The sequence below is a fragment of the Paraglaciecola arctica BSs20135 genome (assembly GCF_000314995.1).
Taxonomy (GTDB): Bacteria; Pseudomonadota; Gammaproteobacteria; order Enterobacterales; family Alteromonadaceae; genus Paraglaciecola; species Paraglaciecola arctica.
The window spans coordinates 1-57,671 of record NZ_BAEO01000015.1 but is presented as its reverse complement, the minus strand read 5'-3'; the positions used below and the strand labels follow the sequence as shown (position 1 = coordinate 57,671).

43 protein-coding genes (1 of these 43 running past the window's edge) are annotated in these 57,671 nt (G+C 39.4%); 23 read left to right on the top strand and 20 right to left on the bottom strand.

Going from position 1 to position 57,671, the window contains the following annotated elements; genetic code table 11:
* Nucleotides 1-2,251, bottom strand: partial view of a TonB-dependent receptor gene (locus tag GARC_RS06130; RefSeq protein ID WP_007617913.1) — the 5' portion only. Its footprint begins 104 nt before the window's first position; only the first 2,251 of its 2,355 coding nucleotides appear in the window; the start codon lies at nt 2,249-2,251; its stop codon lies beyond the left edge, outside the window.
* A gap of 276 nt (nt 2,252-2,527) precedes the next feature.
* Nucleotides 2,528-3,337 carry a PEP-CTERM sorting domain-containing protein gene (locus GARC_RS06125; protein WP_007617910.1) on the bottom strand — a complete coding sequence of 270 codons (810 nt, stop codon included), beginning with the start codon at nt 3,335-3,337 and terminating at the stop codon, nt 2,528-2,530.
* Nucleotides 3,338-3,842: 505 nt separating this feature from the next.
* Between GARC_RS06125 and GARC_RS06120 the strand changes: the two genes are divergently transcribed.
* Complete coding sequence (locus tag GARC_RS06120) at nt 3,843-4,253, top strand: hypothetical protein (RefSeq protein WP_007617908.1); 411 nt, start codon at nt 3,843-3,845, stop codon at nt 4,251-4,253.
* A 57-nt stretch (nt 4,254-4,310) separates the two neighbouring features.
* Here the strand turns inward: GARC_RS06120 and GARC_RS06115 are convergent, their stop codons facing one another.
* Nucleotides 4,311-5,543, bottom strand: coding sequence for a DEAD/DEAH box helicase (locus GARC_RS06115; protein ID WP_007617902.1), 1,233 nt, complete (start codon nt 5,541-5,543; stop codon nt 4,311-4,313).
* 249 nt (nt 5,544-5,792) lie between these two features.
* On the opposite strand from GARC_RS06115, the gene GARC_RS06110 reads away from it, so the two are divergent.
* A complete protein-coding gene (locus GARC_RS06110) occupies nt 5,793-7,535 on the top strand; it encodes a DUF6174 domain-containing protein (RefSeq protein WP_039988906.1) in 1,743 nt (580 codons plus the stop codon).
* Here the strand turns inward: GARC_RS06110 and GARC_RS06105 are convergent.
* Nucleotides 7,519-8,385 carry an MYG1 family protein gene (locus GARC_RS06105; RefSeq protein WP_007617900.1) on the bottom strand — a complete coding sequence of 289 codons (867 nt, stop codon included), beginning with the start codon at nt 8,383-8,385 and terminating at the stop codon, nt 7,519-7,521. The genes GARC_RS06110 and GARC_RS06105 overlap by 17 nt on opposite strands.
* 519 nt (nt 8,386-8,904) lie before the next feature.
* Between GARC_RS06105 and GARC_RS06100 the strand changes: the two genes are divergently transcribed.
* Nucleotides 8,905-9,396, top strand: a complete 492-nt coding sequence (locus GARC_RS06100; protein WP_007617899.1) for a DUF6491 family protein — start codon at nt 8,905-8,907, stop codon at nt 9,394-9,396.
* Nucleotides 9,397-9,465: 69 nt separating this feature from the next.
* Here the strand turns inward: GARC_RS06100 and GARC_RS06095 are convergent, their stop codons facing one another.
* From GARC_RS06095 to GARC_RS06065, 7 genes are read right to left on the bottom strand one after another with little or no spacing between them, the layout of a single operon-like run.
* The gene (locus GARC_RS06095; RefSeq protein ID WP_007617897.1) at nt 9,466-10,353 is read right to left on the bottom strand and encodes an SMP-30/gluconolactonase/LRE family protein; all 888 of its coding nucleotides are present in this window, start codon (nt 10,351-10,353) and stop codon (nt 9,466-9,468) included.
* Between the two features lie 38 nt (nt 10,354-10,391).
* Complete coding sequence (locus GARC_RS06090; protein ID WP_007617896.1) at nt 10,392-12,995, bottom strand: family 20 glycosylhydrolase; 2,604 nt, start codon at nt 12,993-12,995, stop codon at nt 10,392-10,394.
* 54 nt (nt 12,996-13,049) lie between these two features.
* A complete protein-coding gene (locus tag GARC_RS06085) occupies nt 13,050-14,468 on the bottom strand; it encodes a sodium:solute symporter family protein (RefSeq protein WP_007617895.1) in 1,419 nt (472 codons plus the stop codon).
* 44 nt (nt 14,469-14,512) lie between these two features.
* The gene (locus GARC_RS06080) at nt 14,513-14,908 is read right to left on the bottom strand and encodes a RidA family protein (RefSeq protein ID WP_007617894.1); all 396 of its coding nucleotides are present in this window, start codon (nt 14,906-14,908) and stop codon (nt 14,513-14,515) included.
* Nucleotides 14,909-14,938: 30 nt separating this feature from the next.
* The gene (locus GARC_RS06075) at nt 14,939-16,432 is read right to left on the bottom strand and encodes an N-acyl-D-amino-acid deacylase family protein (RefSeq protein ID WP_007617893.1); all 1,494 of its coding nucleotides are present in this window, start codon (nt 16,430-16,432) and stop codon (nt 14,939-14,941) included.
* A 3-nt stretch (nt 16,433-16,435) separates the two neighbouring features.
* Nucleotides 16,436-17,305 carry a MurR/RpiR family transcriptional regulator gene (locus GARC_RS06070; protein WP_007617892.1) on the bottom strand — a complete coding sequence of 290 codons (870 nt, stop codon included), beginning with the start codon at nt 17,303-17,305 and terminating at the stop codon, nt 16,436-16,438.
* A gap of 51 nt (nt 17,306-17,356) precedes the next feature.
* Nucleotides 17,357-18,634, bottom strand: a complete 1,278-nt coding sequence (locus GARC_RS06065; protein ID WP_007617891.1) for an alanine racemase — start codon at nt 18,632-18,634, stop codon at nt 17,357-17,359.
* A 595-nt stretch (nt 18,635-19,229) separates the two neighbouring features.
* Here GARC_RS06065 and GARC_RS06060 point away from each other — a divergent pair.
* From GARC_RS06060 to GARC_RS06040, 5 genes are all read left to right on the top strand, one after another.
* On the top strand, nt 19,230-22,496 hold the full coding sequence (locus GARC_RS06060) for a TonB-dependent receptor (RefSeq protein WP_007617890.1): 3,267 nt from the start codon (nt 19,230-19,232) through the stop codon (nt 22,494-22,496).
* A 116-nt stretch (nt 22,497-22,612) separates the two neighbouring features.
* Complete coding sequence (locus tag GARC_RS06055; protein WP_007617889.1) at nt 22,613-24,154, top strand: tryptophan halogenase family protein; 1,542 nt, start codon at nt 22,613-22,615, stop codon at nt 24,152-24,154.
* On the top strand, nt 24,151-25,179 hold the full coding sequence (locus tag GARC_RS06050; RefSeq protein WP_007617888.1) for a cupin-like domain-containing protein: 1,029 nt from the start codon (nt 24,151-24,153) through the stop codon (nt 25,177-25,179). The genes GARC_RS06055 and GARC_RS06050 overlap by 4 nt, the downstream gene beginning before the upstream one ends.
* Nucleotides 25,180-25,218: 39 nt before the next feature.
* Nucleotides 25,219-26,259, top strand: coding sequence for a cupin-like domain-containing protein (locus tag GARC_RS06045; RefSeq protein ID WP_007617886.1), 1,041 nt, complete (start codon nt 25,219-25,221; stop codon nt 26,257-26,259).
* Between the two features lie 38 nt (nt 26,260-26,297).
* Nucleotides 26,298-27,803, top strand: a complete 1,506-nt coding sequence (locus GARC_RS06040) for a tryptophan halogenase family protein (protein ID WP_007617884.1) — start codon at nt 26,298-26,300, stop codon at nt 27,801-27,803.
* Between the two features lie 78 nt (nt 27,804-27,881).
* Here the strand turns inward: GARC_RS06040 and GARC_RS06035 are convergent, their stop codons facing one another.
* The 3 genes from GARC_RS06035 to GARC_RS06025 are packed head-to-tail and all read right to left on the bottom strand — an operon-like array spanning nt 27,882 to nt 31,729.
* Nucleotides 27,882-29,474: a tryptophan halogenase family protein gene (locus tag GARC_RS06035; RefSeq protein ID WP_007617883.1), complete on the bottom strand. Its 1,593-nt coding sequence runs from the start codon at nt 29,472-29,474 to the stop codon at nt 27,882-27,884.
* Nucleotides 29,475-29,498: 24 nt separating this feature from the next.
* Nucleotides 29,499-30,422 carry a Gfo/Idh/MocA family protein gene (locus tag GARC_RS06030; RefSeq protein ID WP_081587507.1) on the bottom strand — a complete coding sequence of 308 codons (924 nt, stop codon included), beginning with the start codon at nt 30,420-30,422 and terminating at the stop codon, nt 29,499-29,501.
* Nucleotides 30,423-30,478: 56 nt separating this feature from the next.
* The gene (locus GARC_RS06025; RefSeq protein WP_007617879.1) at nt 30,479-31,729 is read right to left on the bottom strand and encodes a glycoside hydrolase family 18 protein; all 1,251 of its coding nucleotides are present in this window, start codon (nt 31,727-31,729) and stop codon (nt 30,479-30,481) included.
* Between the two features lie 650 nt (nt 31,730-32,379).
* Between GARC_RS06025 and GARC_RS06020 the strand changes: the two genes are divergently transcribed.
* The 5 genes from GARC_RS06020 to GARC_RS06000 all read left to right on the top strand — a co-directional run bounded on the left by GARC_RS06020 (nt 32,380) and on the right by GARC_RS06000 (nt 39,128).
* On the top strand, nt 32,380-34,449 hold the full coding sequence (locus tag GARC_RS06020; protein WP_007617872.1) for a tetratricopeptide repeat protein: 2,070 nt from the start codon (nt 32,380-32,382) through the stop codon (nt 34,447-34,449).
* Nucleotides 34,450-34,605: 156 nt separating this feature from the next.
* Nucleotides 34,606-35,031 carry a hypothetical protein gene (locus GARC_RS06015; protein WP_007617871.1) on the top strand — a complete coding sequence of 142 codons (426 nt, stop codon included), beginning with the start codon at nt 34,606-34,608 and terminating at the stop codon, nt 35,029-35,031.
* A 68-nt stretch (nt 35,032-35,099) separates the two neighbouring features.
* Entirely contained in the window at nt 35,100-37,148 is a 2,049-nt protein-coding gene (locus GARC_RS06010) for a hypothetical protein (RefSeq protein WP_007617869.1), read from the top strand.
* 10 nt (nt 37,149-37,158) lie between these two features.
* Nucleotides 37,159-38,478, top strand: coding sequence for a hypothetical protein (locus GARC_RS06005; RefSeq protein ID WP_007617868.1), 1,320 nt, complete (start codon nt 37,159-37,161; stop codon nt 38,476-38,478).
* Nucleotides 38,478-39,128, top strand: coding sequence for a hypothetical protein (locus GARC_RS06000; protein ID WP_007617867.1), 651 nt, complete (start codon nt 38,478-38,480; stop codon nt 39,126-39,128). Before GARC_RS06005 ends, GARC_RS06000 begins: the two co-directional genes overlap by 1 nt.
* Nucleotides 39,129-39,513: 385 nt before the next feature.
* On the opposite strand, the gene GARC_RS05995 is transcribed toward GARC_RS06000, so the two are convergent.
* From GARC_RS05995 to GARC_RS05980, 4 genes are all read right to left on the bottom strand, one after another.
* Entirely contained in the window at nt 39,514-40,698 is a 1,185-nt protein-coding gene (locus tag GARC_RS05995; RefSeq protein WP_007617865.1) for a DEAD/DEAH box helicase, read from the bottom strand.
* Nucleotides 40,699-40,725: 27 nt separating this feature from the next.
* Nucleotides 40,726-41,403: a spermidine synthase gene (locus GARC_RS05990; protein WP_007617863.1), complete on the bottom strand. Its 678-nt coding sequence runs from the start codon at nt 41,401-41,403 to the stop codon at nt 40,726-40,728.
* 250 nt (nt 41,404-41,653) lie between these two features.
* Entirely contained in the window at nt 41,654-43,954 is a 2,301-nt protein-coding gene (locus tag GARC_RS05985; RefSeq protein WP_007617862.1) for a TonB-dependent receptor, read from the bottom strand.
* 389 nt (nt 43,955-44,343) lie between these two features.
* On the bottom strand, nt 44,344-45,231 hold the full coding sequence (locus tag GARC_RS05980; RefSeq protein ID WP_007617860.1) for an AraC family transcriptional regulator: 888 nt from the start codon (nt 45,229-45,231) through the stop codon (nt 44,344-44,346).
* Between the two features lie 207 nt (nt 45,232-45,438).
* On the opposite strand from GARC_RS05980, the gene GARC_RS05975 reads away from it, so the two are divergent.
* Both GARC_RS05975 and GARC_RS05970 read left to right on the top strand, forming a co-directional pair.
* Nucleotides 45,439-46,434, top strand: a complete 996-nt coding sequence (locus GARC_RS05975) for an aldo/keto reductase (RefSeq protein WP_007617858.1) — start codon at nt 45,439-45,441, stop codon at nt 46,432-46,434.
* Between the two features lie 114 nt (nt 46,435-46,548).
* Nucleotides 46,549-46,983, top strand: a complete 435-nt coding sequence (locus GARC_RS05970) for a DUF1801 domain-containing protein (RefSeq protein ID WP_007617856.1) — start codon at nt 46,549-46,551, stop codon at nt 46,981-46,983.
* A gap of 36 nt (nt 46,984-47,019) precedes the next feature.
* Here the strand turns inward: GARC_RS05970 and GARC_RS05965 are convergent, their stop codons facing one another.
* Nucleotides 47,020-47,934 carry a LysR family transcriptional regulator gene (locus GARC_RS05965; RefSeq protein ID WP_007617854.1) on the bottom strand — a complete coding sequence of 305 codons (915 nt, stop codon included), beginning with the start codon at nt 47,932-47,934 and terminating at the stop codon, nt 47,020-47,022.
* A gap of 115 nt (nt 47,935-48,049) precedes the next feature.
* Between GARC_RS05965 and GARC_RS05960 the strand changes: the two genes are divergently transcribed.
* Nucleotides 48,050-48,778, top strand: coding sequence for a CPBP family intramembrane glutamic endopeptidase (locus GARC_RS05960; protein WP_007617852.1), 729 nt, complete (start codon nt 48,050-48,052; stop codon nt 48,776-48,778).
* Between the two features lie 48 nt (nt 48,779-48,826).
* Here GARC_RS05960 and GARC_RS05955 read toward each other — a convergent pair whose 3' ends face one another.
* Nucleotides 48,827-49,351 carry a DUF2062 domain-containing protein gene (locus GARC_RS05955; RefSeq protein WP_039988902.1) on the bottom strand — a complete coding sequence of 175 codons (525 nt, stop codon included), beginning with the start codon at nt 49,349-49,351 and terminating at the stop codon, nt 48,827-48,829.
* A gap of 52 nt (nt 49,352-49,403) precedes the next feature.
* On the opposite strand from GARC_RS05955, the gene GARC_RS05950 reads away from it, so the two are divergent.
* From GARC_RS05950 to GARC_RS05920, 7 genes are all read left to right on the top strand, one after another.
* Entirely contained in the window at nt 49,404-51,659 is a 2,256-nt protein-coding gene (locus tag GARC_RS05950) for a DNA internalization-related competence protein ComEC/Rec2 (RefSeq protein ID WP_081587506.1), read from the top strand.
* 105 nt (nt 51,660-51,764) lie between these two features.
* Nucleotides 51,765-53,531, top strand: coding sequence for a lipid A export permease/ATP-binding protein MsbA (gene msbA, locus GARC_RS05945; RefSeq protein ID WP_007617847.1), 1,767 nt, complete (start codon nt 51,765-51,767; stop codon nt 53,529-53,531).
* Nucleotides 53,528-54,538, top strand: coding sequence for a tetraacyldisaccharide 4'-kinase (gene lpxK / locus GARC_RS05940; RefSeq protein WP_039988899.1), 1,011 nt, complete (start codon nt 53,528-53,530; stop codon nt 54,536-54,538). Before msbA ends, lpxK begins: the two co-directional genes overlap by 4 nt.
* On the top strand, nt 54,538-54,741 hold the full coding sequence (locus GARC_RS05935) for a Trm112 family protein (RefSeq protein ID WP_007617845.1): 204 nt from the start codon (nt 54,538-54,540) through the stop codon (nt 54,739-54,741). Before lpxK ends, GARC_RS05935 begins: the two co-directional genes overlap by 1 nt.
* A 38-nt stretch (nt 54,742-54,779) precedes the next feature.
* A complete protein-coding gene (gene kdsB / locus GARC_RS05930; RefSeq protein ID WP_007617844.1) occupies nt 54,780-55,538 on the top strand; it encodes a 3-deoxy-manno-octulosonate cytidylyltransferase in 759 nt (252 codons plus the stop codon).
* Between the two features lie 21 nt (nt 55,539-55,559).
* A complete protein-coding gene (locus GARC_RS05925; protein ID WP_007617843.1) occupies nt 55,560-56,222 on the top strand; it encodes an SDR family oxidoreductase in 663 nt (220 codons plus the stop codon).
* Nucleotides 56,200-57,441 (top strand): winged helix-turn-helix domain-containing protein, encoded by a 1,242-nt coding sequence (locus GARC_RS05920; RefSeq protein WP_007617841.1) that lies wholly within the window; start codon nt 56,200-56,202, stop codon nt 57,439-57,441. Before GARC_RS05925 ends, GARC_RS05920 begins: the two co-directional genes overlap by 23 nt.
* Nucleotides 57,442-57,671: the final 230 nt, after the last annotated feature.

The window sequence follows — 57,671 nt, the reverse complement described above, 5'->3', positions numbered from 1 at the left end:
CGTCGGTTAAATTTCTTACCCATAGCGCAACTTCCCAATCAGCCGATTCTAAGGCAACTCGAGCGTTCATAATGGAATATGAGTCTACTTGATCATTGTTTTCGATAGTCTGGAAGTGCTCGCCTGTACTACTGGCGTCAATTTGAGAACGTAAGCTAAAGTTATCATTGATTGGTGTTGCGTAAACTACCGCAATATTCCAAGAAACATCAGGTGAAAAGGGTAAGTCATTACCTTCTATAGTTGCGTCTTCACCTTGAAAGTTATCGATTTCAGAATTAATCAAAGCTGCACCTGCTTTTATATTTAATCCATCAATAGGGCTTAAGGTTAAGGCAAGTTCGGCGCCCTGAATAGTTGCGTCAGATACGTTTGCACGAACATTAGTACTGGCTCCAGCCACTATTAATTTAGCGGTAGACTGATAATCGGAAAAATCATAATAAAATAGGTTAGCTTCAGCAGAAACCAAACCATTCTTTGAACGATATTTAGAGCCGACTTCATAAGCAATGACGGTCTCTGAATCAATCGGGAGGGCTTCTTGTGCCGACAGTATAGTCGAGCCGTCGAAGCCACCTGCTTTATAACCTGTACTAACAGTACCGTATAGTCGCCATTGTTTTGCAGGTGTAAATATACTACTGATTTTCCAGGTTACTTTGCTGTCATCGAGAGATTCATCAAATACTAGTGGTGATGCAGGATCAATAGGCACGCCTATATACACTTGTCCTGCAGGGAAAAAGCTTGGTGGCGTACCATAAACCCCATAGGGGTCATTGTTTTGGGTTTGCCCTGTGAATGTCACTTCGTCAGACGAATAACGTAAACCAGCCTCTAACGTAAACCAATCTACAGGTGTCCAGTCAGATGAAGCAAAAATCCCTAAAGAATCGCGCTCTTGAATATAGTCTGTTTGTACATCGGTTTGCCATAAACCAGAGTTTAAGAATAATAAATTAGTCCCAAAATCGATTTTATCTTGCAGGCTAAAAGCACCGACTAACCAACTAGCGTTATTTGAGTATTGTCCCGCTAGGCGAGCTTCAACAGTAAATTGCGAAAAATCGTTATTAAATAAATAATCGGCAACTGCAAATGGCAGGTTGTCTGAGGTTGTATAATCACGATCAAGTGACTCGTAACCGATTAGAACGGTTGCTGTAGTATCACCTGAAAATTCATGGTCAATCTGCAGGTTGGCTCCAACTTGTTCAGAATCCAACTTAGGTAACATATTAGAATAAACCGTAAAGGGGTCGTTATCTAAGGCATTAGCAAAATCAATGAGTGCCGGATCTTGTGGGTCAAGAAAGAATGCTGTTGAGCTTGCATACTCGGCCCAATTGTCGGCAGTAACATCGGGTATCGCTAATTCAGATTTATCTTGTCCTAAGGTTAGTTTTGCAGTGACAAGCGTAGCGTCTGATACACTCCATTCAGCGGTTACACGAGCGGAAGCGCGATCAGCACCGCCCCAACTGCCTTGTGCTGCTACATTTTCTTGTGGCGTGATTGTATCTGGTGCGTAAGAATAATCAGTTCCAGGACCTGTGCCTAAATGCTCGTAAAAGCCATTTGAAGATCCATACATGGCCGCAACTCGAACTAGAAAATCCTCAGAAATAGGAAGGTCAACAGCTCCTTCCCCACGAAATGTGCCGAAGTTACCTATATCTAGGTCTAGATAACCGCCAAAATCAATATCGGGGCGTTTGCTGATAATATTAACTGCACCTGCGGTAGCGTTACGTCCGTATAAGGTGCCTTGTGGGCCTTTTAATACTTCAACTCTCGCAATATCGAAGTACTGACCGTTTAACAAGCCATTAGTACCTTGATAAATACCATTCACGTGAATAGCGGCTGATGAAGAACCGTTTGGATTAAAATCATCATCACCAACACCACGGATAGTTATACGTGGCGAAGACGCGCCTGCATAGGTTTCACTATAAATCACTCCAGGAGTATTTAAGGCTAATGATTTGGCATCACCTGTACCATTGGCTCTAAGTTCAGCTGTGCTGAGTACGTTTACAACACCTGGAATATCCTGAATTGATTCGGTCTTTTTACGAGCAGTAACTGTAATGACATCTATATTATCGGCTTCTACATTTGATGTTTGCGCATAAGCTTGTGATGTGAAAATTGTTAGTCCAGAGGTAGCAATAAATGCACCCGTAACCGCTAAGTTAATAGCCTTTTTTTTAAAATGATTATTTTTAATTTCGTACGTAGACATAAATTTTCCAAAATTGATGTATATCGAGAACCGATATTTAAGGCGCTTGAGTGAAATTCAATAATATCATCAGGCAAATTTAAGGCGAGAAAATTTTGTCTAGAAATTAAATATTTAATATAAAAATAAGATTGGTTTTTGTGTATAGAATACTGACATATTGTAGATGGAAGTGATTGAAATACTAAGGCTGGAATTATGGTAACTGTAATGAGGTTGATTTTAAAACCAACCTCATCACCATAATCAATAATTCAATTGTAAATTATCGTTACTTTATACGTTCTGTGTTGCTTTGAATAAACGGATTTTTCTTCTCTTTGAAGCAGTCATTCCTACTAGCCCTAAACTAAATAAGGCTAATAAAGCTGGCTCTGAGACTTTGGCCGCTTCAACATTAGCATTAGTAACGCGGTATCCACTATCTCCAGATACATAGTTGGCTAGGGTATCACCAAAAACCCAGTTCACACCATAAGCGACATTAGTGCCAATTTCTCTTGGAGCACCTGTTCCTAGTCCCCCCCAACTGGCAGTTAACTCAGCAATTGTTGGTGCTTGTATTACAAAGTTAGCCAAGTCTGCAAAGGTTAAACCAATTCCGGAATTTGGCAGCCAAGGTGTAGAACTATTTTCATATATTTTTGCTACTTTATCGCTTAAATCAGCAAAAGATAAATCATAACCATCGTTATAAAGTGGTTGAAATGCGCCATTTGAAGGCTCATTCGCTACCACCGCAAAATTACCTGCGCCATCTGTTATCCATAAATTAAAATATGGTGCAACGTTCGGGCCTGTTCCAGGACCAAATCGAGATGGATCATCTAGGCGTTCAATACTCAAGCTGGTAATTTCACCAATAGTTGAACCATTAATATCATTTGATCCTAGGGCCGCTTTATCGCCACCACCATCAATTATAAATTCCGTGACCGCACCACTGATATTTATGGTTGGGGTATTGCGAATTTCAAATGCAACAAAGTCAGCGCTTGCTGGTGCTGCAATCGAAAAAAGCCCTAATCCAGCAATTACACTGAAGGAAATAGCTCTTACATTGTTTTTATTTATCAATTTTTTCATTAAAAACTCCATTTATTAAAATGTTAAGTTGGACTTTATTATTATGCTTATTTCAAATTTGCATTTTGAAACAAAGCATATTTCAGACCAAATGTTAAATTATGCTTGTAAATCAATGGATTAGAAAAGTAATATTAATAAGTTCACTATTTAGAACCTGAAACTGTAAAAAATACAGACACTTTATTGCGAAAATCAGATCAAACCTGTTACTTAAAATAAGTAAGACTGTAGGAGCTGGATCCTTAAATTGCTCCAAATTACTTTCGCTGTCTATTTCATTAGGGGCGCCTTGAAGTAATCAATGACTGAGCCTTATAGGATAAAATAGAGTTATACTAACCTTGTATCTGGACGCACTAGGTCCCCGGATGTCCTTCAAACTCAACTAGACTATTGAGAAATGGAATTTTACTATTACCTTTACTTCTTCACTCCGGTAAGTTTATTAAAAGGTAATATTAGAATTGGAAGCAATGGGAATATTTTCTTTTCTTGAGTAACTATGAAAACACAAAATGCTTACAATGCCATCTTGAATGGCAATATCCTTATTACTACTGTTGTTGGTATTATTAATAGGGACAATACTCGAAAGGTATTTAACCAACTTAAAGTGCAGATCCCGCAATTAGATGGTGCGCCATGGGGTAATTTAGTTGATGTTCGGCAATGGGGGCTGAGTTCTGCCGATATCAATGACAGCCTTGTGGATCTAGAATTATGGGTAAGAAAACATGGACGAACTCATCTGGTGTTTGTAATGGGAACTGAAAACGCCGGGATAAAGAAATTTACGCTAGAACAATACCTAGGTAACAATTTGCAAAAAGAAAAAGTCAAGTTAGTAGAGACTAAATCTGAAGCGCTAACTTGGTTAGGTAAAAGTGGGTTTCATCTGGCGATTGATAATTAGTTTTCAAAGTTTCTATGGAATATACAGTAGGGTTAAAAAAAAAGTTTGATATAAACCTCAGCTGCGTTTTTTAGTCGATTTTATCCCAAGTGCTTTGTTTCTGGCGTGTTGTTTTTGTTTACCTTTACTGCTTCTTTTGGCTGTTTGGTTTTGTTTAGTCAAATCGGGTTCATAACCTGGTAGCCATTGTGGTAACAATACACTGTCGAGTACTTTCTCAACTGCTTCTAACAAGCCTTTTTCACTTGGACTCATCAGAGATATGGCTAACCCTGCATTTCCGGCTCGGCCTGTTCTACCTATGCGGTGTATATAATCTTCGGCAACGTAGGGTAATTCGTAATTGATCACGTATTTTAAATCAATGATGTCGATGCCTCTTGCTGCTACATCAGTTGCTACTAGGGCTCTGATTTTACCTTGTTTAAATTCTGCCAGTACCCTTTCTCTGGCACCTTGTGATTTATCACCGTGAATAGATTGGGTTTGAATGCCGTCTTTGCACATTTCTTTGGCTAGCTCATCTGCAGTTTGTTTGGTGCGAGTAAAAATTAATACTTGCTTCCAGTTTTTTGAACCTATCAGAAAAGACGTGAGTTCTCGTTTTCGATCTCTATCGACCGTATATACCAGTTGTTCAACCTGGGAAGCTGCGGCATTGCGATCATTGACTTCGATAAGAACGGGGTTATTAAGTAAAGTTTTACTCAATTTAAAAATAGTCTCATCAAATGTTGCTGAAAATAATAAGGTCTGTCGTTTGTTGGGTACTCGACTTAAAATACGGTTGATTTCATCTTTAAAGCCCATGTCTAACATACGATCGGCTTCATCAAAAACAATGGTTTGAAGCTGGCTTAAATCGACGCTTCCTTTTGTCATATGATCTAACAATCGCCCAGGTGTTGCGATTAGAATATCCGCGCCTTTTTCAATTGCGGATATTTGTGGGTTGATGCTGACACCACCGTATGCAACAGCAAGGTTCAGTTGAGTATTTTCAGCATATCTCAGAAAACTTTTATACACCTGCTGGGCAAGTTCTCTTGTGGGTGTTAATACTAAAGCACGGATAGGCCTAGGAGCATCGGTATATTTAATTAGCTGTTGTAGTATCGGTAGTGCAAAAGCTGCGGTTTTTCCGGTACCTGTTTGAGCACCAGCCATAATATCTTTACCCTCAAGAATGGCAGGGATAGCTTGTTGTTGTATCGGTGTGGGTGCTGTGTATCCCAATGTTTTGACTGCATCAGTTAGGGATTTATCTAGGGCTAACGAAGAAAAATTCATATTAGGTTGTTACTTTTTGATTAGTTGTTATCTTTATAACATTCCAGCTATATGGCTCAAAGATTAAAGGCGTTTTACCTTGGTCATCATGCTGCATACCGAAGAGTAATCCAAATATGGGTAATAAATAACCTTATAATTTGTTATCGGCTTGTTGAATCATTTCATCCAAAATTACAAAAATTTACAGAAATGTATGTGTGCTCAGGCTATATTAATAATCACCGTATAATGAAGAATGTAATTTAAATGATTTATTTAATTAATTTGACAAATAAAATCAATTTTAACTTATCACAGAGCAATCTATTCTCTATTAGAAAAATGATTAATCTTCATTTAATTCTTTGCATTTTAGCAACTACTTTAGGGTGTAATAGTTCTAATGAAAAGGAGGTAGTTGAAAATATATCACCTGATAATACTTCGGCCCTTACGTCATCAGACCTTACTTTATTTCAAAGTGCCAAAACAAAATGGGATAGTCAATCAGGACAATTCTATACCATCCAAAGTCAACGTTATTGTGAATGTGAGGACGAAGTGTCAGCACAAATGAAAATTAGCGTATCAGACAATTTGGTAATGACCGCATTTAATATAGATTCAAATGAAGTTATATCAAAAGAAGTACAACAACAAATACAAACAGTTGATAGTTTGTTTGCCATGATTGAAAAAGCCATAGCAGACGGCACTTCGATTGAAGTTATTTATAATGAAGAATTTGGTTATCCGGAAACGGCAAAAATAGACCTTGAACAACTCGCTGTTGATGGCGGTCTGTTCATTCAGTTGTCAAATTTAGAGGTAAAAGACTCGGTATTGGCACTGGATGACATAATCTGGAAACTAGAGTCGTTCGACAGTATCGCTGGTCCTCAACCTATTATAGACAATACTAATATTTCGTTGTCGATTGATATGGAGAATATGCAACTACATGGCATAGGTGGCTGTAATAGTTATAGTGCTGATTTTATCCTGGACGATAAAACTAACGACATGACTATTTCAAATGTCATCAGTACCGACAAAGCATGTAGTGAACCAGAAAATATCATGCAACAAGAAATGAGTTATTTTGCCACACTGCAACAAATTAGATTTTTTACGTTATACGACACAACCATAAATATGGTCGTAGGTGGTGATTCAGGCTTACATTTTGTAGTCGAGAAAAATTTTGATAAAGAAGCAGAAATTGAAAGTCCTTCAAATGAACTGGTTTTATTACAAAGTGCGAAAGCAAAATGGGACAGTCAATCAGGACAATATTATACGATCCAAAGTCAGCGCTATTGTGAATGTGAGGATGAGGTGTCTGCACAAATGGAAATTAGCGTATTAGACAATTCAGTATTATCAGCATTTGATGCAGTTTCTGGAGACGCTATATCAAAAGAAACCCAACAAGAGATACTATCTGTTGATAGTTTGTTTGCCTTAATTGAAAAAGCGATTGCTGACGGCATTTCAATCGAAGTCATTTATAACCAAGAATATGGTTATCCTGAATCGACAAAAATTGACCTTGAACAAATCCCTGTTGATGGTGGTTTGTTTATTCAGTTGTCAAATTTTGAGATAAAAGACTCGGTATTGGCACTGGATGACGTAACTTGGGTTTTAGAGTCGTTCGACAGTATTGCTGGTCCACGACCCATTATAGAAAACACTAGTATTTCCTTGGCTTTTGATATGCAGAATATGCAACTAAATGGAATAGGTGGCTGCAATAGCTACACTGCTGATTTTGTTCTAGATAATAAGAACCACGACATGACCATTTCGAATATTATCAGTACCGAAAAGGCATGTAGTGAGCCAGAAAATATCATGCAACAAGAGATGAGTTATTTTGCTACATTGCAACAAATCCGCTTCTTTTTCTTATATGACACGACCTTAAACATGTCAGTAGGCGGTGATTCAGGCTTGCATTTTGTAGCCTTAAAAGCAACATCAATTGCCCTTACTGAAGAGCAATAGTCGCCATTTTCATGGTGCTTTCAAATGATTCTGCACCTGCTATGAATAACCCGTTATGACAAAACATGGCATCATCAATGCCAGTCACTTCTTGCAGGTCTTTATCGGATAATCCCGCCCATTCTTTGGGTAGCGGCTTTCTGTCTTCAAATGAACCAGGTTCAACGGGTACTGTTTGAATTCGCCATTGGCCGGTCTGAGATGGATAAATCATATATAAAGCCTTATCAGATAAAGCGTGAACGGTTCTTTTCCAGGGGATGTATTTTTCTAATACTATCACTCTTGGATCTTGAGCATTTTCAATCGCTTTAGCTACTATGGATTTTGCACTAATACCGCCATTAGCAGCCGCAATGAATCGAGTTAAAACCCGTAATGCAAAATCGACCGCTTCATCAAAACAGCTATCAAAGTGGCTGTCTTCTTGCCAAGTTGGATTAAACATTGAAATAGTTTGGCTAAGACTAATGCCGTCATAAATACCTTCAACATGACCACAATCGATGGCATCAATGGTTGATACTAGACCTGCATCCACAGCATTGGCGACGTCTTGGTTGCCCTCGCAAATATCTAAGCCATATTTTTGCCAAATTAGACCAAATGAGGAGTAGGGGATACCATTTTGTCGTGCACCGGCACCACCACGTTGGTGATGGTCAAAGCGGCCAGCTTCTGGGTCATATTCACCGCCTACATCTATCACTATGTCTGCTTTGGCGATAACCTTTAAATCACGGGTACGTATAAGTGTAAAAGATGGGAAAATGGTTTTTAGTGCAGCGATACTGAAAACATCATCCGCATGAAAATTACCGTTGTGAGTTACTATAGTTTTATCATTCATTTTTATTGTTTCATTTTAGAAAGGGATAGGAAGGTGTCGATAGATAAACGATAAATATTGAAATATTGAAATATTTAACCAGTAAAAATCACGTCGCGGATTCTATAGGAAAATGACTAATAAAATAACAAGAAATACTAATTGTTGCTTTTTATATGAGAGATCATCAACAAACTCTTCATCATAGACTTTTCAGGAACTGGCATTATTAACATCCGTGCAACGCTGCTTGAGTACTTTAAAGTCTCCCATTGCGGTTATTCAAAACGCATATTTGAGTTGGCCGACCTGATCTCTGACAGTTCTGTTATAGTAATTACCAGTAGCTAGTTTGCCGCAGTTATTGGATTTCCTAAACTTAGCACATTCAGGTGATCAACAATCCCCTCTCTTGAACATTGGAAAACTGCTCGTCAACTGGCAAGATAACAATAATAGACACAAAATTAGTCCCAACTCAGTAGGCAGGGAAGGTCATAATTTTTTGATTATTGAGTTAAGCCATCTAAGGTGGAAGTAATGAAAGTATTTAAATATTGTTTAACCGTTATTGTACTTACCAGTTTAGTTTCATGTTCAAGTCTGGATGTGAACCTACCAAGTTACGACGAATTATTAAAAGCACAAACTGAACAAGACGGCAGAGCCTGTGTACGTCAGTATAATATTCGAGGCTATGGCATGCTCGATGATGATGTCATTAGCATTAGTGCTAGCGGCAAAAATCGTCATTATTTAGTCACAACTTTGTTTCAATGCCATTCGTTACAAACAAGCTTTGCTGCGGGTTTTAAGGGGGACTTCTCTGAACTATGTGGTGGCGGGCGCGATAAAATTCTGACTTCTGAAGAATCTTGCCCAATAAAAAGTATTTTCGAATTTAAGTCACGAGAAGAGGCTTTTGCTACCTTTGAAAAGGTTGACAAAATTCGCCTAGACTTAAAAACAGCGGCGAAAGAAACAGCTAAAGAACAAGCTTCTTCAAAAAATGATAACACTGCCGACTTATAGGGGCGTACATGGCCCCTTACTCATCGATTCTACACAATTAAGTCGTTAAAAATAAAGCTCAGTAATAATCTATTCAATGATAAACGATTCAATGGCTCCGCGTTTTTGCATAGTTACAAATACTTGTTTGTTATTATCACCACCAAATGCAACATTGGTTGGAAATTTACCTTTGAGGTTAATTTCCCGCAATAGCTTTCCTTCGGCAGAAACCACAGCAATCACACCTTTTCCATAACGTGCAATATATAGGTTTCCTTGCTGGTCGGTTCTCATTCCGTCTAAGCCAAAATCAGGGAAATTAATCAGCAATTTTTTATGGCTAATATTACCTTCACCGTCCAACTGGTATTGCCATACATTGCGTTGCGCACTCTCATTGACATATAAAACGCTATTATCAGGACTGACAGCAATGCCATTAGTTGTTCCCATATCGCTTTCTAATAATATCACTTGGCGATCTTTTCCGATCCGCCAAATATTTCCGTCACCCTTTGCCCAATTTGGATCACTAGCAAATATAATTCCTTGGTCAGTTATTGCAATATCATTAGGTTGATTCATTAAAGGGGAGTGCGCATAGACATTCACTTTGTTAATCAATGAGCCGCTTAATTTGTTAGTATTAACAATCAAAATATTATGATTTATATAATCTGCAATATACATATTGCCTTGCTTATCAAAACGGATGCCATTGCCAATGGAGTCATTGGGTAATTCTATAAATTGCGCTACTTTATTTTTACCGCTTACACGCCCAATAGTGCCATTTTTTTGGTAGTTGACTGCATATAGGCTGCCATCTAGAGCCACTGCCGGCCCTTCGATGCCCTGAGTAAAGACACCATCAGTTACCCAATCCATACTTTGATACAAGACTGTATCTTCTGTTGACTTCCCATTAGCGCAGCCAAACAGGCAAAACATGCTGATAAGCATCATTATTTTCATCGTAAACTCTCTTTGAAGGTTATAGTAAATATCGCATATTATTTATTTGCCACTTGGCAACTAGTCAACAATGTCTGGAATAACGGGATCGCCGCAATCACAGTTTCATTTTGTTGTTCTTGTCGTTGTTGCAATTGTTGACTCAGCTGGGCGAAAGTATGTTTAGGGTTTAACACCTTATTGCTACAAAACCCAACAATATGTTCTGCCGTATGATTAAACACTTCGACGTCTTTTATTAATGCTTTAAAGCTAGAAGATATAGAGCTTTGAATGACAATGCGGTTTAATATTATTTGGTTTTCTTGCCATGCTTTCACCTTAAGTTTTATGTTTGATAACACAGACTTGTTTCCTTTTTGATAAGCCTCAATAAAATTAGTTAATTCAATAATTTCGAAACTTTCAACCGCTAGAAAATCTACAAAATCATCCAGTGCAGCAAGTTGGTGGTATTGACCTAGCTGGTGTTTTATATGGTGCCGAGTATAATAATGCGCAGGTTCAATTAATTTCCCTAAGTGCATCAAAGCATGGATGTTTTCGTCAGTATTATGATCATTAAGTAGAGCCGAAAATCCTTTTCGCTGTTGTTCTTTATGTTTCAATCCTAGGATGATTTCAGAATATCTATCTATAAAAAATAGACGTTGGTACATGTTATCAAGGTTGTTTATTTGCGGCTTTGACCACAAGCGTTCGGCAATCACAAATAATCGTGGCCAGGTGCGTATGTCAATATTGTTTTGAGTGACCAATTCAGACCAAAGTGTCGCCTCTCCCCCTAAAATATTTTTTGTGTTGTTAGGTTTTAGTTGTGGAGCTAAGGGTACATTTTGTGGCGCTGGATTTTTTAATTCGTGAGCAATAAGTGGATAAAAAGCATTGCCAATAAACAGCCGGTTGTTCCTCGGCGTAGCGGTTGTTAATGTGTTATTTGTTAGACTCGTTTGAGAAGAAATAAAAGGCTTTGGAAAATCTAATTCAAAGCGTAATGGTCCCATCCAACTATCTAATGAGAAAACAAGTATTTTGCTGCTTAAAGTAGTTACAGGGGCATGGATTGATACCTTTTGAAAAGCGTTATCATTTAGTTTTAAATAGCCGCTTAATTGCCGATCCTTGTTGCCGTCTATCCTAGTGATTAGGGTGAAGTTCCCCTTAACTGCAGACCCTTTTAACCTTGGTATGGTTAATTCCCAAGTGCGATAATGAGTATTTTTGTCATCTCCAGTATTGGGTGAAATTGTGCTTTGGGAAGCTGATGCTTCAATATCAATATTAGTCTTCGGGTTATTACGATAATGGTAGGCACTGTATTGAGGTTGGTCGATATAAAACCCCGTTGATAACACGCCTTGATAACCACTATTAGCGAATTTATTCAACGACTCTAAACCTCGCCAAGATTGTATGACGATATCTTTAGGTAAATGTGGATGATAAATTTCGTCCCAACCCACCATTTTACGTTGGTACTTTGTTAATATATCCTGCACCTTGGCGTTAAAATAATGGTGTAAATCATCACTGTTGGCTAGGTTTTTATTCAGCATCAATCTCTTGATATTGTCGTTATTTAGCCATTGTTTAGGATTAACTTCATCCCCCCCAATGTGCATATAGTTATCAGGAAACAATAGGGTGAATTCAGCAACTAAATCTTCAATAAACTGATAGACCTTTGCATCACTCACATCAAGAACAGGTTCAAATACTCCCCATTGTCTTTCCATGGCATAGCTTTTTTTCTCTGCTATAAATTCAGGGTATGCGACAGCAATGGCGGATGCATGGCCTGGTACATCAAGTTCAGGCACAACACGAATGCCTAAGAGACTGGCATAAGCCACTACACCTTTAATTTCCTCATGGGTGTAATACAAATTGTCAGAAGCCATGAGATGCAATTTAGGGTAATGCTTTGACTCAATCCTCCAGCCCTGATCGTCATTTAAGTGCCAATGAAAAACGTTTAATTTAGCTGCGGCCATACCATCAAGTTGCCGTTTAATGTCAGATATAGGAATAAAATGACGAACACTATCAATTAACAAGCCTCGCCATCTATATTCAGGTTTATCTTCAATGAGTAACTGAGGTAACTCTAAAGTGGTTAAAACAGCTTTTAAGTGAGTATCAGACTTATGAACGTTTTCATCTGCAGCATAAATAAGTTGCACTAATGTAGTTAGGGCATGCATAACCCCAAATTCAGTATTTGTTTGGATAAATATTAATTCTTGGGAGATTGTTAATTGATAACTTTCATCGTCTCCTAAGCTTGGATGCCTATAATTAGCTCCTGACTGCTTTTGACTTGCCATTTTGTTTTGAACAATGATGGCAATATCTGCCTTTTCTTGACTGGCCACGATATTAAAATGTTTGAAATCAAAATATTCCAATCGACTAAGTTGAGTTGTTGAACCCGTTAACGCGGCTTGTTGCCGTTTATCACTCATGCCTTCAATATAAATATTCAGTTGCTGCTTGAAATAAAAATGCCCGGTTTTTAATGTCACTTTTTCTGGGCACGGCATTAATTGCAATAAACATACATTGTCTGCAACTTTGGCTTCTACCAAAAAAGGCAATAATACCAAAAACACACAAAGCTTAGTTATGAAAACACCTAACACTATTTTTCACCTCTCAAATTAAATGAATGCAAAGTTTGCTACCTATAAAAATCATCAAGAGTTGCTTTCACAAGAGCGCGCCAAAGACTTTGATTTTTGTGAGATTAAAGTGACTATGTAGCCAGCTAACGCGGAATTGATTATGGCAGGTAGAATTGAATTACCTAAGAAGTCATTCCATGGTGGATAAGCACTAACACCTATGGCTGTGAGCATACCTACTAATAAACTGGCCATTGCCCCTTGCCAATTATAGGCAGGCCAGAGTCGCCCTAATAAACCACAAACACATAGGCCAGACATAAGTACGGCTATCATTTGCGTAATGTAAGAAATAATATTGTTTGACATGAGCGCCAGCAGCAAAGCAATGCCAATGGTGAGTATCAAGCCAATTCTTGAAAAGGTGAGTACGTTATTAGCACTAGGTGACTTTTTGAAAATTATTTGATAGATATCAGTTAACAAAACGCTGACTCCGGCAATAGCATCTGAACTCGCGCTGGATAAGGTAGCTGAAATACCAGCAATAATGATGAGCACGCCTAAGGCCAAAGGCATAACATTCAGTGCAATATGTGGAAACGCAAAAGCTGCATTGTCTAATTCATTTGTGATTGCATATGCACTCATGCCAATAATGGCTGGGATCAATGAAAAGCCTAAATAAAGAACGCCAGAATAAATAAATGACTTTCGGATGCTGGTGACGTTTTTCCCAGAATAAATACGTTGTCGAAACGATGGTGTGGCTAATACGCCCACTAAAATGGCTAGTGCAAGAGAGATGGCAGGCATAATACCTATGGCCTCTACGGCGAATAAACTGATATTTTGTGAGGGTTGAGCCGCAAGCATACTGTCCCACCCCCCCACATAATCCAAGGAAAAATAGGCCATAAGAATAAAACCAGTAAATAGAATTAAGGCTTGAATTGAGTCAGTCCAAACAACGGCGGTGTATCCACCAATTACCACATAAACCGCAAAACTCAACGCAATGATAAGCTTTGTTGAAGAGACATCAATCCCGGTTAACCAAGACAAATATAAACTACCACCGATAATATGCGCACCTAGCCAACCAATACTCGCGGCGTAAATAATGAAAGCTATGGTGTTTTTTACGTATTTATTGTTGTCGACATAATGTGCAAGCTCTTCACTCATAGTAGTGAACTGAAGACGCCTAACAGGTGCAAAAATCCACGCTAACAACAAAATACCAATTGAGCCACCAATGCCATATAAAGCGCCAGCCCAGCCATTTTCATAAGCAAAACCAACAGCGCCCATTGATGAGCCAGTTCCCACCATAGTCGCAACAGTTGTACCTAATGACAAAATAAAGGGAACGTTGCGCCCAGCTAATAAAAAATCGTCGCCGGTTTTTTGTTTCCGAGAAACAAACCAACCCAGCGCAATCATGGCTAAGATGTAAAGAATAAATACAACTATGTACAAGTGATTCATGATGATTTAGCTCTGGCGTTTAACGTATGGCAAACATAATTCGTTTAATTATCTGAAGGTTTTTTATAACAAGTGACGTCCACTTCGACTTTACAATCAACAACTAGGTCGGCCACCATGCAAATACGTGCAGGAGGGTGTTCCCCAAAGACTTCTTTGAAAACTTTGTTAAATGATTGAAAGTATCGTGAGTCGTTTAACACCACTGTCACATGCACCACATGCTCAAGGCTAAACCCAGCTTCGGTCATAATGTTTATGCAGTTTTCAATGGCTATGTTTGATTGCTCAATTATGCTTCCTTCAACTACTTCGCCATTGCGCATAGGTGTTTGACCTGACACTTTTAACCAGCCATCCACTTCGACTGCTCGGGAAAAGGGTAAATGTTGTCCACCAGTGCCTTCACTACCTTGGGCACCATAACGCTTAATTGTCATTATTTTCTCCTATAAATTTTTGCAATATGTTTAGTTTTGACTGTGTTTTAAAAATCGTCCTGCACCACTAATTTTAAGAGGCCTTTGTGCTTCAGCGTCTTGTGATTGGTAACTGAGCTGCCCATTGACCCACACTTGTTCTATTCCTTTTGAGAGGGCGACTGGATTAACAAAGTCAGCTACATCAGCAATAGTGTCTGGATTAAAAAGTACTAGGTCGGCGTAATAACCCTGACGAATAAAACCTCTTTGTTCTAAGCTAAATTCCGTTGCCGAAAGCCCTGTCATCTTGTGGATCGCTTTCGACATGCTTAATAAGTTTTCATCCCGGCTATATCGTCCTAACATGCGCGGAAAGGAGCCCCACAAACGAGGGTGAGGGTGTGGATCGCATGGCAAACCATCTGATCCAATCATGCTGTAAGGTAAAGAAATAAACTTACGTACATCGTCTTCGTGCATACCGTGATAAACCGCACCTGCAGGCTGCAACTTCTGCGCTGCTTCTAGTAGAGAAACTTGCCATTGTTCGGCTATGGTATGTAACGTTTGTTTGGCTTTGTCGGGATGAGGATCTGACCAGGTAATAAAAATATCAAAATCTGAGGTCACTTGCGCTAAATCTAAGGTACTAGAGCTGGCATGATAAGGATAACAGTCACAACTTATTTTCTGATGTTTTTGGTTCTGTTGAATGTGTTTTGTGATCTCATCAGCACGGCCCCAATTGTTTTTCCCTGCACACTTCAAATGAGAGATAATAATATTGATATTCGCTTGTTTTGCGGCCCAAAAAGCCTCGTCTAACGCATCAATAATACCGTCAAATTCAGTTCTTAAGTGGGTACTATAAACACCATTAAATTCTGTGAGTTGCTCCACTAATGCTGCGACTTCAGTAGTTGAAGCACTCTGTGCATTTTGATACGCAAGCCCACTACTTAATCCCTTAGCGCCTTGGACTAAAGCAAGCCGAAATATCTTCACCATACTAGTGATTTCTTGTGCTGTTGCAGGTTTGTTTAGGTCAGACATAACTTGTGCCCGAAGACTAGTATGACCGACTAACGCCGCCACATTAATGTATGGCTGAGATTGCTCAAATTGATCAATGTAGTCTTGCAAAGAACTAAACAAAAACTCGTCTGTTTCCCCCAGCAAGTTGATTGGATCAGGTGGCAATTTATTGGTGGAGTAGGGGCTAGCGCTAATACCACAATTACCAATAATAACGCTGGTCACTCCTTGGCTGATTTTATTGAGCATTTTGGGATTGCGCAGTAGCTCTAAATCATCATGAGTATGCACATCAATAAAACCGGGAGCTAACATTAAACCTTTAGCATCAATAACGTGATTAGCAGACAGGTCTTGCAAGTTACCAATAGCAATAATTCTATCGCCTTTGATTGCAATATCTTGTTTTATAGCTGGATTACCGCTGCCATCCAATATATCCCCATTGAGGATCAATACATCGGGTATAGCCAATTGCTGTGGTAAAGTATTGGCATCGTTTGTCACTCTTCAATCCCCCAAAGGCAATCGACTTGAGTTAGGACAAGCGCCATCTTCGCCTCGGTGATCATCAAGTTGAATTTTCAAACGTCTTAACTTCTCTCTAGACTTTCGCTGATTCTTGATAGCTAATTCACTGGATAAAATGTCGATGGCCGCTAACATCACATATCTAGATGCGCTTGGTTTAAAGATGTAATCACTTTCTTGGGTTTTTATTGGCAAGTGAAAATCTGCAAATTTAGCCAACTCGCCTTCAGGACAAATAGCAACAACGTGAGCACCATACTCCTTAGCAATAACCGCTGAACTGAATACATCAGGGCTTATCCCTCCTAGAGATAAACAAATAACTACATCATCTTTATCGACTGTGGACGCAGTCATTCGCATCATCATAGGGTCAGAGTGTGAATTGCTGTTGATGCCTAAACGAAAAAAACGATTGTGACACTCTTGAGTCATCAAACTGCTCCATCCACCTACACCAAAAATTAAGCAATGTTTTGCAGCACAAATTATTTCACTAGCAGCTTCAACTACTTCGTCTTCTATTAGTCTTGAATTTAATGATGAAATATCGCTAATAGATTGATATACAACAGAAATATCATGTTTTTCTATTGTGTCGTCATTTGTGAAACGCTCGCCAACTGCGGCCGATTGAGCTATTTTTAACTTAAACTCTCGCACATTTGCACAATTTAGAGTTTTCGCTAGGCGCGTAATAGTCGCGTGGCTAACCTGTGCTTTTTCTGCTAATTCATTGATTGCAGCATTGGCAGCAAAATTCAGATCACTCAAAATAAATCGAGCCACTTTTTCTTCTGCTGGGCTGAAATGCCTTAAGCCTTCTTTGATACTATTAACAATATCCATTTACTGTTCTCTGTGGTTATAACAACAACGCCAATTCATCTGATTTTTTAATCAAAAAAATGTTTCAATGGTTTTCTTCACGACAAAATTACTGTCGATTAGGCCTATCCGCCGCCATTTATCCATGGTTAAACAAGGATGAGAAGTTGCAAAGATAACTATATCGCCAGGTTGTAGTGATGTTTTGGAACCAAAGGTCATCATACAATGTTGATCCATAATATTGATTACCTCAGACCCTCCTTCAATCGCTTGAGGTTTTTTATTGCCTGGGCGGTATATATATTCTGGAATGGGTAAACCAGCATCAAAAGCTACATCCCTTTTTCCTAGACCAATGACTGCAAGCCCAGGTTCAGGAACGGAGTGAACATAGGCCCAAAGTTCTAAATTAGAAATCAATTCACCAGAAATATCGCAGGCTAGTTGACTGCGACTAATGATCTCGTTTTGTGCAGCCTGATAAATGCCCTTGTCATGTATTAAATAGCACCCAGGTCTAATAATAGGAATATAACTGATCCCTAGTGTGTCTTTGTTAGATGATAACTCCCGTGAGACAATATCGTACCAAGCTGAACCGGCGCCAGTTACAATAATATCTTTGATATCAAATCTATTTTCACTGTATAACCTACCCACCATTGTGCAAATACTGTTGATGAAAGTGACGATTTTTTCGGCTGCATCGTTACCATGTATCACACCTTCATAAAAACTAATGCCGCATAAGTGTAAATGCGGATACTGCTCTATGGCATCGAGCAGGGGATCTATATTTTGTGTATCACGCCATCCACATCGACCTTGTAAAACACCTATCTCAATTAAGATATTCAAAGAGACATTGACGCCTGAAAAATACTTACCTAATGCATGAATATTTTCTATTGAATCAACAAAACAATAAAATTCAATGTCTGTTGTCAGTAACAAATCAGCTATCAGTTTCATGTGATAAGCGCCGACTAATTGATTGGCAAGTATGATCCGATTAACCCCATGCTCAAATGTATTAACGACCTGTGGCACAGTCGCTAAACTCATTCCCCAGCAACCTTGCTCTAATTGCATTTTGAATAGCTCTGGAGCCATAGACGTTTTTCCATGTGGAGCAAGTTTTACAGACGCTCTGTCACTAAATTCCTGCATCCATTTAGCATTATTTAATAATTGTTTTTCCTTAATCACCGCGATTGGAAAGCTCACTTCTTCAGCGAGAAGATCCCAGCCCTTATTATTCAAGTCTGTTAAACAGCCACTGCCTTTTTCAAATGCACGTCCTTGGGAGTAGGCTTCGTTATTCTTTTCTATATTTCTATTAAGCAACTTCGATCTCCAAAAATAGCCGTCCAATTTAAATTCATCTGGCGAAATTCATCGAAAAAACTAAAAACTTGTTGAATTCCACCTAAGCTTAATGTTAAAAAGTAACAAGTTCAATATAAAGTAATTGTTATTTAGTAACTTTGTTGTTGTAAAAAATGGAATCGAGAGTTTTGGTATCTACTTGTATGTTTTGTTTGCCAATAAATACGTTGTGTAGGATATAGATGCTGATGACAGCGTTGTTATTAGGTAATAGATATAAATGACTGCCATAAAGCGCTTATCTTAAATTTGTTTATGACAGCGTTGTCATTATGAGTGAGGAAAGCAACGAGTAGTTCGACATAAATGGATGTTTTTGGCAATGAATGGCTAATGATAATGGCTGTGAAAGTAATAATTTAGAAGTGATGTTGTTGTAGATAATAGAATCAATGATAGTTCTCAAGTCATGTGGATTCTGAAGTTTTGATGCTTCTGCTATTTTCATTTTTAGTAATAATAAAAATAAATTAAGTAAGTTTTAAACGTTAATAGAAAGCCAAACTATGGTTATGAAAATAGCCAAGTTTATATAAAACACTGAGGGTTAAACATGTCTAATAAATTTAAGAGAAAACGTCTAGTAATAGCTATATCTGCTGCGATTTCTTGCTCGCTCTCTGCTTCAATTGCAGCTCAAGATGCGACGGCAGAATCACAAAATGCAGATGACAACATAGAAGTCATTGAAGTTAGCGGCATGCGTCAAAGCATCCAAAGTGCGCAAATTTTGAAACAGTATGCCGACACGGTAAAAGATGTCATTACTGCATCAGACATAGGTGCGCTACCTGATAGGTCTGTGACTGAAGCGCTTCAACGTGTACCTGGCGTAACCATTGAGCGTTTCGCGGCATCAGATGATCCAAAACATTATGCCGATGAAGGTACAAGTGTATTAGTGCGTGGTCTGGACCGTGTACGCAGCGAAGTTAATGGTCGCGACTCATTTAGTGCTAATCCTTATGGCGGACTAAGCTATGAGGATTTTCCCGCTGAATTATTGGGTGCAGTAGAAGTGGTTAAAAACCAAACCGCTGATCTGATTTCTGGTGGTATTGCTGGCACAGTTAACTTGATTACACGCAAGCCTTTTGACACCGATGAACGCTTATTTGCGGTGAGTGCGCAAGCCAACTATGCTGATTATCGCGAAGAAACCACGCCGTCGTTCAGTGCTCTTTTCTCAGATAACTGGGATACTGATTCTGGCAAGTTTGGGGTATTAGTTGCAGCATCTGATTCTGAGTTTAAAACTCGTGGTGATGGTTTTGGTTTGGGTAATTTCCACAGTCGTGGTCCGGTTGATGTTTTCTCTTACGATGAATGGGGAACAGCGAGCCCTGGCGTTAGCGCAGGCCAATATTCTAATCCTTGTATTCCTGGTGCAGCAGATTGGCGTGCATGTGGTGCTGGTTTTGAAGATACAGTGCAGTTTTCAGCTGAAGATGCAGCAGCCTATGTTCCAGCGTTTGAAGGTGAGGCACTTGAGGGGCAACCTGATGGTGTCACTTATTATTCACCTGCTAGTTACTCATTATCGACTGCAGAAAACGACAGAAGTCGCACAGGTTTTACTGCCGCCTTACAGTGGCAGAGTGTTGACGAGAAGATTACTGCTACATTGGAACACATCAATTCTAAAGCGTCCTTAGAATGGCGAGAATATATATTGACTCCGGCTGATCAAGGTTTTCAACCTTGGATGGCCAATGCACTTCAGTGGTTCGATGAAGCTGATGAAGGGCGCCCTCTGACAGTTGATGGTAATGGTTTTCTTACATCGGGTGTAGGCCGCGGAAGTAGTCCGGACGTACCTTTGCAGTTTCGTTCTCGTTTTAACTTCAATGAAAGTACGGTTAAAGATACAGCTCTAAATGTGAAATTTACCCCGACTGATCGCATAACAGTTGAAGTAGATTACCAGACTATTGATTCTGAGCAAATTGTTCACAACAACTCGATTACTTCGCGGATTAATGGCAATCAGACTGGTGAAAATGCACCATTTTTCTTAGATTTAAGAGGGTCTACACCGTCAATTGAGTTTTTGAGTCCTAATGTTTCAAATCCTCCCGACGTCGAAGCTGACACCAATCCAATTCTTCGAATGTCTAACGGTATGCAACAAGAAGAATACAATGAAGCAAGTGCGGATACTTTTCAGTTGGATGTGGAGTACAAACTGGACGGTGCTTTTACTGGCATAAAAACAGGGCTTTATTATTCAGATAAAGAATTGATAGTGCGTAATACTGAATATGAAGGTTGGCAGGCACTAGGCACGCCATGGAACGCACAAGCTTCCTATAACGCATCACCACAAGTTGTTCCTGAGTTATTCGACAGCATTAGTTTTGCTGATCACTTTAATGGCGAAACTCTATCGGGTGACTACAACAGCTTTTTGTTCCCTAAAATGGAATTAGCTGAAAATTACGAACAAACTTTACGTGATGGTTGTGGCACTTGGAGTGCTTTAGGCAACGCAATGGACGGAAGCGGCCGTTGTGCTGTGTCATATGCCGATTCAAATAATAGTGTTTTCGGTCATTTTGCTCCACGTCATATAAGTTCAAGTAACACAGAACGCACTGAGTTTTATGTTCGCGCTGATTTTGATGTTGAGATGTCGGATATCTTAGTCAAAGGTAATTTCGGCTTACGTTATGTTAATTATCAGCTGGAATCTACCGGTGGTATCAGCTTACCTCCTACATCTAGGCGTGGCACTGATGAAACAGGTTCACTTTACCAAGTCATGCAAAATCAATATCCAAGTATTTTTGGACTTGCTTCGGGGGATTTCGTAACTAGCACAGTAGACGGTACCGATTACTCTACAGTTTTGCCTAGCTTAAACCTTAGTTTTGGTATTACTGATGAATTCATAGTGAGATTCGGCGCGTCTAAAGGCCTTTATTATCCAAGTCTTGTTGATTCGGCTAATAAAATGGTGGTGAGTTTGGATTACCAAGAGATCCTTCAAGATCCCTCTGAAGATAAAGATGAAGCAACTAATCCAACCGTCGACCTACAAAATATTGAAATCAGTGCTAACGCACGTAACGCTTTTTTAGAGCCAGAAGAATCAGTTAATCTTGATTTAACAGCTGAATGGTATTTTGCTGATGTAGGTTCATTGACTGTGGGTTTGTTCCATAAAAAATTGTCAAACATCATTCGAAATAAACAGTTTTCGACAGAGGTTGAAGTAGCAGGCAGTAGCTTCCCAGTATCAGCCTATGGACCAGATAACACTGGTGACGGCACCATTAGTGGTATGGAGTTTTCGTACACCCAGTTTTTCGATATGTTGCCGGGCGTTTGGAGTGGTTTAGGTATGCAGTTTAACTACACATACATTGACCAAGACGGCTTGGAAGATTCCAATACCAATCCAACTCAGGAAATTCGATACAATGGTTCTGGTGTGCCGATTACCGACAATCGTAATAGTTTCCGTCAGTTTACAGGCTTACCATTGCAAGGTTACTCTGACCAGAACCTAAATATTGTTGGCATGTATGAGAAGGACGATATTTCCTTCCGCTTAGCCTATACATGGCGTTCAGAGTACCTTTTGACTTTGCGTGAGTCTGAAGAATTTGTTCCGGCATATTCAAAGGATCAAGGCATGATGGATGCGAGTTTCTTTTACAACATTAATGAAAACGTTAAAGTTGGTTTACAAGTCAGTAATTTACTTGGTACTGACACAGAAACTCAATACCAACAAAATCAGCAAGGGGTAAAAACTGATGCGTTTTCCTTCACGACAGACCGCCGTTATGCGTTAACCGTTCGTGCTACTTTCTGATAGCTAACACAGTTAAAAGTTGTAAGATAAACTGCGTAGTAAAAATGCTACGCAGTTTCTTTCATTTTGGAGGTTCCCAAAAATGTTAAGGCTATTAATTTAGTTACGGTTTGACTATGCAAAACACATTGAAATCTATCTGTATTGTGGGTGGTGGAACGTCTGGTTGGATGGCTGCGACTTTACTTACAACCGCCTTAAGAGGCAGTAACATTCAGATTACGGTTATTGAATCACCTGATATTGCCACTATCGGCGTAGGTGAGTCTACCGTGCCATCTATGATGGATTTTTTGCAAGCCAGTCAAATTAACCTAAAAGAATTTATTCAGGCTACCTCTGCCACTTTTAAATTAGGCATTCGGTTCGACGATTGGTTAACCCAAGGGGAAAGCTATTTTCATCCTTTTGGTAGAGTGGGCAAGGATATCAATGGTTTTGATTTTTATCAGGCTTGGTTAAAGTCACTTGCTGATGGGCAGACAAGTCGTTGGGTTGATCATTCCCCCAGCGCGATTATGGCCGAACATGAACGTTTTATGCTGCGCCCACATCAATCTAATCAAACACAGCCTGAAAATTGGGTGTTATCACATTTCGCTCATTCCCTTCACTTAGATGCGATTCAAGTTGCTCGTTATTTACGAGATCTCTGCCACAAAAGAGGGGTAACAAGAATAGAAGCAACAGTAAAAAACGTGAATGTCGATAAGAAAGACTTTATTCGTAGCCTCGAATTGGACAATGGTTCAATAGTCGAAAGTAACTTTTTTATCGATTGCACTGGTTTCAAAGGGCTTTTGATAGAAAACTCCTTGAAGGTAGGTTACCAAGATTGGTCCCATTATCTGCCTTGTAATCGCGCCGTTACCGTACAAACAGAAAATGTAGCTAATCCAGTTCCCTACACAATCGCCACAGCTCGTGAAGCGGGCTGGACGTGGAAAATTCCGCTACAACACCGCACAGGCAATGGTTATGTTTTTTCTAGCGAACATTGCAGTGATGAGCAAGCAACAGAGACATTGCTAAACAGTGTCAATGGTAAGCTGATAAACAATCCAAAGATCATCCCTTTTGTTACCGGTAAACGTGAAAAAATTTGGCACAATAACTGTTTAGCCTTAGGCCTTGCTGCTGGATTTTTAGAGCCTTTGGAATCGACCGCTATTCATTTGGTTTACAAAACCCTAGTGCATTTCATTAAATACTTTCCTGACATGGATTTTGACACTTGCAACGAGCTAGCCTTTAATCAAAAAATTGATGTTGATTATACAGAGATACGCGATTTCATTATTTTGCATTATTGCACATCGGGTCGTGACGATAGCGACTTTTGGCGTTGGTGCCAAACCATGCCTGTTCCTGATTCACTCAGTGAAAAAATACGTTTATTTAGGCAAAGAGGGCAGATAGAGCATAGTACTGAGCCGTTTTTTACCAGTGATAGTTGGTACTCCATTTTAGAAGGCATGAAAATACGTCCACAAAAGTATCATCCCTTGTTAGATGGTTTTGATAGTCAAGGCTTAGCCAATACATTGCATAAAAATATTGAAAATATCCGTTCTACGGTGCTAAAAATGCCAAGTCATCATGATTATATTCAAGCGAATTGCCAAGCCACTCATCAAAATGCGAAGGCAACTATATGACGGTATATAAAACCATGGCAGAGTTTTCCAATCTAATCTCAGTACAATTCTTTAAGGAAATTGCACCCGCACAAAACCCCGTAGTTATACGTGGATTTGCTAAACATTGGCCGTTGGTCGATGCAGCTCAAAAAACACCTGAAGATTTTGTCGCTTACCTGAATCAGTTTTATACCGGTAAAAAGACCAAAATGGTTGTTGCCCCACCTTCTGCCAACAAACGCTTTTTTTACAATGATGATATGACTGATGTCAATTATTTGAGTGGTGAAGAGCGCGTCGACTTGTTTTTAGGCCGTCTTTTAGAGTTGATTGATAGAGAAGTTTATCCTGCTATTTCAATGCAAAATTCACTCACTAGTGAGATTTTACCTGGTTTGGTGAATGAAAATTGTTCCGATATTTTTCCTGAATTAGAGCCTCGCTTATGGATTGGAAATGAAGGGATAGTGAGTGCGCATTATGATGGTTCTGATAATGTGGCTTGTGTTGTGGCGGGTCGTAGGCGTTTTATACTTTTTCCGCCAGAGCAAACTTGTCACTTATATCCCGGCTCACTCAACTTTACACCAGCAGGGGCCCCTACTAGTTTAGTGGATCTTAACAATCCAGATTTTGATCGTTACCCTCTTTTTAAGCATGCCTTAGCTGAGGCTTATAGTGTTGAGTTAGGACCTGGTGATGCCATTTTTATTCCTATGCTTTGGTGGCATCATGTTGAATCATTGGAAAAAGTGAATGCGTTAATGAATTACTGGTGGAATGGATCTTCAGGGCCAAACTCAGTGTCGCCCAGCCCAATTGACAGTTTGAACCTAGCACTGCTGGCCATGCGAGACTTAACTCCGAAACAACGTGATGCGTGGCGATCTATGTTCGATCACTATGTATTTCATCAAAATCCCGATCCAAAATCACACCCAAGGTCTTATATACCAAAACATCAGCAGCATATACTCGGCGATTTATCAGCTAAAGATGTCAGAACGATAAAGGATTATTTCATTGCCAAGCTACAAAAATAAACACGTGTTCGATTCTATGAGAGACACGAATATCAATATATGAACAACTTTAAAGCCATTCCCGAGTATCGAGATTTATCAGCTAAGCAGCTCTTTGATGAAGTGGTACCTGAACAGCAGCCAATAGTTCTCAGAGGTTTTGCTGGTGATTGGCCAATGGTGGCGGCCGCTAAAAAAACTCCGAATGAATTTAAGGAGTACCTTTGTCGACATTATAACGGCAAAAAAGTCACTATATCTGCAGCGCCATATAATGAAGATAAATGCGCCGACAAACGTTTTTTTTATAACGATGATTTAAGCGGTTTTACTTTTGTTAGTGCACAAGAGCGGCTAGACCTATTTTTGAGGCGCTTAATTGACTTAAAGAATGAAGAGCAGGGGCCTGCTTTATCAATGCAAAGCGCGTTAACTGAAAGTATTCTTCCAGGATTGCTCGAAGATAACCCTTCTGATTTTTTCCCCAATGTGAAACCTCGTTTATGGGTTGGAAACGAAGGGGTGGTTGATACTCATTATGATGGTACAGATAACATTGCTTGCGTAGTCGCTGGACGTAGACGTTTTACATTATTTGCGCCAGACCAAACCAGCAATTTGTATCCTGGACCTCTTGAGTTTACACCGGCTGGTGTGCCAGTAAGTTTAGTCAATCTTCGTAAACCAGACTTTGATCGTTACCCTAGATTCAAAACTGCATTACACAATGCTTACCATGTTGAATTAGCCCCCGGCGATGCCTTATTTATACCCATGCTTTGGTGGCATCATGTTGAGTCGTTGGACAAGATTAATGGGCTGATGAATTACTGGTGGAACGGTTCTTTTGCCGAAGATGCAACCTCACCGAATTTTTTGGATAGTATGAAAATCGCCATTTTGGCGATGCGCGACCTGACACCCAAACAACGTGATGCATGGCGTTGTTTGTTTGATCACTATTTGTTTAAGCAAGGTGTTGATCCAGTTTCGTATATCCCAAAACATCAGCATCATCTATTAGGTGAGTTGTCGCCTGATTACATTAGGGTGGTCAAAGATCACTTCGTAAAAAAAATTACAAAAATAGAAGCCTATTGAATTTGAAAAATATGAGCAAATAGCGATGTTAAATAATTATGTTAGATAATGAATGCAAACCTAAAAAAATATTAATTGTTGGTGGTGGAACCGCAGGATGGATGGCTGCAAACTTATTGGCAACCAAGTGGAAAGGAACTGAAATTTGCCTAGTTGAATCCAAAGAGATCGGCATTATAGGTGTTGGTGAAGGCAGTACACCTCATTTAAAGTTTTTTTTTGATGCGATTGGCGTAGCTGATCCACAGTGGATGCCACGTTGTAATGCTACTTATAAAAATGGCATTACCTTTGATAAATGGTCCACTCATCAGGGGTTTGAGTCTTACTTTCATCCGTTTGAAGCGCAAACCGACGATCTATTCACTACACCTCATTTTTTCAAAAACATCCAAGCTCGAAAGCAAGGATATAATGTCGATGCCCATCCAGATAAGTATTTTTTAGAAACTTATTTATCAAGAAACAACTTAGGTCCCTTACCTGAAGAGACTTTTCCTTTTGGCGTGGCATACGGCTATCATTTTGATTCAGCTCTTTTAGGACAGTTTTTAGCAGAAAACGCTGAAAGTCTTGGTGTAACAAGAACTTATGGCAATGTACAAGACGTTATAGTTAACAACCAAGGCAACTTAAGTTCAGTAAAACTTGGCGATGGAACCACGCTAGAAGCAGACTTTTTCATCGATTGCACAGGGTTTTCTTCGTTATTGATGCAACAGACATTGAAGGTTAACTATAAAAGTTTTAAAGATAATTTATTTAATGATTCGGCAGTGGTAATGCCAAGTGAGATAACTCAAGCGCTTCCCGTAGAAACCAAATCCACAGCTCTAACAAATGGCTGGGCATGGAAAATTCCGCTCAGAAATCGTTTTGGTAATGGATATGTGTATAGCAGTGATTATATAGATGGGGATCAGGCTGAAACAGAATTGAGGCAACATTTAGGTTTATTAGAAAGTGATGTGCAAGCAAGGCATTTAAAAATGAAAGTCGGACGTGTTGAAAAACACTGGCACAAAAACTGTCTTGCCGTTGGCCTATCTCAAGGGTTTATTGAGCCTTTAGAGGCAACGGCTATTGCCCTTTCATTTAATACCGTTACGCAATTTATGCAGTATTTTGGGGAAGGTAAGGGCACAAATAAATTTGAAGAGGCCTTTAACAAAGATATTAATTCAAGATTTGACGGCATCAGAGATTATGTAGTGTGTCACTACAAAGCGAATCAACGAACAGATAGTCAATATTGGCTTGATAATGCCGCTAATAACAACATTTCTGACACCTTAAACAGAATTTTATCTCTTTGGAAAAACAGCAACGATTTTGCCGCTGATATGTATAAATATAAGTTGATGGGTAGTTATCAACCTAAATCATGGGCTTGTTTGCTTGCCGGGTATGGTGTATTTCCACAAAAAAATATCGACCCGTCGATTGATTATTCTGCACACCAACAAGAAATCGATGATTTGAGTAATTTTATTAGACGTTGTGCATTAAACTTTAAAAATCACAATGACCTGCTAACACTGTGATTACTTTTCAACGCAACTATAATTCTCATGTTTTAGTCAATTTTATCTGAAACACCAATCAGCGATAATTCTTTATCGTTATTGAGGCGCAAAGCCCTTAGAGATGAAATTTTTGCCATACATGGTCTGCAATAGTGTTCGATGATCTTGAAACTTATGGCTCATCTTAGCTGTATATTCTCGAGCTGCGGCTGATGGTGTTGGCACAATGCCATGAGCATTTTCTATGCGCTGGCCAGATACAGGAAATCGACCACTGCCAGCCAATAAACAATACCAAGAGGGTCGTGGATAAACTTGTTGATGTTTCTGTGCACAGAGCTCAGCCTCAAAATCACCTCCCTGATCCCAGCATTGCAATATGGCAGCTAAATTGTCTGAAATGTGGTTGTGGGAGCGGTTATCAATCCAATAATCACTATCGGTGCGAGTATTGCATTGATAATGCGCCACAATATAGTCGCGAATACCGGCAAATGTTTGACTAACATTGTTGTTAAAACCAGTTCGGTAGTGCTCAATATTTCCTTTGGATAAGGCTAAGGCGTGGGCTTTAATAAAGTGCGTTAAGGTGTACTGCACTAACATCAACGCAGTGGCCTCTAAAGGTTCAATAAACCCTTGCGACAACCCTACCGCCAAACAATTATGATTCCAATGCTGGCGAATAGATCCCACACGCATAGGGATATGCCGTGCTTCCACTTCGTCGCTTACACCCATGTGGGCACGCAATTCTTTTTCAGCTGACTCAGCCGATTGATAGCCCGACGAATACACATAACCATTACCGTTGCGAGTGGTTAGTGGAATTTTCCAAGCCCAACCATTGCTCAGCGCGGTTGATTCGGTGTGTGATGGGATTGGCTGTGTATTATCTAATGGTGATGCAATCGCTACTGCTGAATCATTGAACAAATTGTCGCTGTAGCTGTAAAAGGGGGTCTCTAATGTTTTCCCTATTAACAGACTAGCAAATCCCGTACAGTCGATAAAAAAGTCGGCTTTTAAAGGTCGCTTATCGCGACTTAAGTACAGGCATTCAATATCACCCGTAGTTGTTCTTTTGACATCACTCACAGTGCCAATAATATGCTGCACACCCAACTTTTTGGCGCGCTCTCTTAGAAACTTACCCAATAATGCTGAGTCAAAGTGATAGGCATATTCTGGTTCAAAGGGTAATGAAACATTTAACCGTGGCGATAGATACTGGCGGCTTAACTGAGCCCCTACAAAAAAATCATCCGGTTGCACTGCTGCATTTACACCGCGACGCTTCAGGCAGGCATTACGCATAAACGCTTCACCCGTTTGTATATCTAGAGGCGAAAAAAACGGATGGAAATAGCCATCAGGCGATCCACCGTTACCATTGAGCCAACCGGGAAAAGCGATGCCACATTTATATGTAGCGCTACATTTTGGCATCCATTCGTTTTCGGCAATACCTAGTTTGCGAAAAAATTCTCGTAAGGTAGGAGTCGAACCTTCACCCACACCAATGGTGCCAATATCCTCAGATTCCACTACTGTAATCTGCGTTGATGCGTCACTCTCTTGTGACCACGCCTGTTGCAATAAACTGGCCGCCATCCAACCGGCGGTGCCCCCGCCGACAATAACGACTTGGGAAGGAATACCCATGGTACTCGTTTTAATCTGAGACATAGCTACTCCAAATAACCGCTATACTTAACCGTTGTTTTTTAATGTTGCGGATAAAACTTGCTCACATAATTGATGGGTTTTTAAAATATCATCGAGCTGAGTAGTATTACTTTTGTTCATTTCAACTTGTTTGATAAACGTCTGAAGCATAGTGACAAAGCCTCGTTTAAATAAGGTGGGATCCCAGTCCCCAAATGACAATTCAGACTTATGTGTGGGTGTATAGTGCCACCCCTGACTAAGACGGCTTATTATCCATTTTTGTTGCTGACCAAATAACTCCAACTTTTCTTCTTCTACACCACAGATACGATTCATTGATCCGCAAACCATCGTTTGCCCTGATTGCCAATTCACATCAATAGAAGCGAGTAGGTCCTCTTTGTAGTAACCAAATACATGCAACTGTTCAATCTTGCCCTTTGATAAAAAGCGCAATGTATCTAATACATGAATAAAATCGTCATAAATAAAGGTTTGCTGAGGAGCCGGTAGATTCACCCGATTTTTCTGCATTTTGATTTGCACTGGGTTTGTTTCATCAATGCTGCTAATCAACGGAGCATAACGACGGTTAAAACCGACAAAAAACGGCAGGTTTCTATTCGAAGAAAGCTCCAATACACGCTCAGTTTCTGACAGGTTATAACTGACAGGTTTATCTACAAAGGTAGGAATTCCCGCTTGTAATAATTTCTCAATTATCTCTACATGATGCTCGGTGCTTGTATGAACCATTGCACCGTCAATGTTGGCGCGTATTAAGTCAGAAATGTCGGTATACCCTTCTTTTAGTCCATAAGTTTGAACTAAGCGAGCCAAAACATTGGAGTTTCTAGTGCACAGAACTGGTGTCACTCCATCCATTGTTGCGAGCACAGGTAGATAGGCTTTCTGGGCAATATCTCCCAGCCCTATTAGCCCCATACGTATCATTTTATTTCCCATTTGAATTTTTTTTTACCATTCAATTATTGAAATCTATCCAATGGACCAAAATCAAGTTATTTGGTTTTAAGGACCTCAGTGCTAACATCGTGATTGTCGTATGAGTGCATGCCTTGATACATTGCCTCAAGCAAATCACCGTTATCCTGCATGATTTGCCACGAAAATACGCCTGCTAAGCCTTTGTTCCTTGACCAATCAGTTTTTGCCCGAGTGGAACGTGGATCATCGAATGAAATAAAACCTTGTGTATCAGCATTAAATAAATACGATGCTTCAGCTTGAGCGTCATATCCATATAGATATCCAGGCGGTGGGTTAGCTATAAGTTCTTTGTAAACGTAACTTCCCGTTGAAACAGCATGGTTATTTCCCTCAAAAGCGTTATTTTTCCAATTGCTGTTATGCCATCCTCGGCCGTAAAAGGCGATACCAAGTACTAATTTTGGGGCAGGCACGCCTGCGTTTATAAGGTTGTTGATCATACCTTTTGCACTGAGGCTATTTTCATCAGAACTAAATAAATTAGTATGGTGCCCAGCTCGGCCATCCCCAACCGCAAAGTCGTAGGTCATCGCAAATACATAATCCATAAATGGGATGGTTTTTTTCCAATCTATGGCTTGGGTTTTAGCTTTGCTGCCACTTATAGCCGCCGTTAGTTGGTAATCTCTACCAGTGTTTTGTTCAAGTTTGTCTAACCCGGCACGTAACTCTTGCATAAGTAGCTTGAATACTTGCTTTTCGTTTTGGGCTTGTGCCCCTTTTAATACTTTTTGACTGTTACCACCGCCGCCAGGATATTCCCAGTCAATATCAATGCCGTCGAATACATCGTGTTGTGTTATCAATTCAATTGCTGACTGCACAAAATGTTTACGAGCCGATTCACTTTTGGCCAAACCATGGAAAGGTTGGGACAAGGTCCAACCACCAAAAGAAGGCAAAATAGTTAAGTGAGGATGTAGCTGTTTTAATTTTCTAAAAGCATCCAGCTCAGTCATAACTTCATTTTTGTTATATAACACGGCTGAATAGGGGGCTTTACCCTCGCAGGCAACAACAATGGCTTTTTGTGTTGATTTATTGGCACCACTATTATCTCCGCATAACGCGATAAAAGCATATAAAACGTGGCTTAGTTTGCTCGCAGGTATATTGCTTACTGCAATGGGGTTTCCAGCAGCTACATAATAACTTGCAACAACAGGGGGGGGAGCGCTGGCTGATAAACAAATGAACAACAAGCTGATAAAAAAATACTTTAATCCTACAGAAAAAAAGTCTTCAGTGTGTTGTCTTGTCATAGTAAGTACCTATTAAATTGTTGGAAAATAGTTCCGTAAATGATCCGAAAAAAAATCACTGCTCATTTCATATCCTCGCATCGCTTTTAAAAAAGTGTTTGAGATGTTCACATATCAAACTCGACGCTAATCCTACTGTTGTATTATTGTTGATTTTCAACTTTTGCTAAATCTCATCACAATCACCTTTATATGCGATTAATGACAGCGTTGTCAATTTGTCACGTTACTTGATTGTTTTTCTAATTACAAATAATCATTATGTAGGTTGAGTGTTATGCAATTGTTTACTTGAATTAAACTTATACTAATCCATTTAAAGCAGTGACCACTCAGCGAGAATTAAAGGGCTTAACGCTCGGCGCACGATCAAGGCGCGTGAACTCAGGGATCGTGTAACCCGGGTTACCTATGCTCTTTCAAATTCATGCAACGCAGAGTAGGCGCCTGTTAACCTTGTACTTCGGAAAAGTCCTTACCGGTTTTATGTGACGTTCTCGCTACTTGAAAGGGGATTGCCATTCAAGTAGCGACTCTTTGACAAAATTCTGGACATTGAGGAGATATGCCGAATAAAAGTATTTTGTAATTATTGATTGATATTTGTTCAGCAAAATACCAATATCTTAGTAGTTGTTTAAGAGGGTGGCATGGATACTAAACCTTATATTTATAAATTCAGCGGGTTTTCACTTGACCCAATCAAACAGGTCTTGTCTTACCAAGGTTTGGCTATCGATCTTCCTGATAAGTCTTTTCAATTCTTAGAAAAACTTGTTTTAGCTGACCATCAGTTAGTCGAAAAATACCATTTACTTGATGAATTGTGGAAAGACTTAGTGGTGAGTGAATGGTCTTTGTCGCGATTAGTGTCTGATACACGTCATCTGTTAGCTGAATATGTTTCTGATCAAGATATTATCCAAACACTTAGAGGCAAAGGCTTTAGGATCCACCCAAAGGTTAAAATAGAACTAGTAGAATTGCCCACAACCCCAGTAGTGACTAAAACGTCGAGTGTTAGTACCCCAATTAACACAAACCCCAAAAGAAAAAAAATTATAGTTGTCGTGATTTCTTTGTTGTGTGTTGTCAGCCTTTCGGTAATTTGGTTTTACTTGTCAAAACAACCTCAGGAAGAACCTATTTCCCTTAGTGAATCAATGTCAGATTTGTTAACGGTATTGCCGGTGCAAGTACTAACGGGAGATGATCAAGATTCTTGGGTTGAATACGGTGTGATGACTATGGTGATCGACGAGTTGCAACGTTTTCCAAAAATTAAAGTGGCAAATATGAATTCCACTTTGAGCAATTTGGAAAATGTGCAATTTCAATATGATCCAGAAGCTATATTCCAACAAGTATGTCCAGCATTGGGATGTAAGCAGTTATTATTAATGAATCTAACCTTGACCGAGGACAAACGGCCAAGTTTAAGTTATCAGCTTATTTTGGGAGATAATAAAGGTACTAATTTTAGTTTTATTAGTGAAGACATATTAGAAGCTTCAAATATGTTACTTGAACATTTATTACAAAGTTTAATGCCGCAAAGCCCAGAACGATTGATACTAAGCCACACCTATACTAATAATCACATGGCCAACCAAGATTACGCGACTGGTGTGAGTCGTGTTTACCACGGCGAATTTCAAAGTGCTAAGGATTATCTAGACTTAGCCATAAAGCGTGAACCCTCTTTTACATGGGCCAAGATATATCAGATTGAAGTTTTGTATCGTGAAGGAAAATTACAACAAGCCGAGCAGGGTATTCAAAAATTAATGAAGCAAGCCTTAGATATTCGTCAGAATATTTTTTTACAGAATACATTATCGAATATTGCCTACAGTCAAGGCAATCTAGAACAGTCCATTAATATAGCCAATGGTTTCTTAGACGCTGTAGAGCAAACTCAAGATAAGGATTTGCTCGGGGCAACCCATATGAATATAGGCACCAGCTATCAAGCTATTGGCAAAATTGACCAAGCTGTAGAACATTTGCAAATTGCTTTGGAGATGTTTCAACTTCATGGATTTAAACTCCGTGAAGCTCAAGCTTTGCTGAATTTAGGTAATACTATTTGGGTTGGAAACACTGATTATGATTTGGCGAGCCAATATTATCAAAAATCAGCTGATATATTTCGTCAGTTAGGCGCTAGAAACTATTTGGTTTATGCAAAACACATGGCAGCGGGTATTAAAATTTCTAGTAAACGTTATGCCATTGCCAAACGCGAACTCAAAGAAGTGGTCAAACTTTATCAAGAGTTAGGAGATACTGAAGGCGAGTTGATTGCCCAGGCCGATTTAGTCTTGGCTGCTTTAAAAGAGCAAAACCTAGAGGAAGCAGAAAAAATTGGATTGGCAGTGTATCAAAGATCGGTAGAGCAATTTACTTATCCACGCTCCATAGTGTCGGCTTATGTTGCGATAACTTATTTGAATTTGAAGCAATTTTCAAAAGCAAAAATGTATATAGATGAACGAAACAAATACGATTGGTTTGATCCTAGACCTGCCTTTGCCATGATCCCTGCAAGTTATGCTCACGCCACAGGTGATTTTCAAGAAGCGGTTAATATGGCAGAAATATTGAAAATACGTTTAGGTAAACAATGGAATATTGGGCATCAAACTTACATTAATACATTTCAAAAAGACTTAGACCAAGGTGAAAGTAGCATCAAAGATTATGCTAATTTATATTAGAAGGAAAATTAACATTATCTAACCCATTGTTTTTTAAAACATTCAAAGTTATTCAAAGTTCTCTCAAGCTTCTCAAACTATTGTGTTGATACTGATATTAGCTAACGGCAATAACCGCTAGTTAAATCAATCAAACATAATATTTTGGAGAAAGTTATGAAAATCACATCATTAATTACACTAGCCTTAGTCACTGGGATGTTGCTATTAAGCTACAGCCCCCCCAGCCATTCAGCCGATACTTTTTGGGGGTGTGGAAATGGTTGGTCATTTGAAACAAAGCACAATTCCAGTGCTAGGTGCTTTAAAGCCGCTGGAAAAACATATAAATCGCCTAAAAAGTGCGCCAGCGTCTATATCCCTATTCTCAAAAAATCCGTTGGTCATTTTTTGAAAACCGATCATGACGGTAAAGCAGATAAGTGCGTGGGCACTTTCAAACTGGGCCCAATGACTAATTCGAATGTGGTCCCTCTGGCTTGCGCTACAGGGTATGGAATGGAAGTTAAAAATGGTGCTGACAGATGTGTCAAACCCGTACCAGCTGAATCAAGGGCCCCAAGTATGAGAATTGGGCGTTAGTCATTTACCCAAGCAAGCAGGTTGATTACAAACGAAAAGCAACCTGCTTATTTACAGGGAGAGTCATTATGAAGTATTTAAAAGCTTCTATTTACATCTCGTCGACTATCGCTTTGTGCCCCGTGGCCAGTTTTGCACAAGATTGGAATGCTGCAAACCAAGCTTTGGTAGTCGATATTGAAACAAGCGTATCGACTGAACAGTTACGTTTTCTATTGAATAACAAAGATGTCACTAGCCGTTTTAAACAAACTCAAACTGGTCAATTTAGTTATCAAGGCAATGGTTTTCCAGTGCCAAGTGGTATCAACACTTTAATCGTTTATGAAGTAAATTTGGGGCAGTGGCTAGAAATTCATAACCAAAAAATTAAGGTATTAACTCGTTCTGGATTTAAAACCGCAAATTGGACTGTGAATGGCTCTGTTGCCTTGGATGCACAACTCGATGCCGATTATAAGGGAGACGCCTTTAAACCAGAACAAGACCGTTTTTATGTTGGAAATATGCAGCTAAGTGTTGGTTCACAGCATACTCGTAAAGATTTATCCATTCACTCGCAAGCCAATATTGTTGGAGCCTCTAAACAAGAAAATGCTTTGCGGTTTTCTGAACGTGGTGAGCAAGCAGACAAGATAGATTTAAGTGATTATTTAGTGTCAGTTGAAAAAGGCAAAGCTAGTTTCAGAGTTGGCCATACTGGCTTTGGTTCGAATCCGTTGCTGGTGGATAATTTATCAAATCGAGGCGTTCATTTAGGTTATCAATTTAACTCAATATTCGATATCGCCTTTACTCAGCAAAATGGTAGCGCAATTGTAGGGTGGAATAACTTTTTTGGACAACGCAGTAGCCAGCATCGTATTGCTGCCAGTACTTTAGGTGTTGAAGTCTTTCCTAATAAACCTGGGAAGTTACGGGTCGAAATGTCTTACGTCGATGGTCAAGTGCAAGCTATTGATGATTTTGCTGTGGGGCAGGTTTCAGATGTAGAAAAGAATCAAGGTTGGGGATTGCGAATTATCAGTCAATTATGGGAAGACAGAGTCCGTTTTGATGGCGTATTTGCCAGTAGTCGTTTTACCAATCCGAAGGATAACGCTTTATTGTTGGAAGATGAGTTTCAATTAGTGAGTGTTGAGCAAACCACAGATCAAGCATACCAAGTTAATTTGGATTTAGATTTAATCACGCAGAACGAACAAGGTACGCGGTTATTTACGGTTAGTCTTAATTTGGGTCAAGACAAAATTGATGCTTTGTATCGAGTGATTGCTGCAGGACCTTCCGCAGACCAAAAAATTGAGCGTCTTGGATTAAGAGGGGATCTAGCATCTGGTCAATGGCAATATGGGTTTACTGAAACAGAAAACAATATTGATCATCTTCCTACTATTTTGACTTCAAATACTAAAAGTCATTCCCTGAATTATAACGTAGATCTAGCTAATGCCTTTCAATCCGAAACGTTTGAGGTCAACAACTACCTACCAAGTCTAAATGTGAATTTGCAAAAAGTTCATCAAATGGCAATAAATATGCCTGATACTGAATTCTCGGATTTTAACGGTGATAGTCATTTGCCGGATCAAGTCACTAAGATACTCGAGTTATCGGCGAACTGGTCATTCAATACTTACGCTGTCGGGTACAACCTTTCTTATTCTAATCAAGACAATCGCCAAATTGGTAGGCAACAAGCTGACTTTTCTTTGATTAATCATAGTATTAGTCAAAGTTTACAGATGTTTGAGTCGCTGACTCTCAATTTAGATTTGGGCCGAGCACGTAATTTCGACCATGAAAACAATACCGCTTTTTATAACAATAATGCTGCGTTAGTAATGAGTTATGGGTTTTCGTCAGATTGGAGAATTAACCTTGGTTCCAGTCTAAATAAAGATTATGACAATTTTGGATTAAGTACATCGAATGCCCTGACTTTGAATATGGGGGTGGATCACCAATGGTCGTTCAACCTTTATGGGCGAGATGTCCCAGGCCAATGGTATTTACGATACGCGAAACAACGTAACAAATCCGAAGAAAATATTTTTGCTTTTAACACCTTCACCCAAGACTGGAATATTACGTCTGGCATAAGTCTAACTTTTTAGGGGAACCAAAATGAAAATTCTATATATAGTTTTGATGGTTTTACTCTTAGTAAATAAAACTTTTGCAGTAAATTCTGTCAATCCCACTGGTGTTAATGTTAATGCAACTGGGGTTAGTTCGGTGTTTTTAACCTTTAGGGGCACAGCAGGGCAAATCTCTACTGAGGCCTTTTGGTGTGGTCAAATTAGTGTTGCCGCAAATACTGTCACTTCAACTAATCCTTGTGTAGCGGGGACTTTTTTCGGGCGATTACCCAAGACCCTAGCGCAAACCAGCCCAAGTTTAGGTTTGACTAACACTGACTTGGGGATACAAAACTCAATTGAAAACAATGGCCAAAATTTCACTGATGTGATGACTATACCTGCCTCAGTGGCAAGGCGTGCCATGCAAAGTGCCCAAGCAGGCAATAACTCGTCATTTTTTTACGTGCGTAAATTTGAATCAGCTGGTTCAACGCAGTATATAGCGGTGACTTGCCGAATGAGCAATGGTGGTGCTCGGGTACCTTTTTCGCTAACTCAGGTACATCCTTACTTTGTTACCGACCAAGGAAAACCATCAGTTCATCTAGCCTCTCAAGGACAGCTGATGCCAGCGATCCTGGCAGAAATATCATACAACGGTACTGGGCGCTTAAAAGGGCGCTGGGAAATTGTATTGCCTGGTGATCCTGAGCCGAATGAATTTGATTTAGTGCCAGAAGCTAATTTGCCAATGGAACAGCGAGGATTACAGAAACGATATACCCTTTTACAGCGATTTGATGTGTTTCTTGCCCCAACAGGCAAAACCACATTAAAAGGACCTGATCCACAATTAGTCCCCAATCAAATCATTGGTCCATATCAAGTTATTTTACGAGTTGAAGCTACAAGAGACAAAGAAGGTGATTCAGACACAGGTGTTGGGGTAAGTATTAATGGAGGTGTATCAGGCTTTGAAATGCCGCGACTACGTTATTACGTAGCAACAGATGATGACGTATTGCAAGCTAGAATGAATGCCGGTTTAGAAAAATCTATTACATTATTCCAAGCTACTTTAGATCCCCAAAATAAAACAAGTCTTCGCTTTAGTTGGCTTAAATATACATCAGCTAAAACTTATGAATTGGAAGTCAAAAGTGAAGGTCATCAAAACTTCAGTGCACTAATTGATGGACGAGTTGCATATTACGATCCTCCTCCTTGGATCACTGAACAAGTGATGGCGTCTCCTAGCCAATGGCGAGTGGCAGCATACAGCAGTAAAGGTAATAAGTTAGCACTAAGTCAGTGGCGCCAGTATGTGACACAAACAACACCTTCAGACATTAAGGAAAAGTAATGAAAAATTTAATCAAAATGAAATGGACGAGTTACCTATTGTTACTTTTTGTGGGAACTGCAAATGCAGAACTAGAACGCCCAACTAATACAATTATTCAACATCAGAAGAAGATCGTAAAACCAATTCCTAAGTTACCCACAACTTTGGTCAAACTGAAAGAGTTTGTAGTGCCTGGGAATTTAGCTTGGGCAGCAGCAAAGGATAATGGATTCGAATTTTACCCAGAAGGTGCAAGAGGGCGAAAAGATGGAATTGATGTATGGGGGGCGAGTTATTACAACAATCAACAAAACCGTCTGCAGACGGTGCCAAATACAGCTCGTTACAGTGCCGGTATCAATATGCAACTAGGAACATTAATCAATAGCGAGTTTTGGGATCTTACTGAGGTAGGAGTGATCAACAGCTATGCTCGTTTCCATCTATTCGCCGGTAAACGTTTAAAATCCCGCTGGAGCGTACGAAATATTGAAGTAAGTGGCAGTCATGCAGTAAACAGAAGACCTGCGGCGAATAGCAGAAGTGCGCATTATGTACTGGACGTAGAAATTAAAAAAGGAGCCCGAAATACTGGACTAGTAACCTTCAAAAAAATAGTACTAATTGGGCCTGAAAATCAGGACTGGCGCGAAGCCTTCAAAAATTAAAATATAGGTAAATATATGTACTAATCCGAACTCAATCTGGCATTTTCTAGTAACAAAGCTCGACCACTTTTGACATTAACCTATGGTCTATAATCAGAAGCTAGTAAATAGACACAACTTTTCACCACAGAGAGCACAGAGAAAAGAAAATTACGGCTTTGCTAAAAAGAGTTATTTAGAACTTCTGGTCAATGGATCCTAATCAAACCTGACGGGCGGTAATGGTGATATTAAAGCTGTAGTGGCTCCTTAACCCTATAATAATTCTATTGTTCACCTGCTTTTCCTCTGTGGTCTCTGTGGTTCAAATTCTTCTTGTTTTTAACTACTGAATGATTCTAGTTATTACAAAAAGTATAAATGTGCTGTATTGATTTTTAACAGCCTAATTACGTTTATTTTTAGGCACGTAATTTAGAATGGAGTCTGGCACTGTCTTCTTAACATCAAACCCTGCGAAGGTTTTTCTGGTGATGACATGGCCAAGACGGCTTTCGATGGCACACAGATTTCTAAAGTTGTCTTTTGCTACAAATGAAATGGCTTCTCCCGTTGCTCCTGCTCGACCTGTTCTACCAATTCGATGAATATAATCTTCAACTTGATCGGGAACATCATAATTAACCACTCGTGATAAATTTTGAATATCAAGACCACGGGCAGCTACCCCTGTGGCGACCAAAAATTTAATTTTACCGGATTTAAAGTCAGCTAATATCTTTTCTCGCATTCCTTGAGTTCTATCACCGTGAATACTTTCAGTTGGAATACCACGTTTTTCTAATTGGCTGACTAACTTAGCTGCGCCTTGTTTAGTTTCAATAAAAATTAGCGCTTGATCCCATTGCTGTTCTTTAATGAGATGACTTAATAATGCCGATTTATTGCCTTTATCAACAGTGACTAACCATTGTTCAATTTTAGGTGATGAGGACTTATCTTGTTTAATTGAGATCTCAACTGGGTTGTTGATAGAACGTTTTGCTAGGGCGCGCACTTCATCAGAAATAGTCGCTGAAAATAATAAGTTTTGACGATGTTCAGGTAAGCGTTCAATAATTTTATTAATGTCACCAACAAAACCCATATCTAGCATTCTATCGGCTTCATCTAATACTAAAATCTCAAGTTCATCAAAGTGTAAGGCTCGCTGATTTGCCATATCTAACAGACGACCTGGCGTAGCAACAAGAATATCTATGCCCCAAATTAAACGTTGTGTTTGTTCTGAGGAATCAACGCCTCCGTACATCGCCATTGAATTCAATTCTAAATGTTGGCCGTAAGCGGCAATACTTTTTTCAACTTGTACCGCCAATTCTCTAGTGGGGACCAGTATAAGGGCTCGCACACGTTTACCTCTTAGCTTACGGTCAGTATTGAGTAGTTGCAGAATAGGTAATACAAAGCTGGCGGTTTTACCCGTGCCGGTTTGTGCTGCTGCGATCAGGTTTTTACCCGACATAATAACCGGAATAGCTTTTTCTTGAATAGGGGTCGGTTGGGTATAACCTAATTCAGTTAAGGCTTTTAGAATGGGCTCTGATAACTGCAATGATAAAAATGACATGTGTTGCCTTATAAATATTAGGTGATTCTAAAGTTTCTTGGCTAAAAAAATTGTATGTTGGTTACCTTTTTTAGGACGAGCTTGCACATTCCGTGTATCGACCCTAAAGCCTATCTTTTTTAAGCGGACGGTAAATAAATAGTCGGGACCTGCAGACCATATCGCCAGCATGCCATTAGGCTGAAGTGTGTCGTATATGTCTTTTAGTCCGTCTTCAGAATAAATCCAATTATTATCGGAGTGAGTAAGCCCTTTAGGCCCGTTATCAACGTCGAGCAAAATTGCATCAAATGTGGGTTGTCTTGAGGTCAATAATTCTTTGACATCGCCAATGTGTACTTTTGTTCTGGGATCTTGCAGTGGGTTGCCTGCACAATTACCTAGGGGCCCTTTGTTCCATTCCACCACTTCAGGTACCAATTCTGCAACTGTCACTTGGGATCCACTGTTAACTGCTTTTAGCGCAGCGGCCAAGGTATATCCCATGCCTAAACCTCCTACTAAAATGTGCGCTTCTAAGTGTGGTTTAATATGAGCGCAACCCAATTGGGAAAGTGTTTTTTCTGAATTATAATTACGGCTATTCATGAGTTCGCCACGTTTGCCGGGCAATTTTATAGAAAATTCATCACCGCGCTGGGAAAGCTTCATTTCTCCGCCATCGTTGGGGATTTGGGCGGTGTCTAAATGGGTCCATGGGATCATAAGGGGGCCTAATAAATCTGAGTGTTTTAGGGGATGATATACGTGCAGTTTATCATAACCCGCACTGGCATCGCTGATTTAACTAGCTGTTAATTTAGTGCGGTATTGTAAAAACCAAGGATATTATCTACTAAAATGTGATGGGCTGAATGTACTTATTATGGGATAAATCAATGATTTATTAAAAGATCGAATTAAAAAGGCGTCCTAGGACGCCTTCATTTTGATAGTAATAATTACCAATCAGTTGTTAATAAAAACGAACTTTAGCTTCAATCCCAAAAATTCTAGGTTGATTTACTATACCGGTTAAGTTGTTGAAATCTATCGCTCCTTTAAGGTTTTCTTCGTCTGTTATGTTACGTCCGAATAAGGCAACGCTGTAATCATCTTCAAAGTTTTCATAGGCAATTCTTAAGCCGCCTTCAAAGTTATCATTGGTTTTAAACTCACGTGAGCTATATAAAAACAAATTGGTTTTACCTTGAAATGCCCAATCAGTGTAGATTGATACTTCGGCATTGTCGCCCACTGGGAATGCGTAACGTGCTGTGAAGTTGAATATAGTTTCTGGTGCTTGAGGGAATGGGTTGCCATCAATAGATACAGCAAATCCATCTGTACTTGGGTCAATCACTGTACAGTTACCAGTGAAGTTAAAACTAGGGTTTGCACCACAAGGTAAAACAGTTAGTGAATCATCCTTAATTTCGGTATGGTTGAAACTGTAACCAGCGGTTAAAGTTAAGTTGTCGGTGACAAGATATTGTGCGTCTATTTCGAAACCATAACCTACGCCTTTATCTGCGTTGATCAGGGCGGTGTTATTGGCACCACCTCCTATGGCCGAAAATTGAACATCGTCAATTTCGTAGTAGAAAGCTGCAATATTCAGACGCAGCGTATTATCCAATAAGTCTGTTTTAGTACCCACATCATAGGAATTGATAGTTTCGGATTCAGCCACTGAAGGTGCCCCTTCAAATGCTACATCACGACCCTGAATAGTTTGCGCTCGGAACCCATTGGCTACCCGACTAAACAAAGATGTATTTTTATCAATCCGATAGTTGGCGCTTAACTCCCAACTAACTTGTCCGTCATCGACGTTAATATCTGCATAATCTTGAACTGAGGCAGCGCCTATGACTAAAGCAAAACCATTGACATTTTGCTCACCTACAACCAGTGATTTGTCGTCTTTGGTGTAGCGCAGGCCACCGGTAATATTTAATTTTTCATTCACGTCATAAGATGTTTGGCCGAACACTGCCCATGTGGTGTTGTCGTGAAATACTGTGGTGGCACCAAAAAAACCATCAATACTGGTCACATTAAAAGAAGACTCATAATAAAAGGCACCAACTTGCCAATTGAGTGCCTCTGTGGTGTCACTGGCTAGGCGAAATTCTTGAGTAAATTGTTCCAAGTCATCCAAGTTATCTTGCGTCACAGCACTAAAAGAAATGTTGCCAGGAAAAGTCAGCTCCGTTGTACCGTCGCCATTAATATCTGCTGCTTCAGTTAACGTCACACCACCATCTATATCACCTAAGCTTGATCCTTCTGCATTTTCAATTGCAGTGATACTGGTGAAATCCATATCTTCTAAGCCGAACTCCAGCTTTAAAGAGGCACCATAATTTTCATATTTTTGAGGATTATTGTCAGCGCCATTGCCATCAATATCGCCGTCGTAATATACTACGTCACGGTCAAAATTTTGGTTTAGGTCATTACTACCTTTAGACAATATGTTGGCGCGAAAAACAGAAGCTGTTCCGTCAAGTTCGCGACCATGTACACTTAATAAGGCTGAAAAATCTTCAGTTGGCGTATAGGCCAATTGACCGCGCCAAGCTTTCTCATCGAAGCCGCCAATGACATCTTTTTGACCTGTATAAGCATTGTCAATCCAATCATCTCTGTCTTGTGACAATACAGAGAAACGTCCAGCAAGATCTTCACCTAGGCTTCCACCCACGGCTCCTTCTAAATTAATAGTGCCCAAATTTCCAACACCGAGTTTAACGTAGGCGTCAAAGTCATCACTAGGTTTAACTGAATCAAATTTGATAATACCAGCTGTGGTGTTACGACCAAATAGGGTACCTTGTGGGCCGCGGATTACTTCTACTTGTTCAATATCAAACAAAGGAAAACTTTTTAATATCACGTTTTCTTTGACTACATCGTCCATCACAATAGAAACGGGTTGCGACGCTGCCAAATCAAAATCTGTATTTCCCAGTCCGCGAATATAAAAGCGTGGAGCCACGCGACCGTTAGATGTTTCGGCATATAGGCCAGGTACTCGAACTGCCAAGGCTACAATGTCTTCTCCGCCAGAAAATATGCTCTCAAATTGTTCGCCATTTAGTGTGGCGATAGAAATAGGCACTTCTTGAATACTCTGGGTGCGTTTTTGAGCCGTAACTGTAATAGATTCTAAGGCACGCTCGCTTTCTTTAGCCACTTGTGCAAAAGAGGCTTGGCTAAGCAGTGCTGCGTGAACTGCAATTACTAAAGCGCTTTTTGTTAATGTTTTCATGTGTGTCCAGTAATGTTAATTATTAAAATGAATGTGTTGTAATTTTTGGAATTGGTTATTTTAATATTAGTGTCTGTTGCACTAATTGCATGCCAGTATAACAAAGTATTTTATACGATTGAATATATGTACTAGATTGGGGAGTTAGTCACTTTTAAACAGGTTTTGTGATAGCTGTAAATGGAGGTTAAAATAAAAAGTTGTATTTATTTTCAAAGAGTTAGATGGCAGTTTAAAAATGGCTAAATTTAACCAATGTGTTGCACCAAGTTGAGCGTAACAGTCAGAGTTAATCAGTTTTAACTGGGAGGTTTCCTGATTGTTGTGCAACCTAAATAAATTATCTATTGGTGAATATCAAGTCCCGAAAATAGATGGCGCGAATTTGATCAGTGAGGTGAAGTTTGTTGTACGTCTACAGATGGTCTAACACCAAAAAACCGCCGATATTCTCTACTAAATTGAGATGGGCTGGAATAGCCGACATTATATGCAGCGTCGCTTGCCGACAAGTTATCAAACAGAATGTGTCTTCTTGCTGCATGTAATCGGATTGCTTTTATGTATTGAATGGGTGATGTGCTAGTGACGGCTTTAAAGTATGTATAAAATGACGACTGACTCATGTTTGCTTTTGCGGCGAGAGTAGCGACTTCCAAGTTTCCTGAATATTGATGTTGGATCAATGTAATTACTTTGGCTATCTGGAAGTTATGCCTGTCCTGATAAACAAAGGCTTTTAATAAGTCTCCTTGTGCTCCATTCAAGACATGAAACATCAGTTCTTTTAGCGCCAGTTTACCCAAAATTTGTGCTTGTTTTTGATTGTCTAAATAAGCCAATAACCGAGCTAGGGTGGATTGTATATCTTGGTTTAAGGTCGATACAAAAATTCCTGAATTTGCCTTGATTAACTGAGTTGTCCGTGAAGCAGATGTTTCTACTATTAACTCACTGAGTAATAGTTTATCAATATCAATTTTCACCGCAAGATAGGGTTTTTCTTCGCTTGCTTCATGTATTTGGCATTCTAATGGCAATGGAACTGACAGCACCAAATAGTTAAGTGCATCATAAACAAAAACCTCACTACCAAGCAGCGCCGATTTGCTTCCTTGTACCACAATATAGATACAAGGGGTGTATATAACAGGAACCCGCGTTAGCATTTTATCATAAATTTTCACTAAACTTAGGTTTTTAATTGCAGTTGTATGAACGCCTGAAATGGGGGTTAATTTGTCAACCAGTGTGGCTAAGTTTTGATCAAAGTTCATATAGTGTCAGCTCATATGATGTGTGGAATACTGAGTATGCCATGACTGGTTTTTTAGGTTGAGTTAAAACGATGTTATTTGTAGGAATAGGCAAGTATAAAGGAGAAACACTCTAATAGGTTTTTGGAACTTAGTTCTATTATTTTATCCCAAGCAAATTCAACTATTCATAGTGTGAATATTTTAGTTTTTTACTAAGGATAAATAATGAAAACACGTTTTTTGGGTACTCAAGGTTTAGAAGTTTCAAGTATTGGATTGGGATGTATGGGCATGTCAGATTTTTATGGTCGTCATGACGACACTCAATCTTTTAATACTTTGTCGCAAGCCATTGGATCAGGTGTTAACTTTTGGGATACCTCTGATATTTATGGCCCTAAAACTAATGAAGAGTTATTAGGACGATATTTTGCCAAACATCCGCAGCATCGTAATAAAATTGTTTTGGCAACAAAGTTTGGGATCATGCGTAATTCTGAAGGCGATTTTTTGGGTTTTAATGGGCGGCCAGAATATGTCAGGCAAGCTTGTGAAGCGAGTTTACAACGCTTAGGTGTTGACCATATTGACCTGTATTACCAACATCGTATGGATCCGGCTGTGCCAATTGAGGAAACCGTGGGTGCCATGGCAGAATTGGTCAAGGAAGGGAAAATCAAATATTTAGGTTTGTCTGAAGCTGGTGTTAAGACGCTTGAAAGGGCGTCAGCGGTACACCCCATATCTGCATTGCAAAGTGAATTTTCCTTGTGGAGTCGTCATCTTGAAACCGAGATATTACCCGTATGTAAAAGATTGGGCATTGGGCTTGTACCTTATAGCCCTCTTGGACGTGGTTTTCTAACTGGATCAATTAAAAGTCGGAGTGATCTAGATGAAGGTGATTGGAGACTCAATAATCCTCGATTTTCTGAGGATAATTTCCATCACAATTTAGTTTTAGTGGATAAAATTATTCAGCTTGCTAAGTCAAAATATTGTACTCCGGCACAGTTGGCCTTAGCTTGGATATTGCACCAAGGTGAAGATTACGTACCTATTCCTGGTACCAGAAGTAGCGAACGCCTAATTGAGAATGCAGGGGCCATAACAATCGCTTTATCGCCAGTTGAGCTAGAGCAAATTAATCAACTTATACCTGCTGATTTGGTATTTGGAGAGCGCTATCCTGAAGCTGCGATGGCTAACTTGGATAAGTAATACGAGTGCTAATTTATAATAATGAGTAGGCAATTTTTTAGCTGAAAATAAGTTAGTTTAGAAATGAAAGTGCTATTATTTTATAGCGCTTTTACATCATTTTTAGGAAAGCTGATGGTCGATAACAAAACACAACCCACACAAAATAGTGTATTGGACTTTGTTGAAACAATAGTACACAAACAACGTAAAGCTGATGCCCTCGAATTATTAGATATATTTGCCGATGTGACAAAACAGCAAGCTGTACTGTGGGGGAGTATTATCGGTTACGGCACATACAGCTACCAAACGGCAGATAAAAAAACGCATCAATCTATGCGCACAGGTTTTTCACCTCGTAAGCAAAACTTGGCTTTGTATATTATGGTGGGATTTAATGAGTTTGAAGAAAAAATGCAGCAACTTGGTAAATATAAGACAGGTAAATCTTGTTTATACATCAATAAATTAAGTGATGTGGATCAGCAAGTTCTACGTGAACTCATCCAACTGTCATTAGATGAAATGGCTCGTCGATATCCTATTTGTGTTAAACAAGATGTTTAACTTTATGCGAAATTATCCTCAAAAATAACTAGTTGGTTACCAATATTCTCTTTTCGACAGAAAAAAATCAATAAAAGCGCGAACTTTGGGCTGTTCAAGTTTAACTTGATGATAATAAATATAAATTTCAGCAGATGAATACCAATATTTTTCCAAAATGGGTACCAATTGATGGTTGGCGAGGTAGTCTTTAATATCATGATTATCGACTAAAGCATTGATTAATCCTAATCCTTGTACTGCAAATTTAGATTGACATGAAACTGTTTTCATTGGTGCATCTAAGATTACAAATTCCATCTCATGTTGGTTACTATTGGCGACCTTATTTATTATGAGTGCATTGCTAGGATCACTGTGTGGATGACTAATCATTTGGTGGTTTTTTAACTCATCGGGTGTAGTAGGGGTACCATATTTAGCAAGGTACTCGGGGGAAGCAAAAATGCCTAATTGCGCTTTCCATAGTGAACGACGTTTTAGCGATGGATGTTTTATACCTAAGTATTCATCTATTCCCCAATAAATATCATAGGGATTTTTATCAATATCTATAATGCTTTCTTGCACTTCAAAAACCAGTTCAATATTTGGATAACTGTGGTGAAATTCTGCTAGCCAAGGGAAAACCGTTTCATCGTAAGTTTGTGTTGACTGAGTAATAATATTAAGCGTACCGGAAAATTCTCCTTTTCGTGATCCAAGCCAGTGATCTAAAGCATCATGTTGTTCGAGTATGTTTTGTACTCTAATAAAAAACTCTTCTCCAAATTGGGTCAATCTAATCTTACGGGTACTGCGCTCAAATAGCGGTTCTGCCAAGCGTTTTTCAAGTTGTGAAACTTGTTTGCTCATTGCCATGGGGGTTTGGCCTTGAGCATTGGCTGCTAGTGTAAAACTACGATGTTTTGCAACAAGAGCAAAGGCATTCAAGGTTTCAGTTTTAAACATAATGGAAACTTTATAATCTTTTGGTTTACTATATTTAAAGTGATATACCATTAATTTACAAGTGTTTTCCCTTTACACTTATTCCAACATCTAAAGTCACAAATTGAGAAGAAAAATGGCATATCTAGAATATTTACTATGGGGCTATTTTATTCTTAATCCCATATACATCTATCTGACCTACGAACAAGAAAAACAAAGCGTTGTTGCACAACCAGCTAAGCTCGTTGCTATGTATCGTAGTTGGATGTTGTATCTTTGGTTACCAGTCTTGGTATTAATGGTACTGCTTAATCAAACCGAAATTTCATTAAATGATATTGGCTTACAGTGGCATTGGGAGCTGGCCAATCTACTTTGTGTAGCAGCATTGTTAGTGCTTTGCGGGTATTTTTTATTGTCACTCAAACAACTGAATGAAAACACTGATAACCACCCGACGATTAGAAAACAACTTGCTTATATTCAATGGATGACACCTTCCACATCCAAAGAAGCTCGTTATTTCATTTTGGGTCTGTCTATTTCAGCTGGTATTTGTGAAGAGATTTTGTTTAGAGGTTATCTAATGCTGGTGTTAGGGGATTATTTTCCTACTTATGCTGTAGTTATCATTTCGAGTCTTATTTTTGGTTTGCCACATATTTACCAAGGTGCAATTCATATATTAAGAACAGCAATTGTGGGAGCGACTATGGCATTAATTTATCTTTTTACGGACTCAATTATTATTCCCATTCTTTTGCATGCTGTGTTCGACATGTACGGTGGAGCAATGGCCTATATTGTATTCTCAAACGAACCACAGCAAATAGCTAATGAAAACACCTGCAACGACCCTTAGTCGATAGGGGTTATTCAAGAAATCAGATGTTTTTTTGAAAATGCATATTTAGGCTCTTGGGAAACGATTCTGGATGCGTTGTTTCCATGCTTTTTTGACTGATAATCGCCATAGATAATTTAAGCTAAAATATCCCACGGCACTAAAAAATACCGAGCAAATTAGACAACCTACCAAAAACGCGGGTCCTATTGTTTCGATACTTTGTACTACCCAGTCCCAATTCAACTGAAAGCTAAATTTTCTTTCTGGAGAGCCCATTACCGTTGTGCCTACCAAATAGGCACCGTAAAAAATAGGCGGCATTGTGAAAGGATTAGTGATCCAAACCGTTGCCACTGACAATGGCAAGTTAACGCGAAGTGGTATTGCGATGGCTGCTGCTAACCACATTTGAAAAGGCACAGGCCAAAAAGCGAAAAATAAACCCACAGCAAATGCCCCTGACGCCGAACGTCTATTTAGATGCCAAAGATTAGGATCGTGAAGCAAAGTACCAAAAACAGAGAGGATTTTCTGATCTTTGACTTTTTGGGGACTCGGCAGAAAGCGCTTAATAAACTTTTTCAGAATAGTTCTCTATACTTTAATTTCGTGAAGCAACGGATGGCATATACCAGTTACTATGGACAGTAAACTTTTCAGTTTTATTGCAGCTGCGTTCACTAGTTTATTGTGGACTAGTCTGCCTTCCATCGTTATCACTATTTTACTACTAATTTGTACTTGCCTAATAATTAGAAAATATCAACACTTAGGTTGTTTTCTTCTTGGCTTACTCTGGATGGCGAGTGTAGGGCATTGGCAATACTATTTGCAACTTTCTTCAGAACAAACAAGTCAACCAGTACAAATAATAGGCAAAGTCAGCAGTTTGGTGATTGCTGAACAAAATATTCGTTTTAATCTTAACGTCACACAGCTTGACGGCCAACATCTGATTTTTTCTAAAACCTTTCGTCTGAGTTGGCGAGACCCCGCGTGGAAAATACAACAGGGTCAACAAGTTAAACTGTTGGTGAAAGTTAAACCCCCTCATGGTTTAGCTAATGAAGCCGGTTTTAATTATCAACAATGGTTGTTTAGTGAAGGGATTATTGCAACGGGATACGTCAAACCACATGTGGATAATCAACTGATTAACGATGCAAAAACCATTAGACAGTCGTTGCTGAATCAGATGTTAGCCTTCGAATTACCCCATAGTTCGTGGCTTGCAGCATTAACTTTTGGTTATCGAGGATTGTTGCAACCTGAAGATTGGCACTTAGTTCAAAAAACCGGTGTGGCTCATCTTATTGCGATCTCTGGTCTACATTTGGCTTTAGTCGCGAGTTTAAGTTATGTATTGATAGCATGGATGGGGGGAGGCCTGATTAGTCGATTTTATTCTTTGCATTATCTTAACTTACATTACATAGCAATCTTGTTGACACTTTTTAGCACCCTCACATATTCCGCTCTGGCAGGATTTGGTTTACCAACTCTTAGGGCATGGTTGATGTTGCTGTTGTTTAGTACGTTTTTTCTGCGCAATAAAAACCTAGGGGCAAAAAGCCTGATCCTGTTGAGCCTTACTGGGTTTGTAGTTCTTTTCCCATTGAGCATATTTGGATTGAGTTTTTGGCTAAGTTTTTCTGCAGTTATCATTATTGGTTTTGTATTTTGGCGCTGGCCAGTCAAAAAAGGTGGGTTTTCCTTACGTGCATTACTGTCTGGGATGATTAAAGTGCAGTTATGTTTGACGGTATTAATGTTGCCTTTAGTTGCTTGGCAGTTTTCTTATATATCTATTGTTTCGCCAGTCGTTAATTTAATCGCAGTACCCATAGTAACTATGCTCTTGGTACCACTTTGTTTAATGGCAGTGATCTGCTTAGCGATTAAACCTGATTGGGCACTTGAGTTGTTTTTTCTAGCAAACTTAATGGTGAGTTATGGCCTGAAGTTTCTGGATTTTGCGTTAAAACTCGATGCTGCGTATTTTAACTTACCTGCTTTACCGCCTGCTGTGTGGTTTTTGGTCTTTCTATTTGTTCTGTGTAGTTGTTTACCTTCATTTTGGCTAAATAAAAAATACCTTTGGATATTGTTGCTGCCACTAGTAAGTCATGTAATAACGCCACAAACTCATACTTGGCAGATTGATATACTCGATGTAGGGCAGGGTGTGGCTGTGTTAATCAGTAAAAATAACCGCGTTATTATTTACGATGTGGGCGCCAGTTATCCTTCAGGCTTTAATATGGCCGACAGTGTGTTGTTACCTATTTTACAGGCAAGGGGATTATCTAAAGTCGACTTAGTCTTTATTAGCCATGGTGACAACGATCATGCTGGAAGTTTGCCGCAATTGCTTAAAGGAATTCAGGTAACTCAGGTTTTGACAAATCAAGATAATTGTCAACAAGGTCTCGATATAGTTTGGCAAGGGCTGAGCATTAAAGGGCTATGGCCAGACAATGCACTTAAATATAACGACAACAATGGTTCATGTGTTATCAAAGTATCGGATACCTACCATAGTATTTTATTACCAGGAGATATTGACCAAAGTATCGAAAAGCAGTTGCTTGATTTACATCCAGAACAGTTACAAACGGATATTTTGCTGGCACCACATCATGGCAGTAATACCTCATCATCCATTGATTTCATTCATGGGGTGAGTCCTGAATATGTGATATTTAGTCAGGGTTTTATGAATCGTTGGCGTTTTCCTAGACAAGAAGTCATAGATAGATACCAGAGATACAATCCATTGTTGTTTGCCACCTCTCGTTCTGGTCAAATTTCATTTTTTGTTGAGTATAATTCTGCCGCACCAATCACAGTTAAAACCTTTAGAAACGATATTTATCCATATTGGTATGCCAATTAAAGGCTATTTATACAAATTATCTTATTGATAGTTGGGGAATTTCGTCCTAACAGTTACACTAGCGAGGTTTTTCCTCTTTCATCAGATAACAGTTATTTAATAAACATGCAGACAAATTTAGACACTCAAGAAACCTCTAATATATTTAGACGTTTTCGCGTTTACCTTAAAGATTTTAAGCTCGCATTCACTGTGGCTATTATTGGCATGGTTGGCTATTCGGTAATTGATGTATTGGTTTTGTCCCAGCTTGAAACGCTAGTCGATGACAGCCTAGGGCAAGGCAATTATGAATATTTGCGTTATGCCGCTTATTTTATTGTGCCCATCTTTATTTTCAGGGGCATATTAAATTTTCTCGGAGCTTATTCGGTTTCATGGATCGGTAACCATGTTGTAATGCGCATGCGGCAACAACTGTTTGGCCGATATATTCACCTTCCTGTTGAGTTTCATGATCACAACAGTACTGGTCAGTTAATTTCAAAAGTGATTTATGACACCGAGCAGGTTGCAAATGCGTCAAGTAAGGCACTTATTATTCTTGTCCGTGAAGGGGCATTGGTAATGGGGTTATTAATTGCGATGTTTTATAAATCTTGGCAATTGTCACTGATTTTTATCCTAATTGGTCCATTAGTCGCTGTTATTGTTTCTGTGGTCAGCAAACGTTTTAGATTAGTTAGTAAACGTATCCAAGATGCGATGGGAGGCTTAACATCATCAGTTGATCAAGTGCTAAAAGGCCACAAAGTTGTATTAATGTTTGGTGGACAGGATTTAGAAAATAAGTCTTTTGCTGATAAAAACAACCACAACCGTCAACAAAATATGAAGTTAATTGTTGCTAAAATTCTCAGTGTTTCCTCTATTCAAGTCATTGCTTCGGTTGCTTTGGCTGTGGTGCTTTATGTTGCTAGTACTCCCGGTTTAGTTACTTCGTTAACCCCAGGCGTATTTGTCAGTGTGGTGGTGTTTATGACCATGTTATTAAAACCCCTGAAAGAACTAACAACAGTAAACAGCGAATTCCAAAAAGGTATGGCTGCTTGTGTGAGTATTTTCGCGGTGTTAGATCAACAGGTTGAACAAGATAAAGGCACTCATAATATTAGTAGGGCACAGGGAAAGATCGACTTTAATAATGTCACTTTTAGTTACCCAACTAAGAGTGAGCCTGCACTTAAAAACATTTCGTTTTCTGTCAAACCGGGACAAACATTTGCGTTGGTCGGCCGCTCTGGCAGTGGTAAATCAACTATTTCAAGTTTACTAACACGGTTCTACGATAATCAAACAGGCGAAATACTTTTAGACGATCTGTTGTTAAAAGATATCCCACTAAAAGACTTACGCCGACAGTTTGCATTAGTGTCGCAACATGTAGTGTTATTTAATGACACTATTGCCAACAACATCGCTTATGGCTCTGAAGGTAAAGTTAGCCGTGAACAAATACTGGCTGCTGCTGAAACTGCTCACGTGATGGAGTTTTTACAACAACTCCCTGACGGTTTGGATACAGTAGTAGGTGAAAATGGCTTTATGTTGTCTGGCGGACAGCGCCAAAGGTTAGCCATTGCCAGAGCCTTATTATTAGATGCCCCCATCTTGATATTAGACGAAGCCACCTCAGCCTTAGATACAGAATCAGAACGTTTAATCCAAGATGCACTAGAACAACTGCAACAAAATCGCACTAGCATAGTGGTGGCACATAGGTTATCGACTATTGAAAACGCCGATACCATTTTAGTGATCGAGGCAGGAGAAATTATCGAGCAAGGTAATCATCAAAGCTTACTGGCACAAAATGGCGTTTATTCACAATTGTATAATATGCAATTTGGTGAGGAGCCAGAGGTCAAGTGAAGTGGATCGATAATATGTGGTATTCACCGAGTTGGTACCATTGGCCAATTATCATATTGTTATTGCCATTAACTGCGCTGTTTTGGCTATTGTCAGCGTTGCGAAGAAGCTTGTTTAGACTATATATTAAGCCTTCAGTTGATATTCCTATACCTGTGATTGTGGTGGGAAACATCAGTGTCGGTGGTAATGGAAAAACGCCCCTAGTGGTGTATTTGGCTAAACGCTTGAGGCAAAAAGGTTACCACCCTGGCGTGTTAAGCCGAGGTTATGGTGGCAAAAATGCCATTTATCCTATGACTGTTGAACAAAGCAGTATAGTAGAGGTGGCGGGTGATGAAGCCATATTAATGCGCCGCCATATTAACTGCCCTTTGGTGATTGATCCTATTCGCGCAAGAGGGGCAATGGAGCTGGTTGATAAACATAAATGTGATGTGATTATTTGTGATGACGGCTTACAGCATTATGCTTTAAATAGAGATGTCGAAATCGTTGTGATGGATGGCCAGAGGCGTTGTGGCAATAAACTTTTATTACCAGCAGGCCCTTTGCGAGAAGGTTTATGGCGTTTAGATAGTGTTGATTTTTTGGTGTTAAATGGTGGCACTGTCACAAATAGTGAATATTTGATGTCGCTGGAAGCGGGTCAATTGATAAACGTTAAACACCCAAATAAAAGTTTGTCGATAAACAGTTTAAGCTCGCCTGTTACCGCAATCGCAGGAATAGGTAACCCGCAACGCTTTTTTACTCTGTTAGAAAAAAAGCAAGTAAAACTAAAAACCCAAATCAGTTTTATCGACCACCATGTTTTTAGTGAGAATGATATTCCTAGTTCGACAGTGATTATGACGGAAAAAGATGCAGTAAAATGTACCCAGATAGCACATGATGATTGTTGGTATTTACCCGTCAGTGCTAGTTTAACCAGTCAATTCGAATCGCAACTCTTGCAAAAATTGAAGCAAGTGGCTGCAGATAAAAAACAAAGTAAGAGAAAATGATGGCCTTTGATAAAAAATTATTAGATATTTTAGCTTGCCCAGTTTGCAAGGGTAAATTGTTACACCAAAATAAACAGTCACAACTCATCTGTAAATTCGATCGTTTGGTTTATCCTATTCGTGAAAATATTCCAGTCTTATTGGAATCAGAAGCCAAACAAGTGTCTAGCGATGAAATGGAACAACTGTTAAAAAACGGCTAATACTAAGCGTTTTCCAAGACTATTGAAGAGATTAAAGTATGCAATTTAGTGTCATTATTCCTGCACGATACGCGTCTAGTCGGTTTCCCGGTAAACCTTTAGTAGAAATACAAGGTAAACCTATGGTGCAACATGTCTATGAGCGTGCCATAGAGTCAGGGGCTAGCAATATTTTAGTGGCAACCGATGATGTCAGAATTGCCAAAGCGGTAGATGACTTTGGTGGCAAATATTGTATGACAGGTGCACACCATGAATCAGGCACAGAACGTTTGGCTGAAGTCGTCGATTTACAAAATATGTTGTCGCATGAATTGGTGGTGAATGTGCAGGGGGATGAACCTTTTATCCCAGCTGAAAACATCCTGCAAGTGGCCGAGAATTTACACAACCACCAACAAGCTGAAATGGCGACACTAGCAGTTAGGATCACCGATGTAGAGGATGCCTTTAATCCCAATACCGTTAAGGTAGTGATGGATAAGCAAGGTTATGCTATGTATTTTTCACGCTCGCCTATTCCCTATGATAGAGCGCGATTTCTTGATTCAGATACTATTGATGAGATCGGCGATTTTTACTTTAGGCATATTGGTATTTATGCTTATCGTGCCGGCTTTATTAAACAATATGTGAATATGTCACCTTCAGGTTTAGAACAGATTGAATCTCTAGAACAACTTCGCGTTTTGTGGCATGGCGAAAAAATCCATGTTGAAGAAGCGAGAGTTGCGCCACCAATTGGTATCGACACCCCAGAAGATTTAGCTAAATTAATAGCGAGTCGCTCCCTTTAATATCAATCATAAGGACATTTAATGGCAACCGTAGTTATAACTGGAGCCAATCGTGGCATAGGATTGGAATTTGTTAAACAGTATTTAGCCAAAGGTGACAAAGTGATCGCCCTTTGTCGCAATACTAGTGATGAGCTTAGTCAAACAAGCGCCAAAGTGATTGTTAAAGTCGATGTGAGTAGTCCTGAATGTTTAGAGAGAGTTCTGTCTACATTGGGGGATTTGAAAATTGATTTATTGATCAATAATGCAGGCGTATTGGCCAACGAAAGTTTAGAACATATGTCAGCTACAACCCTTGAATACCAGTTTAGAGTGAATGCCATGGGCCCCTTGTTGGTCACTCAAATGCTGAGAAAACAACTGGTTAAAGGAGCGAAAGTAGCTTTGATCTCCAGTCGCATGGGATCTGTAACCGATAATAGTTCGGGCGGTCGTTATGGTTATCGCATGTCCAAAGCCGCGTTGAATATAGCGGGTGTGTCCTTGGCTCATGATCTAAAAGAGCAAGATGTAGCCGTCGCTTTATTACATCCAGGTTATGTACAAACCGATATGGTTAATAATAATGGTGATATTTCTGCGGCTGTAGCCGTTGAGCGGTTAATGCAGCGTATTGAAGAGTTGAACATCAATAACTCAGGTACGTTTTTGCATTCAAATGGCGAAGTTCTACCTTGGTAATATCGTTATCTTACCGTTATTTGAGTTAACTCAAAAACAAGCCAGTAAACTAGCCCTTGTCAGTCAAGGGCTAAATAAAAGTAATGCCTTTGGACAAGGTGTAAATGGCGTAAATGCCGCCGTTAAACATCTTAGTTACATTCAAATAGATTCTATTTCTGTTATTCAGCGGGCCCATCATCATTGTTTGTGGAGTCGCGTAAAAAATTACCAGCCTGATTTTATTGAGCAACTTATTGCCCAAAAACAAATATTTGAATACTGGTCCCATGCCGCCGCATATTTACCTATACAAGATTACCGTTTTTCACTACCTAAAAAACACGCTATTGCGGCAGGTGAAAAACACTGGTGGGAGAAAAACCCCATTGCTGAAAAACGTGTGTTACAAAGAATTCAGCAAGAAGGCCCATTAAGGGCAAAAGACTTTGAACGCGACAATACAAAGAAGGGCAGCGGTTGGTGGGATTGGAAGCCAGATAAAGTTGCCTTAGAACAACTCTTTATAGAAGGGGAGTTGATGGTAGTTGAAAGGCGCGGGTTTCAAAAGGTTTATGACCTAACTGAACGAGTGTTACCCGCAGGCATAGATACAACTGTTCCTAGTACCAACGAATTCGAACGTCACTTGATTTGCTCCTACATACGAGCCCACGGCTTTGCTAACGCCCAGCAAATTAGTTACTTGCGTAAAGGTCTAAAAAATAATATCACTCGAACTTGTCAGGGAATGCTTGAGAACAATGAGTTGCAGCAAGTGACCTTAGGCGACCAAACCTATTATGCGCTGCCAAATATCACTGATTTACTTAAACAGTCGGTTAATCGCAATCTGGTTAACATCCTGTCACCTTTTGACAATGCAGTGATCCAGCGTAAGCGACTGTCTGAAGTATTTGGGTTTGATTACCAAATTGAATGTTATGTACCACCTACAAAACGTCAATACGGCTATTTCAGCCTACCACTGTTATGGGGCACGGAATTTGTAGGGCGTATGGATACTAAAATAGACCGCAAAACCCAGATATTTCATATCCAAAACTTGCATCTCGAAACCGCCAAGGTTGACGAATTTGTTGAGGTATTACAGCCAGCAATAAAAGCCTTTATACAGTTTAATCATGGCGTTGATATCAAGGTGCATAAAGTGACGTCTGAGCAAACGTTAGGGGCAAATAAAGAAGCTAATATCGTTCAGCGGCTACAAATTTTATAGATTTTTGTAGGTACTAACTTGTATTTGATCTGAAAATCTTAAGTATCTGAGCACAATCAAATTTGATCGTCGGTATTGTGCCAGTACCCGTTATTTCTGTAGTCTTTTAAACTGAGTGAAAAGCAAGAGAATTTGAACCACAGAGGACAAAGAGAGCACAGAGGAAAAGCTGGTAAAAGAGAATTATTATTGGATTGATGAGTTTGAGCTGACTGGTTCGAATGTGCCCA

Bases quoted from the DNA above. Each gene is read 5' to 3' on its own strand.
- GARC_RS06105 (WP_007617900.1), bottom strand. From the start codon at position 8,385: ATGAATGATAAAACTATAGTAACTCACAACGGTAATTTTCATGCGGAT.
- kdsB (WP_007617844.1), top strand. From the start codon at position 54,780: ATGCAATTTAGTGTCATTATTCCTGCACGATACGCGTCTAGTCGGTTT.
- GARC_RS05950 (WP_081587506.1), top strand. From the start codon at position 49,404: ATGGACAGTAAACTTTTCAGTTTTATTGCAGCTGCGTTCACTAGTTTA.
- GARC_RS06095 (WP_007617897.1), bottom strand. From the start codon at position 10,353: ATGAAAATAATGATGCTTATCAGCATGTTTTGCCTGTTTGGCTGCGCT.
- GARC_RS06125 (WP_007617910.1), bottom strand. From the start codon at position 3,337: ATGAAAAAATTGATAAATAAAAACAATGTAAGAGCTATTTCCTTCAGT.
- GARC_RS05935 (WP_007617845.1), top strand. From the start codon at position 54,538: ATGGCCTTTGATAAAAAATTATTAGATATTTTAGCTTGCCCAGTTTGC.
- GARC_RS06045 (WP_007617886.1), top strand. From the start codon at position 25,219: ATGAACAACTTTAAAGCCATTCCCGAGTATCGAGATTTATCAGCTAAG.
- GARC_RS05970 (WP_007617856.1), top strand. From the start codon at position 46,549: ATGGTCGATAACAAAACACAACCCACACAAAATAGTGTATTGGACTTT.
- GARC_RS05920 (WP_007617841.1), top strand. From the start codon at position 56,200: ATGGCGAAGTTCTACCTTGGTAATATCGTTATCTTACCGTTATTTGAG.
- GARC_RS06115 (WP_007617902.1), bottom strand. From the start codon at position 5,543: ATGAATTTTTCTTCGTTAGCCCTAGATAAATCCCTAACTGATGCAGTC.
- GARC_RS06120 (WP_007617908.1), top strand. From the start codon at position 3,843: ATGAAAACACAAAATGCTTACAATGCCATCTTGAATGGCAATATCCTT.
- GARC_RS06010 (WP_007617869.1), top strand. From the start codon at position 35,100: ATGAAGTATTTAAAAGCTTCTATTTACATCTCGTCGACTATCGCTTTG.
- GARC_RS05990 (WP_007617863.1), bottom strand. From the start codon at position 41,403: ATGATCCCATGGACCCATTTAGACACCGCCCAAATCCCCAACGATGGC.
- GARC_RS06030 (WP_081587507.1), bottom strand. From the start codon at position 30,422: ATGGGAAATAAAATGATACGTATGGGGCTAATAGGGCTGGGAGATATT.
- GARC_RS06035 (WP_007617883.1), bottom strand. From the start codon at position 29,474: ATGTCTCAGATTAAAACGAGTACCATGGGTATTCCTTCCCAAGTCGTT.
- GARC_RS05925 (WP_007617843.1), top strand. From the start codon at position 55,560: ATGGCAACCGTAGTTATAACTGGAGCCAATCGTGGCATAGGATTGGAA.
- GARC_RS05965 (WP_007617854.1), bottom strand. From the start codon at position 47,934: ATGTTTAAAACTGAAACCTTGAATGCCTTTGCTCTTGTTGCAAAACAT.
- msbA (WP_007617847.1), top strand. From the start codon at position 51,765: ATGCAGACAAATTTAGACACTCAAGAAACCTCTAATATATTTAGACGT.
- GARC_RS06000 (WP_007617867.1), top strand. From the start codon at position 38,478: ATGAAAAATTTAATCAAAATGAAATGGACGAGTTACCTATTGTTACTT.
- GARC_RS05960 (WP_007617852.1), top strand. From the start codon at position 48,050: ATGGCATATCTAGAATATTTACTATGGGGCTATTTTATTCTTAATCCC.
- GARC_RS06070 (WP_007617892.1), bottom strand. From the start codon at position 17,305: ATGGATATTGTTAATAGTATCAAAGAAGGCTTAAGGCATTTCAGCCCA.
- GARC_RS06085 (WP_007617895.1), bottom strand. From the start codon at position 14,468: ATGAATCACTTGTACATAGTTGTATTTATTCTTTACATCTTAGCCATG.
- GARC_RS06110 (WP_039988906.1), top strand. From the start codon at position 5,793: ATGATTTATTTAATTAATTTGACAAATAAAATCAATTTTAACTTATCA.
- GARC_RS06040 (WP_007617884.1), top strand. From the start codon at position 26,298: ATGTTAGATAATGAATGCAAACCTAAAAAAATATTAATTGTTGGTGGT.
- GARC_RS05995 (WP_007617865.1), bottom strand. From the start codon at position 40,698: ATGTCATTTTTATCATTGCAGTTATCAGAGCCCATTCTAAAAGCCTTA.
- GARC_RS06050 (WP_007617888.1), top strand. From the start codon at position 24,151: ATGACGGTATATAAAACCATGGCAGAGTTTTCCAATCTAATCTCAGTA.
- GARC_RS06100 (WP_007617899.1), top strand. From the start codon at position 8,905: ATGAAAGTATTTAAATATTGTTTAACCGTTATTGTACTTACCAGTTTA.
- GARC_RS06005 (WP_007617868.1), top strand. From the start codon at position 37,159: ATGAAAATTCTATATATAGTTTTGATGGTTTTACTCTTAGTAAATAAA.
- GARC_RS05985 (WP_007617862.1), bottom strand. From the start codon at position 43,954: ATGAAAACATTAACAAAAAGCGCTTTAGTAATTGCAGTTCACGCAGCA.
- GARC_RS06060 (WP_007617890.1), top strand. From the start codon at position 19,230: ATGTCTAATAAATTTAAGAGAAAACGTCTAGTAATAGCTATATCTGCT.
- GARC_RS06020 (WP_007617872.1), top strand. From the start codon at position 32,380: ATGGATACTAAACCTTATATTTATAAATTCAGCGGGTTTTCACTTGAC.
- GARC_RS06015 (WP_007617871.1), top strand. From the start codon at position 34,606: ATGAAAATCACATCATTAATTACACTAGCCTTAGTCACTGGGATGTTG.
- GARC_RS06025 (WP_007617879.1), bottom strand. From the start codon at position 31,729: ATGACAAGACAACACACTGAAGACTTTTTTTCTGTAGGATTAAAGTAT.
- GARC_RS06080 (WP_007617894.1), bottom strand. From the start codon at position 14,908: ATGACAATTAAGCGTTATGGTGCCCAAGGTAGTGAAGGCACTGGTGGA.
- GARC_RS05975 (WP_007617858.1), top strand. From the start codon at position 45,439: ATGAAAACACGTTTTTTGGGTACTCAAGGTTTAGAAGTTTCAAGTATT.
- GARC_RS06055 (WP_007617889.1), top strand. From the start codon at position 22,613: ATGCAAAACACATTGAAATCTATCTGTATTGTGGGTGGTGGAACGTCT.
- GARC_RS05980 (WP_007617860.1), bottom strand. From the start codon at position 45,231: ATGAACTTTGATCAAAACTTAGCCACACTGGTTGACAAATTAACCCCC.